Raw genomic sequence first — 57,671 nt, 5'->3', positions numbered from 1 at the left:
GTCGGTTCGGCGGCGGTTGACCGTTGGGTATCAGAAGCGGCCTTGCAGTTGGGCTTTCCGCTCCCGGCGCCGGGCGTGCAACAGGGGCTCGGTATAGCCGGATGGCTGCTCCTTGCCCTTGAACACCAGGTCGCAGGCCGCCTGGAAGGCAATCCCGTCGAAGCCTGGAGCCATGGGCTGGTAGGTTGGATCGGCGGCGTTTTGCCGGTCCACCACTTCCGCCATCCGCTTGAGTGCGGCCAGTACCTGCTCCTCGGTGCAAATGCCGTGCTCAATCCAGTTGGCCAGGTGTTGGGAGGAAATGCGCAGGGTGGCGCGATCCTCCATCAAACCCACGTTATTGATGTCCGGCACTTTCGAGCACCCTACTCCGGCATCGATCCAGCGCACCACGTAACCCAAAATGCCCTGCGCGTTATTGTCCAGTTCAAACTGGATTTGTTCCGCACTCAGGGTTTCATCTTTGCCCAGCAGCGGAATACTGAGAATATCGTCGAGACTGGCGCGCGGACGCTCCGCCAATTCCTTCTGTCGGGCGGCGACATTGATCTGGTGGTAGTGAATGCTGTGCAGCACCGCGCCGTTGGGTGACGGTACCCAGGCGGTGTTAGCACCGGCTTTCGGGTGACCGATTTTCTGTTCCAGCATGGCCGCCATTTCATCAGGCATGGCCCACATACCTTTACCTATCTGAGCCTTACCCGGTAGTCCGCACTCGATGCCGATGTCGACATTCCAGTCTTCGTAGGCATTGATCCACTTCTGCTTCTTCATGGCGGTCTTGGGCACAAACGGGCCCGCCAGCATGGAGGTGTGGATCTCATCCCCGGTGCGGTCAAGGAAGCCGGTGTTGATAAACACGGTGCGCTCCGACGCGGCCCTGATGCACTCCTTGAGGTTGACGGTGGTGCGGCGCTCCTCGTCCATAATGCCGATTTTCAGGGTGTTGCGTTCCAGGCCGAGGGCATCTTCTATGCGCCCGAACAGTTCAACGGTGAACGCGACCTCTTCCGGGCCGTGCATCTTCGGCTTGACAATATTGACGCTGCCAGCGCGCGAGTTGCCGCGGCGGCCGTTGCCACGCAGATCGTGTATGGCCGCCAAAGCGGTGATCATACCGTCCATAATGCCTTCGGGGATTTCGTTGCCCTGCTGGTCGAGAATGGCGTCATTGGTCATCAGGTGACCGACGTTGCGCACGAACAGGAGGCTGCGACCGGGCAACACCAACTCTTGCCCGGCCGGAGTTTTGTAGCGACGATCGGGCTTCATGCGGCGGCGGATTGTGTGGCCGCCCTTCACAAATTCTTCTTCCAGGGTGCCCTGCATCAGGCCCAGCCAGTTGCGATACACCTCGACCTTGTCTTGCGCATCCACGGCGGCGACCGAGTCCTCACAGTCCATAATCGTGGTCAGCGCGGCTTCGACGATCAGGTCGCAGACCCCGGCCGGGTCGGTTTTGCCAATCGGGCTCTGCGGGTCGATCTGGATCTCCACGTGCAGACCATTGTTCTGCAACAGGATCGCGGTTGGCGACGCGGGGTCGCCGTTAAAGCCCACGAACTTCTCTGGCTGCGCCAGACCGGTGGTGCCGTCGTCAGTCAGGCTCACCCGCAGCTCACCGTCTACGACACTGTAGTGGCAGGCCCGCAGGTGGGACTCCTCTTGCAGTGGCGCTACCTGGTCCAAATGGCGGCGAGCGAATTCGATGACCTTCTGGCCACGGATCGGATTGTATTGCGGGCCAGGCTCGGCGCCGCCGTCGCTGGCTATGGCATCGGTGCCGTAGAGGGCATCGTACAGGCTGCCCCAGCGGGAGTTGACCGCGTTCAGGGCGAAGCGGGCATTCTTCACCGGCACTACCAGCTGTGGGCCGGCCAACTGGCCGATCTCCACGTCGACATTAGTGGTGGTAACGCTAAAGGACGGCCCTTCGGGTAACAGGTAACCGATGTCAGTAAGAAACTGTTTGTATGTTGCCACATCGAACTGGCGCCCGGCCATTTCCCGATGCCAGGCGTCAATTTGCTGTTGCAGATCGTCGCGGCGCTGCAGCAGGGCGGCATTTTTCGGCGCCAGATCGTTGATAATGGCTTCGAACTCGCGCCAGAAATGCCCGGCATCCACACCAGTACCCGGGATGATCTCGCTCTCAATCAGTTGGCAGAGTGTGTCCGCTACTTGCAGGCTACCCCTTGTCGTTCTCCTGGACATAAACAATTCACCTTTTACCTAGTTGTTCTCGATTGAGTTGTATTCGATTGAGTTCACCACTGTCCCGGCGCAATCGGTCGAGCTGAGCGCGAGCCGAACATTGATACCACGCAGCCATAATTAGAAGCACGGATGATTCGAAGCACGAATGATTCGAAGCAGGAATGATTTAAATTACGATGATGTGGCTCAACCGTGTTTTGGAGTGTAAATCAGTCGGCCAGAATCAATCTAATTTATCATTTTTATTCCCGGTATTTGTCCAGGCTATTATGGTCTAGGCCTGGTCCAGGGTTTCTGCCGTTTCGGTGATCAGTTTGCGCAGCCACTTGTGCGCGGGGTTGTGCTGCAGCAAAGGGCTCCAGGCCATTTTCAGCTCAAACGGGGGAATTTCAAACGGTGGCGGCATGATGCTGACCCGGTTATTGGCCAGTTGCAACCTGGCCAGCTTGCTGGGCAGGGTTGCCACCAGGTCTTTTTGCTCCGCCAGCAGCGCAGCCGCCTGGTAGTGACGGGTAAAGACAGTGATATGGCGCCGCTTACCCATACTGGCCAGGGTTTTGTCGACCCAGCCCAAGCGCTGCACATCCTGGGGGTCAACCCCGACGCCGATCCCCATGCCGGTTTTACTCACCCACACATGCTGGGATTGCAGGTAGGTGGAGAGATTAAAGTCCGCCAGAATGGGATTGTGTTTGCTCAATACGCAGCTGAAATGGTCCAGCCACAGGGTTTTTTGGTGAAAAGACTGGGGCATCTCGTCGAAGCGGTTGACCACCATATCCACCCGCCCCTGCTCCACGTCGTTAAAGCTGACGTCGCTGGGCGTCATGATGTCCAGGGCGACCTTGGGCGCCATGGTCCGCAGGCGACTGAGCAGCGCCGGTATCAGCGTGCATTCGGCGTAATCGCTGGCCATGATGCGGAAGATACGCCCGCTCTTGAGGGCATCGAATTCGTTCCTCGGCTCAATCGTGGTTTCCAATTGCAACAACAGCGACCGAATCCGCGGCTCCAGTTGCTGTGCCCGTTCGGTGGGCGTCATGCCTTCACTGGTGCGAATCAGCAACGGGTCGTCAAACAGCGCGCGCAGGCGCTTGAGCCCGTTGCTCATGGCCGGCTGGGAGATGCCCAGCTGGTTCGCCGCCTTGGTGACATTGCGCTCGCGCAGTAGCACATCCAGGTACACCAGCAGGTTGAGATCGATTCTAGCTAAATTCATGAAAGATATACCGAAAATAAAAACTATAAATTAGGATAATTCTCGCATAAGGCCTAGTCTTTGTCAGGCGAATTAATCAACCACCCAAAAGTAAAAAGGGACTGAGCATGACGACTCTAACTAAAGATATCGACGCAATCGAAACGTTAAAAGCACACCAGGGCAATGCCTGGGATGGTATCAATGCTGAATCGGTTGCTCGCATGCGAGCGCAAAACCGGTTCAAGACCGGTCTCGACATTGCCAAGTACACCGCAGCAATTATGCGCAAGGACATGGCCCGTTACGACGGCGACACCAGCCAGTACACCCAGTCACTGGGCTGCTGGCACGGTTTTATCGGTCAGCAAAAGCTGATTTCGATCAAAAAGCATTTTAACAGCACTGATCGCCGCTACCTGTACTTGTCCGGCTGGATGATTGCCGCTCTGCGCTCTGAGTTTGGCCCCCTGCCCGACCAGTCCATGCACGAGAAGACCTCGGTCCCGGCCCTGATCGAAGAACTGTACACTTTCTTGCGCCAGGCCGATGCGCGGGAGCTGGGCGGTCTGTTCCGCCAGTTGGATGAAGCCCGCAAAAACGGTGACAGCGCCGCTGAAGCGAAGGTTCAGGACCAGATCGACAATCATGTTACCCACGTGGTACCGATTATCGCCGACATTGATGCCGGTTTTGGTAACGCCGAAGCCACCTACTTGTTGGCCAAGAAAATGATCGAAGCGGGTGCCTGTGCCATCCAGATCGAGAACCAGGTGTCCGATGAGAAGCAGTGCGGCCACCAGGACGGCAAGGTTACCGTACCGCACGAGGATTTCCTCGCCAAGATCCGCGCTGTCCGCTACGCGTTCCTTGAACTGGGGGTCGACGACGGCATTATCGTTGCCCGCACCGACTCCCTGGGCGCCGGTTTGACCAAGCAGATCGCGGTAACCCACGAGGAAGGTGACCTGGGCGACCAGTACAACTCGTTCCTCGACTGTGACGAGATTACCTCGGCTCAACTGCGCAACGGCGACGTGGTGCTGAATCGCGGTGGCAAGTTGCTGCGTCCCAAGCGCCTGCCCAGTAACCTCTACCAGTTCCGCAAGGGTAGTGGCGAAGACCGGGTTGTACTGGACTGCATCACCTCGCTGAAAAACGGTGCCGATTTGCTCTGGATCGAAACCGAGAAGCCCCACGTTGGCCAGATCGGTGCCATGGTGAAGCGCATTCGCGAAGTTGTGCCCTCTGCCAAGCTGGTTTACAACAACAGTCCGTCGTTCAACTGGACCTTGAACTTCCGCCAGCAGGTTCTGGATAGCTGGACTGAGCAAGGTAAGGATGTCTCCGCTTACCAGCGCGACAAGCTGATGAGTGCCGAGTACGACGAAACGCCACTGGCCCAGGAAGCCGACGAACGTATTCGTACTTTCCAGGCCGACGCGGCGCGGGAAGCGGGTATCTTCCACCACCTGATTACGCTGCCTACCTACCACACGGCTGCACTGTCTACGGACAACCTGGCCAAGGAGTACTTCGGTGAGCAGGGTATGCTGGGCTACGTTGCCAACGTACAGCGCAAGGAAATCCGCCAGGGCATTGCCTGCGTCAAGCACCAGAACATGGCTGGATCGGATCTGGGCGACGATCACAAGGAATACTTTGCCGGTGAGGCCGCACTCAAGGCCAGCGGTAAAGACAACACCATGAACCAGTTTTCCTGATCAGGATTGATCGGTTAACACAAAAAAGCCCGCATTTGCGGGCTTTTTTTTGGGCTGCGCACAGCCGCTATGAATTTTTCTTGTTGGGTGTTGCCTTGGCTGCGTCCCGCTTGATATGGCGGTACCCAAACCAGCCGGCATAGCCCAGTAACCCACAAGTCAGTGCGACAATCAGCAGCCCTGAAATCACATAACCATCCACGTACATACGACTCTCCTGCTATCACTAGGATCAAAAAATAGCCTCTACCATAGCGGCTGGATGGACAGGCGGTGTTGACCCGGATCAAAGCGGAATAAATATTCCTGGTTACCCCTTTGAATAGGTAAGCTGTTAGCGCTAGCGGACCTACCTACCCAGGGGTGATCGGCTTTCACCCGGTCTGGCTGCGGCGGCTGGCTTTCAAGACTCGCCGAATTTCCATCCCTGGAGGCTCCACGACAGCATCCCTGCTGTCGAGGGTCTCGAAAGCAGACCTACCTGCCCAGGGGTGATCGGCTTTCACCCGGTCTGGCTGCGGCGGCTGGCGTTCAAGACTCGCCGAATTTCCATCCCTGGAGGCTCCACGACAGCATCCCTGCTGTCGAGGGTTTTGAAAGCAGACCTACCTGCCCTTGGTTAATCGGCTTTCACCCGGTCTGTCTACGGCGGCTTGCTTTCAAGACTCGCCGAGATTCCGTCCCTGGAGGCTCCACGACAGCATCCCTGCTGTCGAGGGTCTTGAAAGCAAGCCACCGCAGCCAGCCCTGCCGTATTGCCAGGTTTAGGTTGCATGGCTTCGAAAATAAGCAGGTAAGATAGTCAAGGGGGTGGTTAATCCAGGGCAACGTCAGCTTTCGGCTCTTTAGAGTCCGCCAGCAACTCGGTAATGCCGCCCAGGGCGGCGCTATTGACGCTGATGGTTTTTTCCAGGATCAAGCGCGGGAGGAACTCGCTGGGTTGGGTCTCGGTAATCACCGGCAGCAGCGCCTGGTGGTGTTCCAGCAAACAGGCTTTAACTGTTGGCAGGTAGGGAGAAATGGCGCTGATCACCACTCCACTGAGCCCCGCGCAGCGCAATACCGGCAGACTAGTGGCGAGCGGCAGCAGGGCGACGAGACCGCTGGGAAAGCCTGCTGCAGTAAAGTGCTGCAGCCAGGCGGATGCCTCTGCCATGCGCGTCGGTGGCGCCAACACAGCGACTGAATTGCCGGTCAGCAATGACCCCCAGAGCAGCAGTAGTTCATGCTCCTCTTCGGCCTCTTCGGCCAGGATTTGCACCAGCAAACCGCGGGCCTGGTACTGCAGGGTATTGACCTCCCCGACCGGCCCTGGCAAGCGGGTGACCGGCCACCAGCTCTGTTGGATCGTCGCCAGCAAGTCCCGCAGGGCAGATGCCCGGGGGGCCGGGAAGAGGCTGCAGGCCCGCGCGCCCAGCTGGTACCTGGCTTCGCGGTCAAGCCGAGAAATAAAGTCCGATGGGGGCGGTAATTGCTCCAGCAATTCTGCACTGGCGCGCGCCGGGAGCAGCGGTACGTCGTTCTCCAAGACCCGGCTGTTGCTGCTTTTATTAATGCCTTTGTTGCTGTCTTTGTTGCTGCTGTCTTTGTTGCTGCTGTCCTGGTTACAGAGGGCGGGACTGCTGGTCAGCAGGCGCCCAAGGTAGTGCGGTCCTCCGGCCTTGGGGCCGGTACCGGAGAGTCCCTGGCCGCCAAACGGTTGCACGCCAACCACGGCGCCGATCATATTGCGGTTGAGGTAGATATTGCCCGCCCTCACCTGCTCCGCAGTGGCAGCCGCACTCCGTTCGATCCTGCTGTGGATGCCCATGGTCAAACCAAAGCCGGTGCTGTTGATGTCATCGATTACCTGGGGCAATGCGTCAGCGGCATAGCGAACCACGTGCAGGATCGGCCCGAACACTTCACCGGGTAACAGTTTGATGGAGGGAATTTCATAGAGACAGGGGGCAAAAAAACTACCCCCGGCGCAGCTCGCCGGCAACTCCAGTTGCTGCAACAATTTTACCTGGTTGCCCAATCCCTGCAGATATTGCTGGTGCTGCCGCAAACCGGCGACAGCGGTGGCGTCGATTACCGGCCCCACATCGGTTGCCAGCAGCGCCGGATCGCCAATGGTCAATTCCGCCATGGCCTGTTGCAGCAACTGGATAATATCCTCGGCCACCTCCTGCTGCAGGTACAGCACGCGCAGCGCCGAGCAGCGCTGGCCGGCACTTTGAAAGGCCGATTGCAGTACATCATCCACCACCTGCTCGGGCAGCGCGGTGGCGTCTACGATCATGGCGTTCTGGCCGCCGGTCTCGGCGATCAACGCCACTTCCGATTCCCGCCGGGCCAGTTGCTGGGCCAACCAGCGGGCGGTGGCGATCGAGCCGGTGAACACCACTGCTTGCACCTCTGGCTGGCCAATTAGTGTCTCCCCGGCGAGTTTGCCCCGGGCGAGAATCAGTTGCAGTGCGTCTTCCGGCAGGCCGGCCTCGATCAACAGTTGCCGAGTTCTGACGGCGATCAGGCAGGTCTGGTCGGCGGGCTTGGCAATAACCGTGTTGCCGGTCGCCAGCGCCGCGGCGATCTGCCCGAGGAAAATAGCAAGGGGGAAATTCCAGGGGCTGATGCAAAAAGCCACGCCCCGGGAGCGCAGCCGGCTAGCCGCTGCGGCAGACTCTGCCCCGGCCGCAAAAAGCGCCTCGGCCTGGTCTGCATAGTAGCGACAGAAGTCCACCGCTTCGCGCACTTCGGCGTCGCTGTCGAGCAGGGTTTTTCCGCTCTCCTTGACCAGTAGGACGATCAACTTCTCGCGCTGTTGCAACAAGTGATCGGCGCAGGCACGCAATATTGCCGCGCGGCGGGCAGCGGGAGTGGTCGACCAGTGAGGAAACGCCGCGGCTGCGGTTTGCAGTTTGGCCAGCATTTGCGGGGCGGAATCGCGACTTAGCTGCCCCACTCTCTGGCTTCTATCCGCCGGGTTTAACACCGCCAGCGGTGCTGTTTCTTTGGATATCTCGGAGTCGGCGCTCCCGGTGCTGACTGTCTCAATGCTGCAGGTTTCAGAAATGTCGCCTTCGATGCTTTTGGTTTTAGTATCGTCGGCTTCGATATTTTCGGTTTCAGTAATGCCGGATTTCGCAGCGGCCGGGACCGGCGAGCGCCACTCTTGCCACTCCTGTAACAGTTGATCCAAGCGCTGCCGGGCGAGGTCATCCACCAACTCCAGGCCGCTGGAGTTTTCACGCCTGGAGGTTTCCCGAATTGAGTTTTCCTCGCAACAGTGTGCCCCATTGGAGCGCCGCAATATGTCCCGTGGCAACGGTATGCGCGAGCTGCGTTGCAGCGGGCCGGGCTGCAATTGTTGCAGCAGCTCGCCTTCCGGTTCGGCCGCAGCGGATAGTTGGTGCACGAACGAGCTGTTGGCACCGTTTTCCAGCATGCGTCGCACCAGGTAAGGCAACAACTCTCTGTGCTCGCCCACCGGTGCGTAAACCCGGCAGGGCAAGCCAAAGCGCTGTTGTACCCGGCGGTGAAGGTTGGAGCCCATGCCGTACAGGCGCTGGAATTCGTAGCCGCTTTTTGCGCTCAGGGCGCCGCCAGCGGCATTGCAAATGGCTTCGTCCAGGGCAATTACTGCGGCCACGGTAGCGGCGTTGTGGGTGGCAAACTGGGGCCGCAGTTGCTGCCGCTGGCGCAGCAAAATATCGGCGCACACCAGGTAGGACAAATCCGTTCCGGCTTTATCGGTAAACACCGGGTAGTCTCGATAGCCGCCCTGCTGGCTCCACTTGATCTCGGAGTCCCAGTAGGCGCCCTTTACCAGCCGCAGGTTTAGGGGGCGATCGCAATCGAGAGCCAGTTGCAGCGCCCAGTTGATTACCGCAACGGCGCGTTTTTGATAGGCTTGTACGGCAAAGCCGAAGCCGTCCCAGCCGTCCAGGCGCCGATCGCGGAACACAGCTTCAATGATATCCAGCGACAACTCCAGCCGCCGCGCCTCTTCCGCATCCACGGTCAGGTGGATGTCCCGCTGTTTCGCCTGCAGTGCCAGCGCCATCAGCTTGGGGGCCAGCTCGGTCATCAGGCGTGTTTTTTGGCTGTATTCATAGCGCGGATGCAGGGCCGACAATTTCACCGAGACACTGTTTTGCCGCTGGGGATCACTTTTCCTGGCCGCCCCAACCGCGTCGATGGCCTCGCGGTATTTTTCCAGATAACGCTCGGCGGCGGCCTGGGTGCGGGCACCTTCGCCCAACATGTCGAAGGAAAAACAGTCGCTCTGGCCGTGTTCGGCCCGGGCCCGCTGCAATGCCTCAGCGATGGACTTGCCTTGCACAAACTCAGTGCCGAGTGTGTGAATGACTGCCCGAACCATGCGGCTGACCAGCCCAATGCTCAGGCCCCTGAAGGCAGCGCGGATTGCGCCACCCGCTTCGGCGCTGCCGTTGTCTGGCCACTGCCCTGCGCCACCCGCTTTGAGTATCCTCTTGGCCAGGCTTAGGCCGAGGGCCGCGCAATTGACTGCCAGCGGACGTTGACGGCCCCGGTGGCGACTCCAGTCTCCCGCTAACAGCTTGTCGGCAATCAACTGCCGGCTGGTGTGCTCGTCCGGCACGCGCAGCAGGGCTTCCGTCAGGCTCATCAGGGCCGCGCCTTCGACGGTGGCGAGACGGAATTCGCTAAGCAGGGGTTCAATGTGATTGGCGGGCTTGCACTGGCGCAGATGGGCAATCAATTCCCGGGCCATGCGCTGGGCTGACTCCCGGTCGAGTTGCTGCAGTGGATCCTGCGCCTGCAACTGCTGCAGGGCCTCACTTTCATCGCGGCGATAGGCGGCTTTTATCGCCAGGCGAAGTTCACTTGAACGCTGCGATTGCGGCCATGAGGGCATAGATATCCGCTCTGGAGTTGGTTCAACGCTGCACCAGTTGCAGGGTGTTGGCAAAGGTTTCCTGAATCACCAGTGCGTCCATACTCGCCCGGTGGCGCCCCAGTTTCAATGCTTTTCTGGCCTCTTCCATAGTGGTTTGCCAGTATTGCATCTGCGGCTCGGCGAGGATCGATTCAATCGGTGAAATAAAGAAATTCATGGGCAAGCCACAGCGGTAGAACAGGGTCTCCAGCCAGGGCTTGTCCACCCCCCAGCAGTCGCTGTATACCGTTGTGCCGGCCAATAAATTGTTTAAACCGCGGGCCACGACCTGGGGGTCGGTACCGTATTCCAGAAGCGCCTGGCGCTCGATGCCGTGGACGGCCTCGGCCTTTTCGCACCAGTGGCGCCAGTCGGAGAAAGGTTTGATCAGGCGCGAATAGCGCTTGCCGGAACTCAACACCACACCCACCTCGATGGGGTAGCTGTCGTGACCGAAACCGGAGGCCTCGATGTCGATGATGTTGGGTCTGCTGTTAATTTTTTTCAATGCTGGCAACCCTGGGTTGTTCGTGTTTTTTTGTTTTACGTCGCACTGCCTCGTCCTAGTGTAGTCGTTAATTGGGTGCATTGCCTGCGGCTGGCAGTTTAACCCCATGCAGCATTTGATCCAGATCGAACAGTGCCATTGCAGATACTGCTAGAATAAGCCCACGGCCGGCAGTGCCAGCGCCGCTGACTTTCACAATTTGCAAGGTTCGCTTATGGAATGGTTACCGGGTTTTGTTGCCTCTGTTGTCCAAATTGGTGCGCTGGTGTTTGTCTGTGCCCTCGGCATACTGTTGCTGTTGTTGGCCTATATCTACGTAGTTGACGTCACCCAGAAGACCCACGCCATCCGTCGCAACTACCCGATCATTGGACGCTTCCGCTATTATTTCGAGCATATGGGGGAGTTCTTCCGCCAGTATTTCTTTGCCCTCGACCGGGAGGAACTGCCGTTTAATCGGGCCCAGCGCAGTTGGATCTATCGCGCCGCGAAAAACATTGACTCGACCGTTGCATTCGGCTCGACCCGCCCTCTCAATCACCCCGGTGACATTATTTTTCTCAACTGCCTGTTTCCCACCCTGCGGGAAAATTTTCTGCCGTCCGGGGTGGTCACCATTGGCGACGGATATACCCGCCAGCCCTACACGCCCAATTCCATTTTTAATATTTCCGGCATGAGCTTTGGCGCCCTTTCGGTGCCGGCCATCACCGCGCTGTCCAGTGGCGCCAAACAGGCCGGCATCTGGCTCAACACTGGCGAGGGTGGCCTGTCACCTTTTCACTTGCAGGGTGGATGTGACCTGGTGTTCCAGATCGGCACTGCCAAATACGGGGTGCAAGCGGCCGACGGCAGCCTGGACCCGGACAAGCTGGCGAAAATTGCCGCCCACGACAGCGTCAAAATGTTTGAACTGAAACTGAGCCAGGGGGCCAAGCCCGGCAAAGGTGGAATTCTGCCCGGTGTCAAAGTCACGTCCCTGATCGCCTCCACCCGCGGCATACCCGAGGGCCAGCCATCCATCAGCCCCAACGGCCACCCGGAAGTTCGCTCCATCGAAGACTTACTGGAGTTCCTGCGTAAAATCCGCGAGATCACCGGCAAGCCCACCGGCTTCAAGATGGTATTGGGCAGCTGGGAATGGCTCGATGAACTGGGCCAATGTATCCACGAGCGAGGGCTTGAATACGCCCCTGACTTTATTACCGTGGACAGCGCCGACGGCGGTACCGGCGCGGCGCCCCAGAGCCTGATGGATTATATGGGCCTGCCAATCAAGCGCAGCCTGCCAATGGTGGTGGATAAATTGAGTGAATATGGGCTGCGCGAGCGGGTCAAGGTTATCTGTTCCGGCAAAATGACCAACCCCGGCGAGGTGGCCTGGGCCCTCTGTATGGGGGCGGATTTTGTCGTCAGCGCGCGGGGCTTTATGTTTGCGCTGGGTTGTATCCAGGCCATGCAGTGCAATAAAAACACCTGCCCCACCGGCGTTACCACCCACAACCCGGAACTTCAAAAGGGCCTCGACCCCGCCAACAAGGCCAACCGGGTTGCCAACTACGCCAAAAACCTGCTGCAGGAGATCGAGGTCATCGCGCACTCCTGCGGGGTCGCCCAGCCGCGCCTGTTGCAGCGGCGGCACGCGCAGGTCATCAATGGCGATGGTGTGCCGGTGGCGCTGAATGAAATCTATCCGGAGGTGGAAACGCGCGCGATCTACCTGGCCCGGGACGAGGATACGGCCGAATCGGCCTGAGGCAATGATTGCAGCGCTAGCTTTTAGCTGCCGGCTTTGCCTCTTGCGGGTTGGACTGCGCGCAGCGTGGGCAAAGGCAACTTTGGCCACGCCGGGAAGGCGGGATCTGCGCCAGTGCGCGAGGTTCAACACGCACCTCTTTGCACCAGCACTCAAACACCGCCGGGTCACTGCTGCCGGCCTGGTAGCAGCAGCCGTTGCGCTCGCCACAGAGCGGGCATTGGCCTGGATCGATCTGCTCTGCCACTGGCTGCAAGCCCTCTACTGGCGCAGTGAATTGACGATGGGCTCGATGGTTTCACGCCAGACTTTGGCGTCCACCACCCCGACGTGCTTGTAGCGAATCACGCCCTCTTTATCGAGCACATAGGTTTCCGGCGCGCCGAACACACCCAGGTCAATACCCAGCCGGCCATCCGCATCGACCACACTGTAGACGTAGGGGTCGGCCAGTTTTTGCAACCATACCCGGGCTTCCGCCACATCGTCCTTGTAGTTGATACCGACTATTTTCAGGCCCTGCTGGGCCAACTGCACCAGGAACGGGTGTTCCACCCGGCAGGCGACGCACCAGGTAGCCCAGACATTAAGCAGCGCCACCTCACCCTTGAGATCCTGCTCGGTGTAAAACTGTTGCGGATCTTTCACCGTTGCCAGTTTAAAGGCCGGCACCGGCCGGTCGATCAGCGCCGAGGGCATGGCTGTGGGGTCCAGGCTCAGGCCCCGCCAGAAGAATATGGCCAGGATTAAAAAAACCAGTAACGGAATAAACAGCTTGAAACGCGACATGGAATAACTCAAACAGCGACAAATATGACGGAATTAAAGTGCGGCATCGGCGCCCCCTGCGGGCACGCTGACGGCTCGGGTAACGCGCCGATAGCGTTTATCGAGAATGGCGAGCACGCCACCCAGGCCCATCATCAAGGCCCCCAGCCAAATCCAGCGTACAAACGGCTTGTAATGTACCCGCACCGCCCAGGCCCCGTTGTCCAGCGGTTCACCCAGGGCCACGTAAAGGTCGCGCCAAAAGCCGGCATTGATACCCACTTCGGTCATCAGGTTGCCACCGGACAGATAGCGCCGCTTCTCGGGATGCAGTACATCGTACAGTTCGCCATCGCGGTAGATTTCCACAGTGCCGCGATCGGCCACATAGTTCGGCCCACGGACCTTGTCGGCGCCTTGGAAGCGAAACTCATAACCGCCTTGCACAACCCCCTGCCCCACTGCCAGGCGCATGTCGCGCTGGTCCGAGTAGATGGTATTGAGCGTGGCACCGAGCAGCGTCATAGCCACACCCAAGTGGGCGATAACCATACCTTTGTAGCTCAGCGAGACCGCGTTAAACCTGGCCGCCAGGCCGCGCCGGTTGCGGGTGCGATAGTAAATATCCGCCAGAGTCGCCAGGATCACCCAGCTGCCAATGGCGTAGGCCAGAGCCGCACTTGGGGACCAGGAGTCGCCGCTAAAAAATGGCAGGCTGATACCCAGCACCACACTGCCCAGCAACGGCAGTGACAACCACTGGCGCAGGACAGCCCAGCGACTGCTCTTCCAGTTGCTGAGCATACCGACACCCATCAGCAGGGCCAGCAACCCCATCAGCGGCACAAAGAAAAAATTAAAATACGGCGGACCGACGGAGATCTTGCCCCAGTCGAGGGCGTCGGCGATCAGTGGATAGAGGGTCCCCAACAAAATGGTCGCCGTGGCAACGGCAAAAATAACGTTGTTACCCAGCAGCAGCGCCTCCCGCGACAGCCACTGGAAGCTGGCAGTGGCTTTTACCGCCGGCGCACGCACCGCATACAGGGTCAGGGAACCGCCCACCACAATGGCCAGGAAGATAAGGATAAAGACTCCCCGCTCCGGGTCGGCGGCAAAGGCGTGCACGGAGGTGAGCACCCCGGAACGCACCAGGAAGGTACCCAGCAGGCTGAGGGAAAAGGCGAATATGGCCAGCAGCAAGGTCCAGCTTTTGAAAACACCCCGCTTTTCAGTGACTGCCAGTGAGTGGACCAACGCGGTGCCCACCAGCCAGGGCATAAAGGAGGCATTCTCCACCGGATCCCAGAACCACCAGCCGCCCCAGCCCAGTTCGTAGTAGGCCCACCAACTGCCGAGGGCGATACCCAGGGTCAGGAATACCCAGGCCACGGTGGTCCAGGGTCGCGACCAGCGCGCCCAGGCGCTGTCCAGGCGGCCGGAGAGAAGCGCGGCGATGGCAAAGGCGAACACTACGGAAAAACCGACGTAACCCATGTAGAGCATGGGTGGGTGGATAATCAAGCCAGGATCCTGCAGCAGCGGGTTGAGGTCGCCGCCTTCCGCCGGCGCGTTGGGCAGGTGGCGATCAAAGGGGTTGGAGGTGAGCAGCACAAAGGCATAGAACCCCACCGCTACCATGCCCATCACCGACAGCACCCGCGCCACCATATCCAGCGGCATATCGTCACTGAAAGCCGCTACTGCCAGGGTCCAGCCAGACAGGATCAGCACCCACAGCAACAGCGAACCCTCGTGCCCGCCCCAGACCGCGCTGACTTTGTACTCGATGGGCAACAGAGTGTTGGACTGGTTGGCGACGTACACCACGGAAAAGTCGTCCACGCAGAAGGCATAGGTGAGACAGGCAAAGGCCAGCGCGCTAAACACAAACATGCCCAACGACATGCTGCGCGATGAGCGCATCATGGCAGTATTACCGATTGCCGTGCCCCACATGGGTACAACCGCCAGGCACAGAGCCAGGCAGAAGGACAGTATCAGGGCGAAATGGCCCAGCTCAGGAACCATATTGCATGCCCTCGCAGGTGGCTTGGTGCTGACCGCTATTGGCCGCGTTTAAGGCACCGGATTGCTGGATCGAATCAGACACTTCCGGCGGCATGTAGGTTTCATCGTGTTTGGCCAACACTTCGGTAGCCATAAACACCCCGTCGCCATTGAGGCTGCCGTTGACGACTACCGCCTCACCTTCGGCAAACAGGTCGGGCAAAATGCCGCTGTAGTGCACCTCAACATTGGCCGCGCCATCGGTGATCAGGAAGTTGACATCGAGACTGTCGGCAGCGCGCTTTACCTGGCCCGGTAAGACACAGCCGCCGGCGCGAATGCGCTTGTCCACCGGCGCCTGGCCCGCGACTATGCTGGATGGCGGGTAGAACAGATTGATGTTTTCGCGCAGGGCATAGGTGAGCAAACCCACCGCCAGACAGGAAAAGGCGACCACAAAGACCACCAGGATCAGACGTTGTTTACGAACAGGATGCATAGTAACTCGTTAATTCTGCGGTTAATTGACGCGGGGGTCGCGGCTTGGTGAAGGTGTTGCTGCAGGGTCGGCAGCTGCACCCTGTTTGGACAGCTCCGTCTCAGCTCGGTTCATCCGCTGCTGCCGGCGCAGTGCTGCCAGCAGCGCACGGCGCCGACGCAGCGGCGTGACAACCAGGTACAGCAGGCTCACCAGGGTAATGCCATAGGCCGCCCAGACATAGGGGCCGTGGCCGGCCATGGCCAGCAGGTCGGAAACGCTATCAAATTGAAATTGCACGTGCAGTAGTACCTGTCATTGTCTTGAGCATTCTTGTGAATATTGAACCCATGGTTGCGCTAATCATCGTAATTTTCAGCCCTGCCGCGCCAGGTCCTGCACCCAGCGGGTTTTCTTTTCCCGCTCCAGCACTTCGCTGCGAGTTCGCAGCAGCAATACCAGCGCATAGAAGCAGTAGAATCCGATCACCATGGTCAGCAGCGGGTACAGCATGGACGGGTGAATGGTGGATTCCGAGGTGAATTTAATCGTCGCCGGCTGGTGCAAGGTGTACCACCAGTCCACCGATTTATAGATAATCGGTATGTTTACGGTGCCAACCAACGCCAGGATTGCACTGGCCTTATTAGCCGTATCCTGATGCTGGTAAGCCTCCTGCAAGGCGATAACGCCCAGGTACAGGAAAAACAGGATCAGCATGGACGTAATGCGGGCATCCCAGACCCACCAGGTGCCCCAGGTGGGTTTACCCCAGATGGCACCGGTAACCAGCGCCACAAACGTCAGTACCGCGCCGATGGGGGCGGCACTTTTCATCACCATATCGGCCAGTTTCATCTTCCAGATCAGGCCGATTGCCCCGCTGATCGCCATTATGTAGTAGCCGGCCAGGGCCAGGAATGCCGCCGGCACGTGTATATAGATAATGCGGTAACTGTTGCCCTGCTTCATATCCGCCGGAGCAAAGGCCAGGCCCCAAACCGCCCCGCTGATTAACAACACCGCACTGAGCACTGCCAACCACGGCATCCAGGGGCCGGTTTTTTCGTAAAACCAGCGCGGAGAACCCAAGCGGTGAAACCATTGCCAAGCCACAAATCTACCTCTTTTGCGAAATCGTTAAATCAACCGTTAATGCCGATGCGCAGTGCGCCCGCTGCCGCCATGGGGGCCAGTACAATCGCCATTGCCAGGAATGCCCCCAGCACCGCCAATTGCCCGCCGATGGGGAAACCCTCGATCCCATTGTTGACCGCGCTGGCCCCAAATATCAGCACTGGCACATACAGCGGCATAATAACCAGCGACAATAACAAGCCGCCCTTGCGCAGGGCAACGGTCAGGGCGGCACCAATTGCCCCGATCAGGCTCAGGCTGGCAGTGCCCAGCAGCAGCGTATAACACAGCGGCACGAATCCAGCCGCCGGCAGTGACAACATGACACCGAGCAAGGGCGCCATCAGCGTCAGCGGCAGGCCGGTGACCAGCCAGTGGACCGCAACTTTTGCCAACACCTGGAAATACAGGGGCTGCGGCGACATCAGCAGCTGCTCGAGGGTGCCATCTTCAAAATCACTGCGGAACAGGCTGTCCAGGGACAGCAGGGTTGCCAGCAGCGCCACCACCCAAATCATGCCCGGAGCCAGGGTCGCCAGGATTATACGCTCGGGGCTGATGCCCAGCGGCACCATAGTGATCACCATCAGGAAAAAAACCAGCGGGTTCATCATCTCGCCGCGGTGGCGGAAAGCGATGATGGTATCGCGCCGCAGGGTCGCCAAAAACCCCGCCCAGACCCCTGGGGATACCAGCTGCCGGGACCTGAGCAGCTGCTCTTCAGCCAGTGGTATATCGCTCATATCACCGTTCCTCCGCCGGCGTTGTAAACTCTGCCGCGGTTGCTACGGGCTTGTAGTCATTGAGGTTCAGTTTGCGCACCGTCGCCGCACGCTGCATGTCCTGGTGAGTGGTCAGCAGGACGCAACCGCCGCCGCTGGCGTGCTCTGCCATCAGCGCTTCCAGGTTGGCGACACCCTGCTTGTCAATGGCGGTGAAGGGCTCGTCGAGAATCCAGACCCGGGCCGGGGTCAGGAACAGGCGCGCCAGCGCCACCCGCCGCAATTGCCCGGCGGACAGTTGGAAACAGGGCACATCCTCAAAGCCGAACAGCCCCACCTGCTCCAGTGCCGCCTCGATACTGCAACGCTGATGCCCCTGGTACATGCCGGTAAACCAGTTGAGATTTTCCCGCGGCGACAGCGCCTTTTTTACCCCGGGCAAATGGCCCACGTAGAGCAGCTGATTGAGATAGTCCAACCTGGCGCGGCGCAACGCTTGACCCTGCCACAGGATCTCGCCACGGTAGTCGCTGGAGGTGGTGGTCAACAGACGCAGCAAGGTAGTTTTGCCACAGCCGTTGGGGCCTTCTACTTGCACCACGTCGCCGGCATTGATGTGCAAATCAAGCCCGGTAAACAATACCCGTTCATCGCGTTCGCAATGCAGTTGTTTGAGTTCGAGCAGATGTGGATTCATTCAGCGCTACAGCTAAGTCAGTAAGGTTAAGGACCGTTGTGCCGCTATACTGTAGAGTAAGCTAACGCAGTCAGTATTGGCTCGGCCCGACGTCACCGCAGGGGCCAAAAGCAGGCAATACTACTGTGAAATGACGGAAAATTCATGGATAAATTATCAGTTAATGGCGATTGACCTGCCCAGCAGTTCACAAATTAGCCTGCGCGGTACCCAAAACTCACTGGCCACCACCCTCGATCAACGCCAGGGAGCGCTGCAGGCGGCACTCAATACCCTGAACATCCGGGAGGGTGAGGCTGCCCGGGCGTTGGTCAAGTCGGTCAGCACTGTGGACGACACGCTGCGCGCCCGCCTGATCACCCTCGCCAACCCCACTACCGAGACCGCCGCCAGCACTGGCAGTCGCGCCGCCGGTAACGCGGCCCCTGCGGCCACCCTCGGCGACAACCTCGCCAGTTTGCTGAAAAGCCAGGCGCTCAAACTGGTGGAGATTGACGTCAAGGGCCGCAGCCTGCTGACCTTTACCGACCAGCCAGTCAAGGCTGGGGCTGAAATTGCGGTACAACTGAATCGCGGCCGCCTGTTGCTCTTGCCCCAGGCGGCGTTAGATAGAGGCGCCCTTGGGACTGGTGTTGCCACCGCGGCATCCACTCAGTCCGGCCCTACTGCATTGGCCTCAGGTGCATTGGCCTCAGGTGCAGCGCCTGCGCCACTGGATAGCAAGCAGTTGACCGCCATGCAACAGGAGTTGCGCCAGCTATTGCCGAAACAGGCGCCCGGCAATGCCGTGCTCAGCGAAACCCTGGTCAGCGCGGCCCTGCTGGCGAAGGTTCTGGCGCTGCCCGTCAACAGCAACCTGCGCCAGCAATTGCCGCCCAGCCTGCAACAGAGCTTGCAGTTGCTGGCCTCCCACCTGCGCACACCACAGCAGTTGAGTCAACCGGCGCTACTGAAGCAAACCCTGGCCAACAGCGGCCTGCAGCTGGAGCATCGGCTCGCCGCCCAAACCGGGACGGGGAGCGCGCCGGGCAATACAGCAAGTGCCGCTGCAACACTGCCGGGGGCGCCCCTGTTGGGGCTCGCCCGAGGGGACTTGAAGGCAGCCCTGCTGTTGTTGTCGACCCAATTACAGGCGCTGACAGTGGCCCCAGCCCAGCACCAGCAAGTCCTGCCCACTGCCCTGCTCGGCCTGCTCAAGCAACTGATGCTGAAACCTGACAGCCAAAAAAACCTCAGCACTGTGGTGGCCAAGGACCAACTCCTGCAACAGCTGCAACAGCAAGTCGGCGCGGCACTGGATAAGGTGATGCTACAGCAATTGCAAGCCCTGCAGCGCGGCCCCGGCGCCAGCGAAACCGCCCCCACCCAGCACTGGCAGCTGGAAATTCCCCTGCGCTACGGTCACGAGGTGCAGACCATGCAACTGCGCATCGACCAGGACTGGGTCCAGGACTACTCGGAAAGCCCCGACCGGACGCCCCGCCAGGTACGCCAGTGGCTGGTAAAACTGGCCTTTGAACTCCCCGCTGCCGGTACCCTGCACGCTCATTTGATGGTGGTCGACAGTAGCGTTAGCGCCAGCCTCTGGGCCGAGCAACCGCAAACCCTGGCACTCACCCGGCAGCGCCTGGGACAGCTGCAGCAGCGGCTGGAAAAGGACGGTGTCACAGTGACCAAAATCGAATGCTTTGCCGGCAAGCCGGCGGCCGATAAAATTCGCCTGGACTACTCGCTGGTGGACGTAAGAACATGAATCAGGGGCCCGGCAACGACTTCTCCGACGAGCAACTGCGCAAGGCCGTGGCGCTCTACTACGATGGCGTCAACGCACCAACGGTGACTGCCCGGGGTGTCGGCGATGAAGCCCAGCGCATTATGGCGGTGGCGCAAGAGCACGGCATTCCACTGTGCGACAATGCCGCACTGGTGGATTTATTGGTGACGCTGGAGTTGGGTGATAGTATCCCCGAGGCTCTGTATATCGCCGTTGCCCATATCATTGCCTTCGCCTACGAACTGCAGGGCAAGGTGCCAGAGGGTTTTGCCGAGCCAGCCAAATAACTGGCGCACTGCCCTGCCATTTCCCGTACTTTAGTTTCACAACCGAGGTTTAGAAGTGACCCAACCTACTGCACGACTGTACGATTTGCTCGAAGTAGAACAACTGGACACACTGTTGTTTCGCAGCCCGGTCACCTGCAGCGAACTACCCCATGTCTACGGCGGCCAGGTGCTGGCCCAGGCCCTGAATGCAGCCATTCGTACGGTGCCGGCGGAGCGCCAGATTCACTCCCTGCACGGCTATTTTCTCCGCGCCGGGGACATCGATCGGCCCATCATCTACGACGTCGATCCTATCCGCGATGGCGGTTCGTTCACTACCCGGCGGGTGGTGGCAAAGCAGAAAGGCAAGGCCATTTTTAACGCCGCGCTGTCTTTCCAAATACCGGAGCAAGGCTTTGAGCACCAGGCCCCCATGCCGGCGGTGCCCCCTGCGGACAGTTTGGTCAACGACGCCGAGGTGGTTGCCGAGTTGCGCCAGGCCGCTTTGCAACTGCCTCCGCGGGTGGATGTATTTGGTGCCTTCGAAACCCGCACCAATGGCGATCTGCACATACTGCGCAGCAAGAGCCCCGAAGCCCGGCACGGCTATTGGATTAAAACCGTCAACCCTCTGGCTGACGACCCGGTGCAGCACCTGTCTATTCTCGCCTATGCCTCGGACTACGTCTTTATGGCTACAGCGATGATTCCGCACGATATTCGCTTTGGCCGGGACAATCTCCAGGCCGCCAGCCTCGACCACGCCATGTGGTTCCACGCCCCATTCCGCGTTGATCAGTGGTTGTATTACGATATGGAGAGCCCGGTAGCGTCAGGAGGCCGGGGCCTGAATTTCGGCCGTTTTTACGACCAGGCCGGGCGCCTGGTGGCGTCCACGGCGCAAGAGGGACTGATGCGCAAGCGCTCTGCTAAATAATGAGGCCTGCTCAGCTTAACTGCGCTATGGGCGGAGCAATCAGCAGCACTGTCAGCGGCACGATTCAGTCGCAAAAACGGTCAACTCCAATAACTGTCAACCGCAATAACTGACGCCGGTACCGCCGAGGCCACAGTAACCGCCGGGGTTTTTGTGCAGGTATTGCTGGTGGTAGGCTTCGGCGTAATAAAAATCAGTGGCCGTTTGAATCTCGGTGGTGATGGCCGCCGCCAGCGCACCCTTGAGCCGTTCCTGATAGACCTCGCGGCTGCGCTCGGCGGCGCGGCGTTGGGCCTCATCAAAAACGTAGATACCCGAGCGATACTGGGTGCCCTGGTCATTGCCCTGGCGCATGCCCTGGGTGGGATTGTGGGATTCCCAGAATACCGCCAGCAAGTCTTCATAACGGACTTTTTCCGGGTCGAACACCACCAACACAACTTCATTGTGGCCGGTCATGCCCGAGCATACCTCCTCGTAGGTGGGATTCGGCGTAAAACCGCCGCTGTAACCTACCGCGGTGCTATATACCCCGGGCAATTGCCAAAATTTGCGTTCCGCGCCCCAAAAACAGCCGAGGCCGAACAGGGCCTGTTGCATCCCTTCCGGAAACGGCCCTTGCAGGGGTGTTTTCAGCACAGCGTGGGTTTTTGGCACTGCTATGGCGGTGTTACGCCCCGGCAGTGCCGCTTCGGGTTTGGGCATGGTTGCTTTGCGGGATAACATGGTCAGTAACTCCTTACCGGAAGCCGTCGCCAGAGCGGATATCTTGTTGCGTTGAGAACGGTTTCGACACTAGAATCAGTCTATGACAGACGCGCCGCCGAAACCAGCTGTTTCAGACACCAGGGCCGAACCGAACGGGGTGGCAACCGAGGGCCCGCTTTTAGCCGCAATTGACCTGGGCTCGAACAGTTTCAATCTGCTTATCTGCCGCTGGCAAGGGCAGAAACTCACCAAAGTCGCCCACTGCAAACAGATTGTACAACTGGTCCGCAAAGCCGACTCCAACGGCAACCTCAACGCCACGGCGGTGAAAAGAGCCCTGAAAAGCCTGCGTGAATTCGGCACCATCCTGCAGCAACACAAACCCCACTACATCGACATAATCGGCACCGAGGCACTGCGCAAAGCGCCCAACGGCAGCGGCTTTTTAGTCGAAGCTGAGGAGTTGCTGGGCAGCCAGGTAGCGCTGATTTCCGAACAGAAAGAAGCCGAGCTGGGCTACTTCGGCGTCCAGTATTACCAGCAACCTCAACCCCGGGCACTGCTGGTAGTCGATATCGGTGGTGCCAGCACTGAGTTGACCATCGGTTGCCAGCAGAACATCCAGTACTGGCACAGCCTGAAGCTGGGCTGCGTCTCCCTCACCAACCAGTTCTTTGCCGTTCCCGGCAGACGTTCCCGGGTGAAGAAGGTCAGCGACAGCTACGCCTACTGCTGTAACGTGATCGACGATATAAAGGACCCTTTTTTGCAACAGGGCTGGCAAATCACCCTCGGCGCTTCAGGTATTATGCGGGTGATCGCTGACCTGCTGCCCGGCAAGCCCGACAGCATCGACCGCAGTGACCTCGCCACACTCCTGCACGCCATAGAAAACGACCGGGAACTGCAGGATTCAATTCCCGCCAATTTGCGTCGCGATGTCCTGCCGGCGGGCATAGTCCTGCTGAGCGCTATTTTTGACAGCTTGCACATTGACCGGCTGCAGGTTTCCCCGGGTAACGTCAAGCACGGGTTGATTCTGGAGCGCATCCGCAAGCTCGACGGCAACGCCTATAGCGGCGAACCCTTGCCTGTGGGCGCGCCTTGATCGCTGTTGAACTGGTTTTTAACCTGTTTGTTGGCCTCGGTATTTTCCTGTTTGGAATGAACCAAATTGAAAACTCCCTGCGCCAACTGGGCAGCCACCGCCTGCGCCAGATCTTTGCCAGCGGCACTGCCACCAGCTGGAAAAGTGTTGCCCTCGGCGTTGTAACCACGGCCCTGTTGCAGAGCAGCTCGATGGTAAGCCTGATGGTGCAGGCCCTGGCAGCCGCCGGTCTGATGCCGCTAATCAACGGCGTCGGGATAATTCTCGGCGCCAACCTCGGCACCACCCTCACCGGTTGGCTGGTGGCGCTGCTGGGATTCAAACTGTCGCTGGATACTCTCGCCATTCCGCTACTGGGCATCGCCAGCCTCGGGCTGGTGTTTGCCGCCCGCCGGTTGCGCTTGCAGCTCTGGTTCTCACTGCTGCTCGGTATCGGCCTGCTGCTGTTTGGTCTCGGCCACATGAAAACCGCAGTGCAGGACCTGCCCGCCCTGCTGCCCATCGCCAGCCTGCACGGCCAGCCGGCCGTGGTTTATCTGCTGGTCGGCACCCTGCTGACCGCAGTGATTCAATCCAGCTCCGCCACCATGATGATTGCCCTGGCGGCTCTGCACGGCGGCCTGCTGGAGCTCCCCGCCGCCGCCGCGCTGATCATAGGTGCGGACCTGGGCACCACTAGCACCAGTGCCCTGGCCAGCATCAAGGGCTCGGCAACGCGCAAACAACTGGCGCTGGCACACGTTGTCTTTAATCTGCTGGTGGACCTGGCCGCTTTTATCATTATATTGCCGGCCCTACCCTATTTGCTCGATCTGGTCGGCCTGCAGGATCCACTGCTCAGCCTGGTCGCGTTTCACAGTATTTTTAACCTTATTGGCCTGTCCTGCTTCCTGCCTTTCCTGCGACCTTTTTCCGCCTGGGTGGGAAGCTTTTTCCAGGCGCCCGAGCGCAGCCATTACCCGCGGCTCGCCGAAATTCCGCTGGATGTGGCCGAAGTGGCGCTGGCGGCATTTACCCACACGGTGCACCTGCAAGTAGCGGATGTTCTGTCCCTCAACCGCAGCACGCTGGCGCTCAGTGAAGCCGACGATGACGAGATACAGGGGTCCGATGACGCATTTGCCTATCGCTATGAGAGCATCAAGGCTATCGAAGGCGAACTGTTGCGCTACGGCCACAAGTTGCAGCAAAACGGCCTTGAAGAAGAGCAGGCCCAGCGGCTCGACAATTTGCTGCGCTGCTCTCGGGAAGCCGTCTTCAGCGCCAAGAGCATCAAGGATATCCGCGCCAATTTAAGCCGTCTCCACCAGGGCGAGTTCGGCCGCTACGAGGATATCTACCTGCACGGCTTGAAGGGCCTCTATGACCAGTTTCAGACATTGCTGACCGGCAAGCATCAAAATGACTATCTGCGCGAGAGCTTGCGCCAGATTGATTTGGAGAGTCGGCAACTGCATGAAAGCGTGCATCGGGACATCATTACCCAGGCCCCGGCGGAAGACCTGAGCAGCTCCGACCTCTCCACCCTGCTCAATATCAACCGCGAAGTATGGCAGGCCACGGTGCGACTGCGCTCTGCTCTGGAATTGATTTTGCTGCCGCCCGCGAGCGAGTTAACTGCGCTAAAATAGCCTTTCGGGGTGGACCGGCCCCGGATATGATCTTACCGGTCACAGTATTTAAAGGCTATGATATAGACCGGTTAGGGAATTTACTGGCTATAGTATTAACTGACCACTGTAATGAATAACAACAGTATTGACCGAGATTGTCACCGGGTGACCAGCGCAACTGCCCCCACCGATTTGCGCAGCGGCAGTAAAGTAGAATTAGCAGGCGGAAGAGGCCCCCCAATGAGTGTTTGTTTTAACTCCGTAAAAATAACCGCACCCACTGCCACCACCGAGGCCCTGTTGAAAAAAGGTTTCTCCCTGTCCGAGGTCGACGATTGGGGCCTCAGCCCGCAAAACTTCAGCTTCGCGCCCTTCGTCAGCAGTACTGCCCCCGAGGATAGCAGCCAGGAGGATAGTGGCGAGGACAAATCAGGCCAGGACAATAACGCGGATGAACTGGCGGATATCTGGACCAACTGGATTGAAATCAGCAACAGCGAGGCCGGAGACCTTCTCACCATCGAGTTCGAGAGCAAAGACACCCCGCCGTTGACCGCGATCAACGCCATGACCCTTTGGCTCAAACGAGCGAACCTGGCGTTTGACCTGGAGATGAAATATCGCCTCGAAAACGAAACCTGGGAAGGCGAGTATCGGGATAATTACTAGAGTAGTGCAGTTTCGACGATAAGGCGCCTCTACCCGGAGCCGCAACAGCGACGTGGTCAAGCCGACCCGCCTCTCCTATAATGGCGCCAATTTCAATCGAGGGCATTACCACGTGATTGTACGGGTTGTTTTACTGGCGCTGGCCGTTTTCTTTTTGTTGAACCTGGTCAGCTACATCGAGCGGCAACCGCCGCAGCAGCGCAAGGCCCTGCTCTGGAAGTACTCCGGGTACGCCATTCTCGCCCTGGCAATAATTCTGGTGGCCACTGGCCGCCTGCACTGGATTGGCGCGGCAATTGCCGCCCTGATCCCGCTGGTCAGGACCTTTGGTGGCCTGGCCATGCGCTACGCACCCTTGCGCGACTGGCTCAAGAAGCAGCCCTTCGCCAATCCGGTGCTCACCGGGCGATTTATTAAAATCGTGGTCAGTGCCGCCAGCGGCGATATCCAGGGCGAGGTTATTGCCGGCAAACACCAGGGGGCGAGCCTCGAGTCGCTGTCGGAAGCGCAGCTACAGGAATTGCTCAGTGATTACCAGCAACAGGATATCAAGTCCGCCAGGCTGCTGGCGGTGTATATGCACCGACGCTTTCGCAAACACTATTCCCAGGAACAGCAAACTCAGGACAGCGGCGGCGGCGCCATGACCCGCAGCGAGGCCCTGCAGGTACTGGGCTTGAGTGATACTGCTGAAAAGCAGGACATCATCAAGGCACACCGCAAGCTGATGCAAAAGGTACACCCGGATCACGGCGGCAGCGATTACCTCGCTGCCAAGATCAATCAAGCCAAGGACTTTCTGCTTAAAGCGTGAAGGTAGCGACCCAGCGAGCGCCAGGGCTCCTGGCGCGACAGGCGCAACTCCAGGGTCAGCTGTTTGCCCGGTTCATTGCCGCGATGGCCCGGCTCCAGGATATAGTCGTGAAAACAGCGGATGCCACTCTCACATAACAGCTCCAGTGGCAGTTCTTGCAGCCAGCCCGTCACTTCTTCGTGCCGCCGTGGCCAGGTGGGAGTCAGGCTGCCGCGGTAGCCCTGATAATCTTCGTCGATGACCTTGTTAAAATTGGTGCGCAGCAGGTTTTTCATAATAATACTGTTGACGTTGTACCAGGTGAGCGACATATAGCCACCGGGTTTTAACAGCGCCACCAGTTCCGCCAACAGCTGGCGGGGCTCTGCCACCCACTCCAGCACCGCGTGACACAAGACCAGGTCAAACCCCTCCAGCTCGTCATTGCGCAGTTGCTGGATGGCGCCGTGGTGTAACTGGACCCGCTCCGTCACGCCCAGGCACTCGGCATTGGCCTGGGCCAGCTTCAGCATTTCCGCAGAAATATCGCACAGCACCACTGTGTGACCCAGCTGTGCCAGTGGCAGGCTGAATTGCCCCTGGCCGCCGCCGGCGTCGAGTATCCGCAGTGGTTTGGTCACCTCTGCGCCGGCCTCAGGGTAGAGTTTCGCGGCCAGGAATTCCTTTAGATCCCGCTCCAGCACCGCCAGGCGAATGTCACCTTTGAGACGATCGTAGACGTTGCGCTTGAAGCGGTGGGCGAGATCGTCAAAGTTGCGGTCCTGGTGTGCGCTCATGTTTTGCGGTTCATCGAGTTAACGGGTGGCGGATTGTCTGCTAAAGTCTGGCTATAGTCTAATCAAAACCGTTTCCATGAATACCACTATCGACGACTCCTGGTGTGTGTATATCATCCGCAGCGATGACAACTTGCTCTACACAGGTATTACCAACAACCTCGCCAGGCGCTGGCACGCGCACCTGCACCGGCGCAGCGGCGCCAAGTTCTTTCGCGGGCGCAAGCCGGAGCAGATTCTCTATGTTGAAGAGGGGCACGACCGCTCCAGCGCCAGCAAGCGGGAAGCGGTGATCAAGCGGCTGAAACGGGTGCAGAAGTCGCAGTTGATCGCGACTCAACGGGGGCTGGACTGGAGCATCGAATAGGCCCTTGGCCGATGCCTGTAATCCCAGGCCTGGGTGATTCCAAATTTACTCAGGTGTAACTTGGGTCTGGCTGCCCTTGCTCCACTCCTGCTGCGCCAGCAGCATGGACTGCAGGGTTTTTGACTTGAATTCGCGCTGGTACAGCACCAGCACCACCAGGGCCACAGCGAACACAAATAACAGCGGGTGCACAAACCAAGCGAGTGTGGCCATGGCGTAGTAATAGGCGCGCAGGCCGTAGTTGTTGGTGTGGGCCGCCTGGTCCAGTACTTTGCCACTGTGGCGCGCGTAGCGGTCGAAGACTTCTGCCGGGTAGCTATCGGGCTGCAGGGTCGGGCTGGCGCCGATGATGACGCTGCAAAAGCCGAATTGACGCAGGGACCAGGTAAAGGTGAAAAAGGCGTAGACAAATATACAAATCAGCACCAGGATCTTGAACTGCAATTCCTCCGGGCTGGTCGCCGAGGCGAGGTGCATATCGGCCAGCACACTGTAGATGACGTCAGTGGACGTGAGTGCTGTCACCAGGCCCGCCAGCATAAATATACTGGTGGAGGCCATAAACGACACGTTGCGCTCGAGATTGGCGATGATGGAGGTATCCGACACCCGCACGTCCCGAAACAGCGCTTCGCGCATCCAGGCCATACGCAGTTTGTGCATGATGGATGCAATGCAGTCGATTTGCTTGGCGCGAATTTTGGCAAACCTGGCGTATCCGATCCAGCAGCTCAGCAACCAGACCAGGCAGGCAAAGTTGACATAGCCAACGTATTGGTTCAGTACAGCAAAATTGTTTTCCATGGGAATAGCGGTATCTCGTGTTGTGGTGCTGGATAGAATAATTACGGGTGGGCCAGTGGGGCTGGAGCCGGGGGATAAAGTGTATTACGATTCCGGCCTTGCCACTATGTTCAACTGTGTCCGGTTCTATTTTGTGCCAGTTCTATTTTAGGTAAGCTCTCTCTTGTGTAAGCTCAACCTTGTGTAAGGTCAACCCTGTGCCCCGACCTCTCTGCCCGGGCTGCCAACTGCCTCTCGCCCGCTGCTATTGTGACCTGGCAATCCCCGTCGCCAGCGCCGTCGAGGTGATTGTGTGGCAGCACCCGTCCGAGGCCAATCACCCCAAGGGCACCGCTGCTCTGCTCAATCGCTGCCTCGGCAATTGCCAAATGCTGGTGGCCGAGCAGTTGAGTGAGGCGCAGTTTGAGCGTTTTAGCGGCCCGGGTGAGCGACAGACCTGGCTGCTGTTCCCCGGTTCCGATGCGGCGCCGACCGGCGCCGTGCCAATGGCTTCATCGGTGCGCCTGCTGGTGCTTGACGGCACCTGGCGCAAGGCGCGTAAGTTAATGCATTTGAACCCCTGGCTGCAACAGCTGCCGCGTTTGGCACTGGCCCCCATTGGCGCCAGTGAATACACCATTCGCAAGTCTGAACAGCCGCACCAGTTGTCCACCCTGGAGGCTACCTGCCAGGCAATCAACCTGCTGGAGCGGGATAGCACCCTGACCGCCCCGCTGCTGAACGCCTTCCAGCACTATATGCGCCGCCTGTCCCAGCGGCGGCCCTCGACAACCAGTTCTCCTTAAGCGGCCCTCCGCAACCGGCCCTCCGCAACCAGCTGTCCAACAGCCTGCCATGGGCCGGTAATATAGCGGCGCCACTGGACCTGTGGTGGATGTAACCGGGACCAAGTTCAGGTTACACTTAGCGGGTAAGGTTTTTAGCGCGAGCATCGCGCGTACACATCGCTTTCAGGGCGCAACAGGAATACATCGAGGTAACTAAATGACAGCAGCAAATCCGGCTTTTGAACTACTGCGGAGCCAGTCCATCGAATCACTCCAGGTGACTGTAGAAGAATACCGCCACATCAAAACCGGTGCCCAGCACATCCATATCGATGCTGACAACAACGAGAATGTTTTCCTGGTGGCCTTGCGCACAGTGCCGGAAGATTCCACTGGTGTCGCCCATATCCTCGAGCATACCGCCCTCTGTGGCAGCGCCAAGTACCCGGTGCGCGACCCTTTCTTTATGATGATCCGGCGCTCGCTCAACACCTTTATGAATGCGATGACCAGCTCCGACTGGACCGCCTATCCCTTTGCCAGCCAGAACCGCAAGGATTTCAACAACTTGCTGGACGTCTATCTGGACGCGGTGTTTTTCTCCCGCCTGGACCCCCTCGACTTTGCCCAGGAGGGCCACCGGCTGGAATTTGCCGAGCCGGACAATACGGAATCCGAGCTGGTCTACAAGGGTGTGGTGTTTAACGAAATGAAAGGTGCCATGAGCTCCGTCACCTCGCAGCTGTGGCAGACGGTGTGCAAGTACCTGTTTCCCACCAACACCTACCATTTCAATAGCGGCGGTGATCCCGAGTGCATCACCGACCTGAGTTACGAGCAGCTGAAACACTTTTACGAAACCCACTACCACCCCAGCAATGCCGTGTTTTTGACCTATGGCGACATCTCGGCGGCGGAACACCAGGCCAAGTTTGAAGCCCAGGCGCTGAGTCACTTTGAGCCGCTGGAAGAGTTCATTGCGGTGGAGGACGAGAAACGCTACCTGGCGCCAGTGCGAGTGGAGGAGGCCTACCCCCTCACCGATGCCACCAGCACCGACGGCAAAACCCACGTGGTGCTGGCCTGGCTGCTGGGCAAGAGCACCAACCTGCAGCAATCCCTGGAGGCGCAATTGTTGTCGAGCATTTTGCTGGACAACAGCGCTTCGCCGCTGCAACACGCCCTGGAGACCACCGACCTGGGGTCAGCGCCCTCACCCCTGTGTGGCCTCGACGACTCCCAGAAAGAACTGTCATTTATGTGTGGCCTGGAAGGCAGCGACGTGGCCAAGGCCGATCAGGTAGAAGCCATGGTACTGGAGGTTATCGAACGGGTCGCCAATGAAGGTGTGCCCTACGACGAACTGAAGGCGGCCCTGCAGCAACTGGAGCTGAACCAGCGCGAAGTGGGCGGTGACTCCTACCCCTACGGCCTGCAAATTATCATGACCACCCTGACTTCGGTCACCCACCGCGGCGACCCGATTGCCCTGTTGAACCTGGATCCGGCGCTGGAAAAACTGCACGCCGACATCAAGGACCCGGAGTTTATCAAGCGCCTGGCACGGCAGTTATTGCTCGACAACCAGCACCGGGTCAGGCTCACCCTGCGACCGGATACCGAATTGGCGCAGCGCCGGGTAGCGGCAGAAGCTGCGCGCCTGGCAGCCATCAAGGCGCAACTGACGGCGGCAGACAAGGACGCCATTGCAGCCCAGGCCAAAGCCCTGCAGGCACGGCAGTTGCAGCAGGATGACGATGCCGTGCTGCCCAAGGTGGGCCTCGATGACATTCCGCCGCAAATGCATTACACCGCCCACCACAGCGTCAAGGAGTTGCCCACCCGCCTGACCAACTATGGCGCCGGCACCAATGGCCTGGTGTACCAGCAGATCATTTTGGAATTGCCGCAACTGGAACCCGAGCAGCTGGAAACCCTGTCTTACTACGGCATGTTCCTGACCGAGCTGGGTGTCGGCGACAAGTCCTACCTGGATGTACAGCGCTGGCAGGCCCAGGTGGCCGGCTCGATCTCCGCCTACGCCACCATCCGCGGGGCCAGTGACGATGTGCAGCAGGTCAAAGCCAACCTGACCCTGTCGGCCAAGGCCCTGAAGCCGCAACAGGCTGCGCTCTGCGAATTGATGTGGTCCACCCTCAACGATGTGCGCTTTGACGAGCACACGCGCCTGCAGGAACTGGTGGCGCAAATCAGGGCGCGCCGGGAACAGAGTGTCACCGGCAACGGCCACGGTCTGGCCATGTCGGCCGCCAGTGCTGGCATGAGCCCGGCGGCGAAGATTTCCCATCAGTTGTTTGGACTGGGCGGCATCCAGGCCATCAAGAAGCTCGACGTCGAGCTCAAGGATCCCCAGCAACTGCGCGCCTTCGGCGAGGGTTTGCAGCGCCTTCACCAGCAGGTGCTGCAGTGCACGCGCCAGTATTTGCTGGTGTGCGAGCCGGACGACATCGAAGAGTTCCAGCAAAACATCGCCCAAGCCTGGCCCACGGCCGTGGCCACGACCGCCAAACCCTTCAGCCTGGAACCGGTGCGCGAGCAGTTGTCCCAGGCCTGGATCGCCAATACCCAGGTCAACTTCTGTGCCAAAGCCTATCCCACGGTACCGGTTGAACACCCCGATGCGGCGGCGCTGACGGTACTTGGCGGCTTTCTGCGCAACGGTTACCTGCACCGGGTAATCCGCGAGCAGGGCGGCGCTTACGGCGGTGGCGCCTCCCAGGACAGCGGTATTGCGGCTTTCCGGATGTACTCTTACCGCGACCCGCGTTTGAGCGAAACCCTCAAGGATTTTGACGAGTCCATCCAGTGGCTGTTGAGCAAGGAGCATGAGTACCAGCCTCTGGAAGAGGCCATCCTGGGTGTGATCAGCTCCCTCGACAAGCCCAGCTCTCCGGCTGGGGAAGCCAAGCAGACCTTCCATGCGGAGTTGTTCGGCCGCAGCCGGGAGAAACGCGAGCTGTTCCGCAAGCAGATCCTGGAGGTGACTGTCGCTGACCTGAAACGGGTCGCCGAGACTTACCTGCGGCCGGAACTGGCCAGCGTGGCGGTGGTAACGGGTTCAGCCAATACCGCGCTAACCCGCGACCTGGGGATGGAGAATATCAACCTGTAACCCGAGCGCCCCGGTCACGGGGCGGCACTGCGAGGCGATCACCCCAGGTCGATCGCCTCGATCAACTGCACTGCGTCGCTGAGCGCCACAGTGCTGCCATTGGCGCGCCCACTATCCGTGCGATCATTGCGATCAGGGCGATTCGGCACACCCAGGTCATCCATAAATCCGCTGGAACTGACGCAGGCGTCCTCAAACTCGTAATCTTGCCGCTCGCCGCTGCGATCCAGTGGCAGATTGATAAAATCAAACAGCTGCCGGTCGGCCAGCTGGCTCGGCGACACATTCTGCAGGGATTTGAAAATTCGCTCTACCCGGCTGACGTCGTTGCGCTCCCACTCGTGCAACATGGACTTGACTGCCTGGCGCTGCAGGTTTTCCTGGGAGCCGCACAGGTTGCAGGGAATAATCGGGAATTGCTTGTGCTCGGCGTAGGAGATCAGGTCTGACTCGCGGCAATAGGCCAGCGGCCGGATCACCACATTGCGCTTGTCGTCGGAGCGCAACTTGGGTGGCATGGCTTTGAGGCGACTGCCGTGGAACATGTTCAGGAACATGGTCTCTACGATGTCATCCATGTGGTGGCCGAGGGCCAGCTTGGTGGCACCGATGCGCTCGGCAAACTCATACAGGGTGCCGCGCCGCAGCCGCGAGCAGAGGCCGCAGGTCTTTTGCCCCGGGGCGACCTTTTCCTTGACGACGCTGTAGGTGTCCTTGTCGACAATGTAGTACGGGATGGCCAGCGACTCAAAGTACTCAGGCAGCACGTGTTCGGGAAAGCCTGGCTGCTTTTGGTCCAGGTTAACGGCAATCACTTGAAAATCGATGGGTGCGGTTTTTTGCAGGCTGAGCAAAATGTCCAGCATGGCGAAGCTGTCCTTGCCGCCGCTGATACAGGCCATGATCACATCGCCCTGCTCGATCATCTGGTAGTCGACGATGGCGTTGCCGACATTGCGGCGCAGGCGTTTTTGCAGCTTGTTGAATTCAAGCCGCTGCTTTCGGATATTCAGGTCTGACATAAGTGACACCGGGGCAAATTGAGCGGCCGCTATTGTACGGATAATGAGCGATGCAGGAAACCCGCACCGCTCAAATGGCGCTCCCTAGTGTAGTGCCTCGTATCTGGCGCTTTAGCGACTTGCTGAATGTACACGTTATACGAGGCACTACACTAGCCCCTGCCGGTGGGCAGGTTTTGCCGCTCGATCGGCAGGATTGTTCCCTTCCCTGGCCGCTCACCCTCCGCTGGCAAAGCCCACATAGACCCTGAAGCCGCAGCCACTGCCGCCCGGAGGGCCTTTTCAGAAATTGGCACAACGCTTGCAGTATTGCTCCTCAAAGAAGGCGGTCTTTTCCAGGCCAGCTTATACAGTGCAGCGTTGACGCCTAAGCCGACACGCGCCAGACCCGCTCAAACAGATCGACAGGAGAATCGTCATGGCTATTTTGCAATCCGTGATGCAAAAAATCAGCGGTAAAAGTGCCCCCGCCCCTGCGCCCGCATTACTGGGGCAACAGGCCCAGGCCCTGACCAGAAAAATAGATCACCTGGCGCCACTCTATGGCCTGCAACAGGAGCGCAAGCTGCTGGATGTGATCTGCCAGCGCACTGGTGTGCGCTTCCAAAGTTTGATTCTCGCCATCGACCTGGACAACAACTGGCTGGAGATGGATGAACTGTTCCCTTTTGCCGGGGCCGGGATCCACTGGCCGGGGGACCAATTTACTGTTCAATACCACCGCGGCGGTGAAATACTGTCCTTTGCCGTGACGCTGGTTCGCGTCGCCAGTGGCACCACCCCGCTCTACTACTTCAGCTTGCCGGAAACCATCGAAACCATACAGCGGCGCAAGAACCTGCGCATCGGCCTCAGCAAGCAGCACCCGCTGGCGGTGAAGCTGCTATCACCCATGGGCGAGCGCTGGCACTCCACCGCGCAGAACCTCTCCGCCGGTGGCATGCGCCTGGTGGTGGGTGGCAACCTGGTGGATCAACTGCAGCGAGACACCCTGCTGCGCAGCTGCGAGTTCAGCTTCAATGACGATTTTCAGGTGCGCTGCGAAGCCCAGGTTAAATCCTTTCGCTTCAACCGCAAGCCCTTCCGCCAAACCGAAGTGAGCATTGAATTTGTAAGCCTGCCCAACTCCCAGTACGCCCAGCTGCAACAACTGGTCAACAGTTACCTGCAAACTACCCAGGCTGCCTGAGCCTGCCGCAACCGGTCGCCAAATCGGGTTCAACCGGCTGCCACATCGGGTCCAACAGCTCGCCATATCAGAGTTGGTCTCAACGCACTAATCCCTTACCATGTGGGTTTTTACCCGCATGGCAACGCTATGACCCAGCCCACTAAGCAACCGACCCCACAAGCCAACTCTCAGCTTAACCCTCAACTCTCGACTCAACATATGGTCGCGATTGATCGCGAGCATATCTGGCACCCCTACTCCTCGTTTGTCGATCCCCCGCCGGTCTACCCGGTGGCATCTGCACAGGGGTGCAGCCTGACCCTCAGTGACGGCCGCCAACTGCTGGATGGCATGGCGTCCTGGTGGTGTGCGATTCACGGCTACAATCATCCGCGCCTGAACGAAGCCGCCAAGAGCCAGATCGACAAAATGGCCCACGTCATGTTCGGTGGTCTCACCCACCAACCGGCGGTGGAACTGGCAAAACTATTAATCGACATTACCCCGGCCGGGCTGGACAAGGTATTCTTCTCTGATTCAGGCTCTGTAGCGGTAGAAGTCGCCATTAAAATGGCCGTACAGTACTGGCACAGCCAGGGCAAGCCCGGCAAGAACCGGTTGCTGGCGCTGCGCAATGGCTACCACGGCGACACCATCGGCGCCATGTCAGTGTGCGATCCGGTCACCGGCATGCACCACCTGTTCAGCGACAGCATTACTCGCCAGCACTTTGTGGAAGCCCCGGTGGCCGGTTATGCGACGCCCTGGGAAGATCGCCACATCGTCGAGATGCGGCAAACCATTGAAGTGCATCGCGAAGAATTGGCCGCCGTAATTCTCGAACCCATCGTCCAGGGCGCCGGCGGCATGCGCTTCTATCCGCCCGAGTACCTGCGCCAGGTACGGGAGTTGTGCGACGCCAACGACGTGCTATTGATCGCGGACGAAATTGCCACCGGCTTTGGCCGCACCGGCAAACTGTTTGCCTGCGAACACGCCGCCATCAGCCCGGACATCCTCTGCCTCGGCAAGGCGCTGACCGGCGGTTACCTGAGCATGGCCGCCACTCTCTGCAACAACCGGGTCAGCGACGGCATCTGCCAGGGCGAAGCCGGTGTCTTTATGCACGGCCCCACCTTTATGGGCAACCCCCTGGCCGCAGCTATTTCCCTGGCCAGCACCCGCCTGTTACTGGAGGGAGACTGGCAGGCAAATGTCCAGCGCATCGAAGCCGGACTGCAACACGGCCTTGCCCCCTGCGCCGAATTTGCTCACGTCAAGGACGTGCGAATTCTGGGCGCCATCGGCGTAGTAGAGATGCAGCAACCGGTAAAAATGGCCGCCATCCAGGCCGCATTTATCGAGCAAGGCATCTGGATCAGGCCATTTGGCAGCCTGGTATACGTGATGCCGCCCTACATAATGACCGACGCAGAATTAACCCATTTAACCACAGCAATGGTTAAGGTCATCGGCCAGCCGCAGCTGTTTACTGGTTAGGTGATGGGTGGCGGTGAAAATTGACTGTTGCTCGCATGCCTGTAACTTAGTGCAATCTTGGACACCTTTAAGACGTGATTCGTATGATTCTTCGTCTGGAATACGAGTAGACTGCCCGTCATCGATGGGGGGAGCCCGTTGCGGATCGGCCAGGTCCATACATGGATACCCATAATTACAGAGGGATTATGCATATTTGAGATATGAGCGGACTGCCCGTCATCGATGGGGGGAGCCCATTGCGGATCGGCCATATCCCCCCGACCACATTTGGCGGCTGCGAAACTCAACCATTTTTTTGCGCAAAAAGACGCGCAAAAAAATTGGGATTCAGACAGTCCTTGCCGACTACCCCAAATGTGGTCGGGGGGATAAGCATGGCCTGATTGATCCGCAACGAGCTCCCCCCACCGCTGACTACATTGTGCTTTCTAACAACAGTGTAATTTCACTTCCCACTCAAAGGGCTGAGATCCGGTCAAGACCTCAACGGTATGCCCTTCATATCCGCCAAAACTCGCAGATGATCGAGATAATTTATTCTCGCGAGGACCTCATTATCTTTCTTTTTGTCTTTTCCCAGAATCTCGCTCGATGCCTGGTCAAGGCTCGGTGGGTGTGCCCTGCCAGACCAATCAGGTCGCGTTTAGGCTCTCCGCGCTTTTCGGGTTTTCGCGGACGGATGTTTGAGCGCTAGCGAGTTTCCGGGAGCGCGAAAAGTGCGGAGAGCCTGCGGCCGGTCTGGCGGGGCACACCCACCGGGCCGCCGCGTCAAACCATGTTTTGCTAAGAACAATTACTTAAGCAGAGCACCGCGACTATTAAGACCCTGGCAAGAGGCCGAAAGCGAGAAAAGCCTACCTCAACCAATTGGCCGAATACCCACTGCCTCGCGACAATGCTGCAGTAATGGCGCGCTGAACTGGCGCGCTTTTTCCGCACCTTTTTGCAATTCTTCCTCAATCACAGCCGGACTCGCCAGCAACTCATTGTAACGCTCACGCGCTTCACCAATTTCGGCATTGATCAATTCGAACAACTGCTTCTTCGCCTCACCCCAGGCGATACCATCGGCAAACGCCTGGCGCATCGCTGCGGTTTGCTCAGTTGACGCAAATGCCTGCCAAATTTGGAACACAGTAGAAGTATCCGGATCCTTGGCTTCGCCCGGTTCCAGTAAATTGGTTTTGATCTTGTTAATGTGCTTTTTCAACTGCTTCTCGGGCAAAAACAGCGGGATCGTATTCCCGTAACTCTTGCTCATCTTGCGGCCATCCAGGCCCTGCAACACCGCTACCGAATCCTCCACCTGCGCTTCCGGCAGCACAAAAGTGTCACCGTAGTGATGATTAAAGCGGGCGGCGATATCTCGCGCCATCTCCACATGTTGAATCTGGTCCTTGCCCACTGGCACCTTGTGCGCGTTGAACATAAGAATATCCGCCGCCATCAACACCGGGTAACTGTAGAGCCCCATAGTAATGCCGAAGTCGGGGTCGGCACCCGCTTCCTGGTTGGCGGCCACCGCTGCCTTGTAGGCATGGGCACGATTCATCAGGCCCTTGGCGGCCATACAATTCAATATCCAGCACAGCTCCGGAATTTCCGGCACATCCGACTGGCGATAGAACACCGCCTTGCTGGTATCCAGCCCCAGCGCCAACCAGGTGGCGGCGATTTCCGTGGTAGAACGGTGTACCAGTTCCGGGTCCTGGCACTTGATCAGCGCGTGAAAATCGGCCAGAAAATAAAACGATTCATTGTTGGCGTTAGCGGTTGCGGCGATGGCAGGTCGAATCGCGCCGACATAATTCCCCAAATGGGGGGTACCAGTGGTAGTGATGCCTGTAAGAGTACGTTCAGTGGTCATAGTTTTTGTCTGATTTGGTTGGCAATTGCGGTTTAACGCGACGATTTGCGGGTCGCTATGATACTAGGACTAAAGGTTTCGCTCCAGCCACCAAGGCTGATCAATTTTTGATCTGTTCAGGTTTTTGGTTATTCCTAATCAGTTTATAACCCCCGCAGTTACCCGCGAGAATTCAGCGTATAGTTAGTGGGATAGGTATAACAAGTGGAGTATACAGCTATGGCAAAGATGACTTTCCGGTTTTCCACCGAGTGTGAAATGGAGTTATCCGGCACTTCCTACGAAGACATTTACCTCAAATTCAAGGACTTTATGCACGGCAACCAGCATATTGCCCGGCAGGCCAACTTAAAAGTGTGCCCACCGGAGTCCGTGCAGGTTTTCTTTGAAGTCGAACACTCGGGCCACGTCCACGAAATTGAGCAGTTCAAGGGCAGCTACGAAACGGATATCCGCCAAAACTGTGAGACCACTGAGTTGATGATCCCCCAAAAAGACATGGTTCTGGCAACCGATGAAGGGGAATTTCATACTGTCTGGAGCGTCAGTAGTCATTAAGGGAACAAGGCACGCTGCCATGGCGCCGAGGCAAAACAACGCGCGGCGCCTAACCTCAATCGGGCGCCGATCCCTAAACCGTTGCCATTGATCGCCACACTTTGGTGTCAGCTAACAGCAACAGTGCGGCAACAGATTTACCCTCCACTACCGGTAATTCTGCCGGGCCACTCTTCTTCTCTCCATTCAATTATTCTGACCATTCGCGTCTTTTCTCCATTCGCGCGCTGTCGCGTCTGCTTGCAATGCACCTGCCCAACCGGGTTTTACAAAGCTTTTACAATACCCCGACCTCTTCCACTGCATACTGATTGTCAGCTCGGGCGCGGACATAATTCCACTCCCCTTTTAAGCAAGCTATTTCAATCACCCATTTGCTGTTTACGAGGCCCATCATGAAAAGAACTCCTGTTTACCTTGCCATTGCGTCAATATTAGCCGTCACCGGTTGCACCTCTACCGGCCCCTCCAACGAACTGATGCGCATCAGCGAGCTGGAAAAACAACTGCAGCGCTCGGAAAAAGAATTGGCGGTTGCGCGCAGCCAGACGCCCGCTCAAACCCCAGCCAGCAGTTCTGCTGCTGGTATCAACGATCTGCTGCCCCCCAACGCTGAGCCGGGCATGTGCTACGCCAGGGTCTGGGTGGAACCAACCTATAAGTCCTACACTGAACAGATGATGGTGCGCGAGGCCAGTGAGTCGGTCAATGTTACACCCGCCCAGTACGATTGGGTCGAGGAACGAGTGCTGGTGAAGCAGGCCAGCAGCAAGATTGTGGAAGTGCCGGCCGTCTATGCCAGCAAGTCCGAAACCATCAAGGTACGGGACGCGCAAATTGTTTGGCGCACAGGACTGTCCAGTGAGGATGCTCCCGCCAGCCGAGAGCTTTTGGCCAATGCCAAAGAGCATGGTATCCGCCTGGATGACGCCAAGCCCGGCGCGTGCTTTCATGAGCATTATCGCCCGGCACAGTACCAGATAACGCCCCAACAAGTTGAGATTGCCGCCGCTTCCTACCGCATTGAAACGGTACCGGCCGAGTATCGCTGGGTAGAAAAACGCGTGCTGGTGAAAGACGCCAGCACGGAAATTCGTGAAATACCCGCCCAGTATGTCACCGAGACCGAGACCGTGGTGGACGTGCCTGCCCACACTGTGTGGAAGAAAGGCAGTGGCCCGATTCAAAAGATCGATGAAGCCACCGGCGAAATCATGTGCCTGGTAGATGTACCGGCCACCTACAAAACCATATCCAAACGCATCCTCAAGTCGCCAGCCCGCTCCGAAGTCATCGAGATCCCTGCCGAATACAAAACCATCAAAGTGAAAGAACTGGTCTCGGCAGCGCAGGAGAAGCGGGTTGAGATCCCGGCACAATACAGCAGTGTGGATGTTACCAAACAGGTGGCCGACGCCGAGTTTGTCTGGCACGACATCCATGATACCAGCCACCCGGCCAATACCCGCACCGGCGCCAAAATATGCCTCACTGAAACGCCAGCACAATACAAGACTGTCAAGCGCCAGGTGGTCGTCACCCCCGCCTCCAGCCGCACCGTTGAACTGCCGGCAGAATATGAAACCGTCAAGGTCAAGAAATTAGTGCGCAAGGCCAGCGAATCACGGGAAGTCATTCCGGCGGAATACAAGACCGTTACCCTTAAGCAAGTGGACAAGGACGGTCGCATGGAGTGGCGTTCAATCCTGTGCAAAACCAACACCACGCCCGACTTGATCAAGCAGTTGCAGACAGTGCTGCAGGATAAGGGCTATAACCCCGGCCCCATTGACGGCTATGTTGGCAGCGCCACGATCAACGCGGTCAATAGTTACCAGGCTGACAACCAGTTGCCCATCGACAAGTACCTGAACATCAAGACCCTGAAGCACCTCAAGGTACTGTAGCAGCGCAGCCGGTTGACTCCGCCGCATCAGGTTTTTGCGCCCGGCAAGCAGTTTACGCCGGGCTTTTTTATTTCTGCAAAGTGCAGGTATGATGATGAAACAGGGCCCCTGCTGGCAATCGGAGTTGGGTCACCAGCACGTACTAGAGGAAACAAGGCGAATGCCAGACATAACTATTGGCCTACTCGAAGATGAAAAACCGCAGGCTGACCTGCTGATCGGTTGGCTGACCGACGCCGGCTATCGGGTTGTGCACCGCGACACCGGTAGCAGTTTTATCCAGACCATAAGGCAGACACCCGCGGACCTGTTAATACTCGACTGGCAATTGCCGGACTGCGAGGGTATCGATGTGCTGGCCGAGGTGCGCAATGAGCTCGGCTTCGAGGGGCCGGTGTTGTTCGCCACGGCCAAGGACAGCGAGGAGGACGTGGTCAGGGGGCTCGCCAGTGGCGCCGATGACTACCTGATCAAGCCCCTCAGGCAAGCCGAGCTACTCGCCAGGCTGGCCGCCCTGTGGCGCCGAGTTGGCCAGGACCCGGTCGCCACCCTGGCGCTGGGGCCTATTGTGTTGGACTTGAACAACAAACAGGCCAGCATCGAGGGCGAGACTGTCAGCCTCACACCAACCGAGTTCCAGCTTGCCTCCTGCCTGCTGACCAATGTCGGTAAACTGCTGTCGCGGGAGTTTTTACTGCGCGATGTTTGGGGGGTCGGCGCTGACCTGGACACTCGCACCGTCGACGTGCACATGAGCCGTATCCGAAAAATACTGAAAATTGGGCCGGATATGGGGTACTGTATCAAAACTATCTATCGGCACGGCTATCGCCTGGAGGCTCTTTGAATCTACGTTCACGACTGGCGCAGCTACTTCTTGCGCCGTTACTTGCCTGCTCTTCACTCACCGGTTTCGCCAGCGACTGGGTATATCACTTCCAACCAGGGGATACACTGTGGGATTTGTGCCTCAAATACACCCATAAACGTGGCTGCTGGATCGAGCTGGCCAAATACAATGGTGTCAGTCGCGATCGGGCCATTCCCGTCGGCAGTGAGATCCGCATACCGGCGCAGTGGTTAATCAACCCGCCAACCGTAGGCAGTGTCAGCGCCGTCACCGGAGTTGTAAATTACTACCTGAATCCCGCCGCGCCAGCTGAACCATTGCGCCAGGGCCAGGGCTTGCACCTCGGTGCGCGTCTGGTCAGCGACGAGGGTTCTGCCAGGCTGACACTGGGCGCCGGCAACGAGGTCCTGCTGCGGCCTAATAGCGTGCTCGAATTAAACACCATGAGCGGCTCGGCCAGCGAGCGCAGTACTGCGGAGCTGGGCTTGCCCAGCGGTGCGGTGGAAGTCAAGGTGGCGCCGAACCGGAAGTCCCGCTTTAGCATTACTACCCCCGCCGCTATCGCCGCTGTCAGGGGCACAGAATACCGCGTAAATAGCCTCGGCGCAGACGGTGCCAGCATGCGCAGTGAGGTGTTGGCAGGGGCAGTCAACGTGGCAGCGGGCAAAGCCGGCGCCACGGTGCCCGCCGGTTTCGGCGTAGCCGCGGCCAAAGGCAAGCCCCCGAGCGAGCCCCGCAAACTGCTGCCGGCGCCGCAATTCAAACGCTCTTATGCCGCCGTCAGTTTGCCGGTCAAAATTGAATGGGCCGGTGACCAGCGTGCCGGATCCTGGTTGCTGGACCTGCTCGAAGAGGGGGAGTCCGGCGCCCTGTTAGCCAGCCATGCCAGCGCGGAGCCAAGCTACACTGTTGCCAGCCTGGTCGAGGGCTGCTATCGGCTGCAGCTGCGGGCCATTGACCGGGATGGTTTCAACGGCCTGGAGAGCAGCGCTCCGCTGTGCATCGTGCCGCGACCAGCAGCGACAGCGCAGCTGTCACCCATTACCCCGACAGCCAACGGCGACATGGAGCTGCAGTGGGCCAATGTTGCCGGAGCCGAGCGCTATCGGGTGGAGATTAGCAGCGACAACAGCTTTAACCAGATCATCACTACCCACCTCACCACGGACACCAGCATCCGCTTTAAACCGCCGGCGGCGTCCTTCAGTTCGCGCGTCATAACCATCGACGCGGCCGGGAACGAGTCAGCGGCCAGTGCCCACCGGGACTATCAACCGCCCCAGGAAATACCCTGGCAAGTTAAAGCGATGACCGTGCTGATGCTGTTGTTGGCACTCTAGGTCAAAGGCCGCCAGCCCCAGTGAGACTTGCATCGAAAATCCTCTACGGTCGTTTGTTGCTGGCTCTGGCGGGCGGTTTTTTCTGCGTGCTGCTGGGCTGGTTCAATCTTATTGCGGCGCTGGACAATATCACTTACGACAGTGCCAACGAACTCACCCCCCTCGCCCGGGCGGACGATGTACTGATCGTCGCCATCGATGAGCGAAGCCTGCTGGAGTTTGGCCGCTGGCCCTGGCCCAGGGAACGCCACGTACAACTGTTGCGGCAGTTGCGAGCTGCAGGGGCCAAAGCTATCGCGATCGATATTGTGTTTGCAGAGGCCGACACTGAATACCCCGAAGTTGATCAACTGCTGGCCGCAGAAATTGCCCAACACGGTGCTGTAGTGCTGCCGATATTTGTGGGCCAGGCGGATCGCGGCGGGCAATTACTGGAAATCCAGCCGGTTCCTGCAATGGCGGCTGCCGCGGCGCGCCTGGGTCACGTTCATATCGAGGTGGAAAGCGACGGCGTCGCCCGCAGTGTGTTTTTACGGGAGGGACTGGTAGCGCCGCACTGGGAGCATTTCGCGGTGGCGCTGGCGCGGGTACTCGAGCTTGAGGTTGATCCCCTGCCCGGCCTGACCCAGGCGCAAGCACGGCAGCAAAATTCGGTGGTCTCGATTGTCCGCAGCCACGAAAACCTGATTCCGTTTATGGGCCCCGCCGGAACTGTCGCCATGGTGTCTTACGTCGACATCATCAAAGGCCGCATTCCCGCCCGGGTGCTACAGGACAAGATCGTTTTTGTCGGTGCTACCGCTGCCGGCCACGCCGACAAGATCTCTACCTCCCTCGGGCAAATTTCCGGGGTGGAAATCAACGCGAATATTTTCCAGGCATTGCGCGAGGGCAAACTCGCCCAGCGCCTGTCCCGGGAAGCCAATGCCCTGCTGTCTTTCGGGCTGACCTTCTTCACCATTATGCTGTTCACTCGCCTGCAGCCGCGAGCGTTGTTGATTGCAGTGGTATTGTGCGCAGTGCTGGTGCCGCTGGCGGCTATCCTGCTGCTGCAGTGGCAGCGTATCTGGTACTCCCCGGCACCGGTTGTGATGACGGTGTTGCTGGCCTACCCACTCTGGAACTGGTTGCGCCTCAACGCCGCCGTCGAATTTATGCACAAACAATTGCAGCTGCTGCAAACTGAAAATAGTAAATCCGACAGTCATTGGTCATGGAGCCACCTGGAAAAGGCCGCCGAGTTCTTACAATCCCTGGGGCGACTGCAGCGCTGGAATATCGGTAGCGATGCTGGCGATGCCCAGCATAGCGAGATGGGAACCGACTGGCTGCACCGCGAACAACAGTCCAGCAAATGGTTTAACATCGATGGCGAGCGCCGCTTGCTGACTCTGGTCTGGAACCCGGACCACGCCAATACCGACAACAACCTGGAGCTTATTTTCCCGGAGACCGGCAGTGCCGCCAACGCACCTGCGTTTGGCGGCGACTATATCGATGTGGATATCGCCCAGCTGGAGTTTGCCTACCAGCAGGCACGCCACAACCGGGAGTTGATCAGTGGCACTCTGGCACAACTTTCCAGCGGTATCATCCTGGCGGACAGTTCCGGCAGCATCCTGTTGATCAACCAGCAAGCTCGCAGCCTGCTGGCAATGCAAAACAACGACAGTCGCCTGCTGGAAGCATTAAAGCGGCTGGAATTCCAGGGCTCGGCTGACATCAGTGCCCAGCTGGCCGCTCTGGCATTGCAGGGAATTGCCTTTAATCGCGAAGGACGAACCCTGGACGGCGGCCGCGACCTGCTCTGCCGCGGCCGCTTGATTCGCCTGGATCGCCCCATGTTCCTGATCAGCCTTACTGACGTTACTGACCTTAAAGCCAGCGAGAGAAGTCGCTCGGAAGCCCTCAATTTTCTCTCCCACGATTTGCGTGCCCCCCTGACCTCGGTACTGGCGCTGATCGAGGGAGCAAAAAGTGAGAACCCCGACCAATTGAACCTGAAACTGCTGGAAAACATTGAACACTACGTGCAGGAAAACCTGGCCTACGCTGAAAACTTCACCCAGCTGGCCCGACTTGAGCAAGCGGATGCGCCGGCGCTGGATGAATGCGATGCCCAGTCCCTGATCGACAACGCCGTGGCCCTGGTCTTTCACGCGGCCGCCAAACGCGGCATACAGTTCCGCATGGCAACCTGTGATGAGGACGTTTGGGTCAGCTGCAATCGCGGAGTACTGGAGCGAGCCATATTGAACCTGCTCGACAATGCCCTCAAACACAGCGAGGACAACAGCAAGATCACAGTCACTCTCGCCTGCAACGAGAATGACGCAGTGATAAAGATCAGCGACCGAGGCACCGGCATCGCCGCCGGTGAGATTGATAAAATCTTCAATAGCTTTCAACAGGGAGCTCGCGCAGTTTCCGGGGTTGGCCTCGGCTTGCGCTTTGTGGCCGCGGCGGTACAAAGCCATCGCGGCAGTATCGACGTCGAGAGCAGTGTCGGTGTCGGCTCTACTTTCACCTTGAAAATCCCCAGGCTGGCGCAGCACGCCCCGGTCTAAGCTTCGAGTTTTACAAAGCTTTTACAGTTCCTTATAGCTTCTCGTTCCTCTCCCAACCGATAATTCAATTGCTGCTAACGCACAAGTAATTACCTTACTGAGGGACGTAATCATGACCAATTTATCTGCCATCGAAGGCATTGGAGAGAACTACTCCGAAAAACTGAAAAGCTGTGGTGTCACCAGCCTGGAAAAATTGCTCTTTAAAGCCGGCACGCTTACTGGCCGGGTCGCGCTCGCCAACCAATCCGGCATCAGCCCCAAGCTTATCTCGAAGTGGGTCAATCGCGCCGATCTCACCCGCATCAAAGGAGTAGGCGGTGAATACGCCGATTTACTGGAGCTCTCGGGGGTCGATACGGTGGTGGAGTTGGCACAGCGCAACGCGGCTAACCTGCACCGCCGTATGATTGAAGTCAACACCCAGAAAAATCTGGTGCGCGCTCTGCCCAGCAGTGCCCACGTGGAGGACTGGGTCAACCAGGCCAAATCCATGTCGCGAGCCATTCACTACTAATTTTCCAACATAAAAGCTGGCCGCAACATTACTCACAGTGCAGAGGTAATAAATATGAACATGGAAAAGAAAATCTATTTGATCGTAGCAACCCTGTTGGCAACAGTAACCCTGGGGCTCAGCGCCTGCGGTAAACAAGAGGCGCCTGAGACACCATCCTCCACGCTTTCAGGCATGCAGGACGAGCTCAAGCATTCTACCGATTCTGCGGCGGGCAGCGTCTCCGAGGCCGCCAATTCAGCCGGGGCAATGGCAAAAGACGCGGCAGCGGCCGTGGCGGATAACGCCGAGGAAAGCGCCGCCGCAGCCCGCGACGCTGTGGAAACAAAGGCTAAAGCTGCCGCTGACGCAGCCAAAGACACCTTGCAGGCAGCGAAAGACAAGTTTGGCAATCACTAGGATTGTCAATTCTGTGTCGCCGTTGCCGCCCTGCCCGGCCACCCGGGCAGTCGGTGGGTGCGGGTTTAGCCGGCCAGGCTCTTGCTCACCACCTCATACACATCCTTGGATAAATCGGATTCGGCCATAATGCGCTGCAGCTGTTGCTGCATTAATTTCTGGCGCGCTGCATCGTACTTGCGCCAGCGGGTCAGCGGCGTCAACTGACGGGACGCTATTTGCGGGTTGAGCTTGTTGAGGACGATGATTTGGTCCGCCAGGAATTGATAGCCCAGCCCGTCCGGGCGATGAAAGTTAATCGGGTTGTTGGCGCAAAACGCACCCACCAGCGCCCGCACCTTGTTGGGGTTTTTCAGGTCGAAGGCGGCGTGTTGCATTAATGCCTGCACCCGCTCCAGGCCGCCGGGCAGTGCACAGGTGGCCTGGGTGGACAACCACTGGTTGACCACCAGCGATTCGTGTTGCCACTGCTGGTAAAAACTCGCCAGCGCCTCGCTGCTGGCAGCTTCTGCGCCGGGCAGTTCACTGTTGACCAGCACGGTTAACGCCGCCGACTGATCGGTCATGTTGGTAGCGCCCGCAAATTGTGCCTGCGCCAGGCTGATCGCCTCGGCGCGATCGCTTTGCAACAAATAGCCGAGAGCAGTGTTTTTCAAGCTCCGGCGGGCGACGGCTGCGGCGCTATAGACATAGGCTTCGCTGGAATTGCAGCGCTCGTAGGCCTGCTTGAATTCACTGTAGAGTTCGCAGGCCAGGGCTTTGCGAACCTGCAAACGGCCATGGTGGATGGCTTCGACATCGATGGTATCGGCAATTTCACTGAGATAGCTCTCGCTCGGCAATTGCAGCATCAGGGCGACCATGGCGGGATCGAGGCTCTCGTCGCTGAGTACCTGGCGACAGGCAGACAGCAGACGCTGATCGATTTGGCCTTGCTGCTGGCCGCGATAGCTGGTCATGACATCTTCAATCACCGCCACCGCCAGTTTCTGGCTCGCGTCCCAGCGACTGAAGCCGTCGCTGTCCCGACTCATAATTGCGGTGAGGTCATCGCGATTGTAGGGATAGTGGAGTTTTACCGGCGCCGAAAAGCCCCGCAACAGCACCGGCACCGGTTTTTCCGGCAGTTTTTCAAACACAAAGCTCTGTGACTGTTCGGTTAACTCCAGCACACAGTGGGTGTTGTCGGCGCTGTCGTTATTGGCCGGCTGGCCCTGCTGGTGGAGTGCCAGGTTGCCGGCATCGCCCAGCAAGCCCAGCGCCACCGGAATATGGAACGGCAGCTTGTCAGCGCTTTTCGCGTCCGGCGTGTCCGGGCAGGACTGGTTAATGGTCAGGGTGTAAGTACCCGCCTGCTGGTCAAACTGGTCGCTCACTTCCAGCCGCGGCGTACCGCCCTGGCTGTACCAGCGACTGAACTGGCCCAGGTCGCGGCCGGAGGCATCTTCCATGGCTTTTAAGAAGTTCTCGATGGTGGCCGCTTCGCCGTCGTGACGCTCAAAGTACAGATCACTGCCTTTGCGGAAATTCTCGGCGCCGATCAGGGTGTGAATCATGCGCACCACTTCAGCGCCCTTTTCGTACACGGTCAGGGTGTAGAAGTTGGATATTTCAATAAACGATGCGGGCCGCACCGGGTGGGCCATGGGACCGGCGTCCTCGGCGAACTGCAGGGTCCGCAACAGGCTGACATCCTCCACCCGCTTCACCGTCCTGGAGCCCATGTCGGCGGAGAATTCGGAATCCCGAAACACCGTAAAGCCCTCTTTCAGGCTCAATTGAAACCAGTCGCGACAGGTGACCCGGTTGCCGGACCAATTGTGGAAATACTCGTGCGCCACAACCGCTTCCACGCGCTGGAAACCGGCATCGGTGGTGGTCTCCGGTTTTGCCAGTACGCAGGAGGTGTTAAAGATGTTGAGGCCCTTGTTTTCCATGGCCCCCATATTGAAGTCATCAACCGCCACAATCATAAAGATATCCAGGTCGTACTCCCGCCCGTAGACCTCTTCATCCCAGCGCATGGCGCGCTTAAGTGAGTCCATGGCGTGGGCGCACTTGTCCAGGTCTTTCTCCTCCACATAAATGCGCAGGGTGATGTCGCGGCCGCTACAGGTGCGAAAGCGGTCTTCGATAAACTCCAGGTCGCCGCCTACCAGGGCAAATAAATAGGCCGGCTTCTTGAACGGGTCGTGCCAGCTGGCCTGGTGGCGACCATCCCCCAGGGACTTGGATTCAATCAGGTTGCCGTTCGACAAAAGCACCGGAAACTGCTTCTCGTCAGCGACAATGGTCGTGGTAAACTCGCTGAGCACATCGGGCCGATCGAGATAATAAGTAATTTTACGAAAGCCTTCGGCCTCACACTGGGTACAGAACATGGTTCTGGATTTGTACAGGCCCTCGAGACTGGTGTTGGCGGCAGGGTTGATTTCTACTTCGGTAATCAACTCTGCCTGCTGCCCTACCTTGTGGATGGTCAGGCTTTCGGCAGTTACCTCGTAATCGCCGGCCGCCAGCGCCACGCCATTGAGCTCCACGCTCAGCAACTTCATCTCCTGGCCATCCAATACCAGCGCTGCGTTAGAGCTACCGGCTTTCGGGTTGCGCTTTAACTCCAGCCGGCTGCGCACCCGGGTGGCCGCCGGGTGCAGGTGGATTTGCAACTCGGTGCGCTCGATCAGGAAGTCGGGGACCTTGTAATCCTTGAGATAAATACTGGTTGGTTGTGCGTCTCTCATAAACGGTCTGGTCTCGGTAGCGGCTTAATCAGCCTGAGCGTGGAAGTGAATGTGGTAGGAGCCGAATTTGCGAATATTGATGGCGCCGCTGTCGAGCAGCAGGTACTGCCCCTTGATGCCCTGCAACACCCCTTCGGCGACCGGGTTCTTGTCGAGATTGTGGGTCACAATTTTTGCCGGGTACTGCTGCACCGGGTACTCGAACTCGTACAGGTCGCCGGCGTCGATTACCTCTATGGCCTGCAGGCCGAAACGGTTCTGTAACTCGACAATATCATTCCAGGCGTTGTCGAGAATTTCGTCCCTCAGCGCCGCCAGGTCGAGAAAATCAGCATCGCCCTTGAGCATGGTACGCCAATTGGTTTTGTCGGGCACTTGCTGGCGGATCAGGTCTTCGACAAAACCCGACTGCTGGCGGGTGGCCACCCGGAAAATAGGCAGGGCCTGGGTGGCACCCTGGTCGATCCAGCGCACCGGCACCTGCGAGGCACGGGTAATACCCACCTTGATGCCGGACGAGTTGGCCAGATAGACAATATGATCGGTCATGCAAAAGCGCTCACCCCACTCCGGTTCGCGACAGGTGCCGGCGGCGTAGTGGCATTTTTCCGGGCTCATGATGCAGCTGTCACACTGAGCCAGGGACTTGAAGCAGGGATAACAATAGCCCTGGGCAAAACTCTTCTTGGTTTTGCGGCCGCAGTGGCCGCAGTGAATCTCACCGGAGTATTCCAGCTTTATGTGCTTGCCGAGCAGGGGCATCAGGTCGATATGCCGGTCGTCGAGGGGCAACTCGTAACGCACTGGCTGGGCGTGATCGACCCGCATTTTACTAAGGTGGCCACTGGCCAGGTGTTGCAGTGTCATAGGTGCTTGTCTGTTTAGGTTTATCAATGCCACTTCAGGGGCTGGTCTTCCGGCTCCACCACTTCACCCTCGCCGCCACAGTGGCTGTGGGGTTTGGGGGGGACATAGCCGCTGCGCTCATTGGCGGGCACGTGTTTCAGTTCATAGGCGATCACCGCCTGCATACAGTGCTCTCTTTGCGCCGTGGTCAGCTTTTCACCGTTGGGCCATTTGCCCAGTTCAACCGCGCGCTTCAGGTTTTCGTACACCTCCGGGGTGATACTGTCTAACAGTTGCCCGATTGTCATCTTGTCTTCATTCATAGTTCACACTCGATACACCAATTTGGGGGCCAGTAGCCCCATCAACATGCCGCCCAACAGGCCGCCGAAATGCGCGCCGTTGGCAATGCTGCCGGACATAAATGCATCCACAACTCCGGACATGCACAACCCCATCCAGACCAGCATAAAACCGATAATTCCTTTGGGGATGGCCAGGGTGGCGTGGGGTCGACGCCAGTTGCCAATCCACAGAAAGCCCATTAAACCATAGAGCACCCCGGAGAGCCCGCCGAACAGGGCCGGGCCAGACCAGAGATATTGCGCCATATTACTGAACACCGACAGGTACAACAGCAACAACAGCAACCAGCCGCTGCCAAAAACCACCTCGATACGGCGCCCAAACTCCCACACCCACAGACCGTTAAACAGGATGTGAAACAAGCCGAAATGCAGGAATACCGGCGTAACCAGACGCCACCACTGGCCGCCTTCCAGCCCCTGCCACACAGACAGCAGCTTGAGCTGGTGCGCGGCAACTTCCAGCGGCTGGAAGGTGAGCAGGGAGATCCAGTGCAGGTCGTGGTCTATGCTGACCAGCAGCGCTCCCAGCACCCCGAGGTAAATACTCAGCAGGGTGACCGGAAAATTATTCCACACCCTCAAAATACGCAAGTAGAGCGGCCCTCGGCTCACCCCGGCGGCGCCTTTCGGCACCGCAGCGGCCGGCTCCAACCTGGCCAGTCCACCGCCCTTGATAAACTCCTGCAGCGGCTCCACCATAGTGCTGTCGGCCACCCACAGACACTGGCCGCGCACCTCTTCCGTTACCCTGTGCGCTATATACCGCTGTTTCAACACCGCGATTAACGGGCTCAAATCCACATCGAGTGAGAACAAATAAACCTGATGCCATTGCATGATTATCCAGGGCCCATCACGGGTCGACGTAAACCCAGGTAAAGTTTTCCGGCTGCAAAACTTGTTCTCCCTGGTAGGTGTATGCGGTGAGGCGACCAAAACTGACGGCACTGTAATCGAGACAGGCAATATTGTTTTGCAACGGCTGCGGGCGCCCCTTGAGCCAGTAATGACCAAAAAATATCGGCGGCTCGTGGGGCTGGTAGTGCAGCAGCTTGCCGCGATGGTGAGGCTGGATCTTGTTTTCGGCCACCTCGTAGGGCAGCGGATCTGGCTGGAACACGATGTCGCCGTAGGTCTCCGGGCTATCGGCCCAGAATTTGGTGCGGAACACGCGACGGATAAATCCATCCTTGCTCTCCAGCTGCATGCCGTCGGGCAGCGGCATGCTGGTACCGCGGGTCAAGCGGTCGACCGTTTTGCTTTCTGTACTGCCCTTTTGCCTGGAGGCCTCGATAAATTCAGCGGTAATGCCCTGCTCCGGATAGTGTTGCCGGTAGCTGTTGATCAGTTGGTGATCCCAGCAAGCGTGCACCACCCGGTAGCCCGGCCCCTCAATAAACAGCGGCAACTGCGACAGCCACCGTGTGTACTTGCGCCATTCCTGTGGCCGGTTCATAAATTGCAGAATGGTGTCCTTCATCAGCTGACTGAGCCGGGCCGGCACCGCGGCGTCCACGTCGCCGCGGATCAATTGCTCTATCTCATCCTGGTAGCGAATGGCATTGTACTCATGGTTGCCGAGCACCATAAAGGCACTACCCTGCTGGTGCATGCGATAGACAAGCTCCAGGGTCTCGCGAATCATCGGCCCGCGATCAATCAAATCGCCGACAAAAATAGCCTTGCGTTCGGGATGTTGAAAGACGCCATTGTCCTGCCGATAGCCGAGCCGCTGCAGCAGCTTGGTCAATGGCTGATAACAACCGTGAATGTCCCCAATCACATCGATCTTGTGGACATCAGTTAATGCGGGATGCACCGTTTAAACCTCTACCATCACTGTGCTAACTATTCACCCAGACGGCTGCCCCAGCCAAGTTTGGTCCGGCAAGTCTCGTAAAAATTGTGATTCAACGGATGTATCAGGTGCAATTTGTGCGGTTTCTTGTGAATGTGGATCTCGTCACCAGGGTTGGTCACCACATGGTTTTGACCGTCGCAGGTGACATGGGGGTAAGCCCGGTTGTGTTCGCCGACATTGATGCGAATCTCACTGTTGCCGTCGACCACAATGGGGCGGCTACTGAGTGTATGGGGGTTCATTGGCACGATAACAATGGCGTCGAGTTTAGGGTGCATAATGGGGCCGCCACCACTCAGCGCATAGGCCGTTGAACCAGTCGGTGTAGAGACGATCAGCCCGTCAGAACGCTGGCTGTAAACAAACTGGCCATCGATATAAAGCTCGAATTCGATCATGCGGATAAAACGACCGGGGTGAATGACCACGTCGTTGAGGGCGTCGCCACCGCCGATCACCTTGCCCTGGCGCACTACCGATGTATCCAGCAGGAAGCGCGACTCCATCAGGTACTTGCCGGCCAGTACTTCCGCGACTTTATCCTCGATATCCTCCGGCGTGATATCGGTCAGGAATCCCAGTCGACCACGGTTGACGCCCAGCAACGGCACATTGTACTTGGCCAATGATCGGGCGGCGCCCAGCAAGCTGCCATCCCCACCCACAACAATCACCAGGTCACAGGTTTTTCCCAGCGTCTCGCCATCGGCCGACGGCAGCTGAGCTTCACCCAGGGACTTGGCGATATCATCGTCGAGGATGATATCAATGCCCCGGCTCTGCAAATATTGGATCAGGCGCTGCAAGGTGTAGAGAGAGCGGTCGCTGCCGGGTCTGCCGACGAGACCAATACGCTTGAATTCTGCCATTAGAAGGCTCTTTAGGGGAAAAAGTTGGCTATTATAACCACTTTACCGGCAGACGTCAGGGATGCGGAACAAATGCAGAGCACAGATCAAATCTGGACCGAGTATCGGCAGCCGCTGGTCAGGGACCTGGCCTGGAGTATCTTTAGCCCGCCGCTGGTACGCTCCTCCGATCCGGCCATTGCCAGCAATATACAGCTGCCCGACGCCGCCGATCGACAATTCCTGGCCGCGCTGCAACAGCAACCGGCACCGTTGGAAGCGTGGATGGGCGCGGCCAAAAGCACCCGCCTGGGGCTGCGCTTCGAACGTCTCTGGCAGTTTTGGCTAACCCACGGCCCGGCCAGGCCTGAGCCCCGGCTGGAGTATCTATTCAATCTGCAGGTACCGGGCAAAGGCAAAACCCTGGGTGAAATCGATTGCCTGGCCTACGACCCTGGCGCCGGCGCACTCTGCCACCGGGAGCTGGCGGTGAAATTTTATCTCGGTATCGACAGCGCCCGCCTGCCGCCAGAGATCCAGCCAGACGCGGCATTTTGCTGGGTCGGCAGCAATGTTCGCGACCGGCTCGACCTGAAAGTGCGGAGCTTGTTTAAACGCCAAATGCAGATTGTCGAATCGGCGGCGGGAGTTGCCGCCCTGCCAACGCAATGGCACTGGCAGCGGCTGCGGCGCGAAGTCATCGTGCGCGGCCGCTTGTTTTATCCGTTCGGGCAAACGCCACCGCTGGGCGCGACCGGTACCATTCACCCGGCGCACCTGCACGGGCAGTGGCTTCCGCTGAGTGCAATCCACTCCCTGCCCGGCGCGCATTGGTGCATCCTCAAACGGCAGCAGTGGTTTGCCCCCATTCGCATTGCAGCGGCAACGCCAGAAGTCAGCCGTGTGCTGGACCCGCAGAGCCTGGAGGATCAGTTGCAGAAGCATTTTTACAGCTCCAACCAGGCGCTCCAGATCGCCCGCATGGGCGGCCTCAGCGACGGCTGGCAGGAGCTGGAGCGTTTCTTTGTCGTCGCCGATCAGTGGCCTTCCACCACCTGACCGTTGTGCAACACATAGTCGGTGGTGCTCCACAGGGGCGTGCACTGCTCCTGCTCCAACTGCCCGATCCCCCCGGCCAGACTGACTGCGCTCAGCCCCTGTTTGGCGAGGAAATAGCTGGCCGTCGCACTCCGTCGCCCGCTGTTGCAATACACTACACACTGGTGCTTGTCGCTGCCGGCCGCGGTCAGCATCCTGCCCTTGAGACGCAGCAGGTTAAGGGGGATATTGACTGCATTGCGCAGGTGCCCTTGGGCGTATTCAGCCTCCGTACGCACATCGACGATGGTGGTGGATGTAGCCTGCTTTAAAAAGCCGTTCCAGCTAATCTGTTCGACCGGAGGCTCTCTCAGCAGTTGTAAAAAATGGGTTTTAGCAAGGCTCAGCAGCACGCCGTCGGTGAGCATCCTGACCGTGGCATTGCGCACCGTCTCGCGCAAGAGTGCGTCCTCGCCAAAACAGCGGCCGGCGGAGATGCGAGCGACAGACCGAGGCCTGGGATCGCTGTCGGAGTATTGAACCACCTCCGCCTCACCCTCCTTGATAAAATAACAGCAGTCGCCCAGCTCGCCCTGGCGCACGATCACTTGGTCCGCGCTGACCAGCCGTGTTTGCAAGTGCCGGAACATTTGGTCGACATTGGTTGGTGGCACTTTCAGGAACAAATTGGATTTTAAAATTGTGCCCAGCCAGGCGGCGTCTTCATCCAGCGCGCGTTGTCGGGCGAAATCCACCAGTAAATATTCGGCCGCCTGGCTCCAGGCCAGCAGCTGATCCAGGCGCTCGCGATTCACTTGCAATACACGAGCCTCGGTCTTCGCCTGCAAGCGGCAGGGTCGCGGCTGGCAACTGGCAACCGGGTAGAGTGAGGACTCCCGGTAATCGCCCGCCTCCACCGCTGCATTTCCGGGGTCGCCATTTGTGGCTAGCAACTCGCCGTATAACAGGTAGTAGTGCACCTCATCGTACTGGCCCTTTTCACACAGAACATCACCGGGAAACAGATAGAGAGTTTCGCTTTCATCCAGCAATTGCTGCAGGTGGCTGGGCAACAGGTCCTTGAACGGCACCATCGGCCGCAGAAGATCATAATTTATCTCGCTACCTGTCACACACCCTCCGAATTGTGCCGAATCATGGCGCCCGCCCCACGCGGGCGTGCAGGCCAGGTTGGCCCCGTCGTCCCTGCAAGCCACCGGTATGAATCGCAATCACCCGGTGACCGGCTGGCCAATAGCCGCGCCGCGCCAACGCGTTAATACCGAGCAGCATTTTGCCAGTATAGACCGGGTCCAGCGGCACCCCGGTGGCCAGTTCAAACTGCTGCATAAAGGACAGCAATTTCGTATTGCTCTTGGCGAATCCGCCACAGTGAAAGTCGTCCACTATATCCCAGCGCGCGGCGATCGTGGCAGTTTCGCTGAGGCGCCGCACATCGTCTTTATAGGCAGCACGCCTGGAGCCCAGCTTGAGCGCGGCAAACCCCAGGTAAGTTTCTCCGCTGCGGCTCTCCCGCAGCATGCCCGCCAAGGTTGTTCCGGTGCCACAGGGCACGCAGACCGTGGTATTGGCAAGCCCAGGAAACTCATCGATAGCATCGACCAGGGCGCGGCAGCCCGCCACCCCGGCGCTGCCCTCTCCCCCTGCAGGAATAACGTACACCTGGCCCGGTAGTGCATTGATGTGCTTCGGCAACAGCCCTGCCAGCCAGTCGGGATCGTTTTTTCTTTGGTAGTCCCGACGACTGACAAAAACAAGTTGCATGCCGAGGCTGCGACAGTCCTCCAGAGTCGGGGATAGCTGTGCCGGCTGGTCGCCGCGAACCACCCCGACTGAGGTCAACCCCAGCGCCTGGGCAGTGGCCGCCAGGGCGTGTAAATGATTGGAGTAGTAACCTCCAAAACTGACCAGCACCCGACACTGCCGCTGCTGCGCCGCCTGCAGGTGCCCGTGGAGCTTGTAAAGTTTATTGCCAGAAATGGTGGGGTGCAGCAGGTCCTCCCGTTTCAGGTAGAGCTGCACCCCGCTCTGCTGCAGCGGCGGATAGTCTATTGGCTGTGCCCTATTGAGGCGGGACCATGCACTCGGCGACAACTGCAGCAACGCGCGGGCATTCACTGCGCAGCTGCTTGCCTGGTGACCGGCTGGTCGCTGTCACTGCGGTGACTGTCACAGCGGTCGCTGTTGCCGGCAATAAAGTCGGCGGGATCGTTAACCCGCGCTACTGGTTGGCTGCAGCGCTGGCCATTGGCCAGCGGCGCGGCGCAGTCGGGCTGCCGGTAATGCTGCAACCAGGCCAGATAGGTTTGCCGGTTGACACCGCATTTCTGTGCCACCAAGTCTGATTTATCCTGCATAAATTGCGACAACTGGTCCAGCGACAAGGTCATTTGCCCGGCTCCGGGCTGGAACGTGATAAAACTGACGCCGCACTCCTGCAGTCGCCCCAGCAATTGGTTGCCACTGTTTTGCAGCAGTGCCTGCTTTTCCCGTTGCAGCTTGTCGATTTGCGTCTGCAGGTTTTGCAATTGAGTATCGCGGTACATGACTTCGATATCCCGAATTTGCAGCTGCTCCCGCAGCGCTGCGGTCTCTGCCTGAACCGCTTCTGCCTTCTCAAGATCCTGTTGTTGCGCCAGCGCCAGTAGCGCGGCCTTGTCCATGGTTTTTCGACTCTCTAGCTTGTGCTCAAAATATTCGCGCAAGCCACCGATCTTTTGCTGTAAACCGGCAATTCTCTCTTCCTGCTCGGCAATTTTTAGTTGCTGCGCGGTCACAGTTTGCCGCTCCGATGCCAATTGGCTGGCCATCTCCTGGACTTGATGCCCGTGCTGGGCTTTCAGATCCGCCAGTTGCTGCTGGTGTTTTTCCTGTAATGTCGCGATATGTAACTGATGCTCACTGCTTTGCTGGGTCGAGCGCTGGCGCTCGGCTTCCAGCAACTCGACCAGCTCCGTCGACGCCGTGCTCGCTGCGGGAAGCCCCCCGGATGGGGCGAGGTCCGGCTTGGCGGTGTTTTCTTCCCGGGCAGGAAAATGCAAGCGGTTGACTTCCACTGCCTTCCTGATACTGGCAAAGTGGCCGCTGTCGGGCTCCATATCCGGATCCCACAGTTGCTGTTGATGCCAGGAGATGGAGCACTGGCTGCGACAGGCCAGTCGAATTGGGCCGCCACCCAGATCGGGCCCAGGGGCCGAATTTTCGGCAAGTTGCTCAACCGGGATGTTCCAGCGCTGGTCGGCAAACCCCTGTTCGTCAAAATCGATCAGGAAAAATACCGCGGCCTTGACAGTTGGCCCCGCGGCCAGGGTCAGGTAAACGGCCTGTACCTTTTGTGAAGCCTGTTCAACCAGCGGCACGAAGCCGTCCAGTACCGCCTCGAATTCCAACCAAAGCAGTTGCCGTACCAGTTTTTTGTCTGCAAAGATAAATACGGCCCTGTAATCGGCGCTGCGCTGATAACTCATAACCCTGCCCTGCTGGAACCCCCTGTTCTAATGCACAAAACCCTCTGTGCAGTTGATCAGTGAGATAATAACCTGATTATGAAGTGGGGTGCAGGCCGTATCTGTGAACGGCTCTGCAAAAGGGAGATTTGAGGGTGGCGTGAGGTGGTGGTGTGGCGAGTGTTTACACGTCGCTGTAATCTTCTGACCACAGATCGTCGTCGAACTCTTCGCGCACTTCTTCCAGTAACTCTTCGATGTAATCCTGCATAATGGTACTCCTTGGTTCCGATTTAGCTTAATCCCTATTGCTGCCAGAAAAATATTTCCTCTTTTAATAATAGTTACAATAAGCAAGTAGCGTGACGCTTTTGTTGCAGGTTTAGAACACTTTTTTATAAAAAAAGTTCCCAGCTGATTATTTTTGCAGCATTTGACGACCAAGGTGAGTCCCATGACGTCAATTTCACTCACAATGGCGTGACACTCGACAAAACTGTTTTACGCCCAATGATACAAACCCCTGCAGACTGGCAAATCGACCGCCCATAAACCTGGCCGCCAGTTGAGGGTGAAAAAAATTCGCCCGGAGTCGATAAAAGCTCAAACTACAGTCCGGCGATAGTGCCTCATGTCGGTGCACTCGCTCGCCTAACTGTTGCGGCTGTTTGCAGCTCTTTTGAACAGCACAAGAATCCCACCAACCATTCTGGCAAACGGCATAGCGGCTGCGTTGAATATTGGCAACGTTGAATAGTGGCTTGGTTGAGTAGCAGCGGAGCACGGGTTCGATGAGTGCCCATCCCCCGTTAATGGAGTAGAGCCTAACTTTGTCCGGGACAAAGTTAGTGAACCCGCTTGCGGCTTCGCGTCCCGTCCTGGCTTGGTAGTTTCTACAGGCAGAAAAAAAGCCGCCATAGGGCAGCTTCTTCGAATAGTGGCGG

Annotated in this window: 50 protein-coding genes; 22 read left to right on the top strand and 28 right to left on the bottom strand. The window is 58.4% G+C overall.

Annotation, left to right across the window (positions count from 1 at the left end; genetic code table 11):
- Window positions 1–30: 30 nt before the first annotated feature.
- Window positions 31–2,214: a malate synthase G gene (locus G8764_RS00245; protein ID WP_166160747.1), complete on the bottom strand. Its 2,184-nt coding sequence runs from the start codon at window positions 2,212–2,214 to the stop codon at window positions 31–33.
- Window positions 2,215–2,491: 277 nt separating this feature from the next.
- The gene (locus G8764_RS00240; protein WP_166160745.1) at window positions 2,492–3,436 is read right to left on the bottom strand and encodes a LysR family transcriptional regulator; all 945 of its coding nucleotides are present in this window, start codon (window positions 3,434–3,436) and stop codon (window positions 2,492–2,494) included.
- Window positions 3,437–3,543: 107 nt separating this feature from the next.
- Here G8764_RS00240 and G8764_RS00235 point away from each other — a divergent pair, with 107 nt between their 5' ends.
- The gene (locus tag G8764_RS00235) at window positions 3,544–5,139 is read left to right on the top strand and encodes an isocitrate lyase (protein WP_166160743.1); all 1,596 of its coding nucleotides are present in this window, start codon (window positions 3,544–3,546) and stop codon (window positions 5,137–5,139) included.
- Window positions 5,140–5,206: 67 nt separating this feature from the next.
- Here the strand turns inward: G8764_RS00235 and G8764_RS00230 are convergent, their stop codons facing one another.
- From G8764_RS00230 to G8764_RS00220, 3 genes are all read right to left on the bottom strand, one after another.
- Window positions 5,207–5,347 (bottom strand): hypothetical protein, encoded by a 141-nt coding sequence (locus G8764_RS00230; RefSeq protein WP_166160741.1) that lies wholly within the window; start codon window positions 5,345–5,347, stop codon window positions 5,207–5,209.
- 606 nt (window positions 5,348–5,953) lie between these two features.
- On the bottom strand, window positions 5,954–10,021 hold the full coding sequence (putA, locus tag G8764_RS00225) for a bifunctional proline dehydrogenase/L-glutamate gamma-semialdehyde dehydrogenase PutA (protein ID WP_166160739.1): 4,068 nt from the start codon (window positions 10,019–10,021) through the stop codon (window positions 5,954–5,956).
- Window positions 10,022–10,043: 22 nt separating this feature from the next.
- A complete protein-coding gene (locus tag G8764_RS00220; RefSeq protein ID WP_166160737.1) occupies window positions 10,044–10,550 on the bottom strand; it encodes a 3'-5' exonuclease in 507 nt (168 codons plus the stop codon).
- 214 nt (window positions 10,551–10,764) lie between these two features.
- On the opposite strand from G8764_RS00220, the gene G8764_RS00215 reads away from it, so the two are divergent.
- Window positions 10,765–12,306: an FMN-binding glutamate synthase family protein gene (locus G8764_RS00215; RefSeq protein ID WP_166160735.1), complete on the top strand. Its 1,542-nt coding sequence runs from the start codon at window positions 10,765–10,767 to the stop codon at window positions 12,304–12,306.
- Between the two features lie 16 nt (window positions 12,307–12,322).
- Here G8764_RS00215 and G8764_RS23030 read toward each other — a convergent pair whose 3' ends face one another.
- The 8 genes from G8764_RS23030 to ccmA all read right to left on the bottom strand — a co-directional run bounded on the left by G8764_RS23030 (window position 12,323) and on the right by ccmA (window position 18,118).
- Window positions 12,323–12,553, bottom strand: coding sequence for a cysteine-rich CWC family protein (locus G8764_RS23030; RefSeq protein ID WP_207951614.1), 231 nt, complete (start codon window positions 12,551–12,553; stop codon window positions 12,323–12,325).
- Between the two features lie 14 nt (window positions 12,554–12,567).
- The gene (locus G8764_RS00205) at window positions 12,568–13,095 is read right to left on the bottom strand and encodes a DsbE family thiol:disulfide interchange protein (RefSeq protein ID WP_166160733.1); all 528 of its coding nucleotides are present in this window, start codon (window positions 13,093–13,095) and stop codon (window positions 12,568–12,570) included.
- Between the two features lie 33 nt (window positions 13,096–13,128).
- Window positions 13,129–15,105 (bottom strand): heme lyase CcmF/NrfE family subunit, encoded by a 1,977-nt coding sequence (locus G8764_RS00200; RefSeq protein ID WP_166160731.1) that lies wholly within the window; start codon window positions 15,103–15,105, stop codon window positions 13,129–13,131.
- Complete coding sequence (ccmE, locus tag G8764_RS00195) at window positions 15,095–15,583, bottom strand: cytochrome c maturation protein CcmE (protein WP_166160729.1); 489 nt, start codon at window positions 15,581–15,583, stop codon at window positions 15,095–15,097. The genes G8764_RS00200 and ccmE overlap by 11 nt, the downstream gene beginning before the upstream one ends.
- A gap of 21 nt (window positions 15,584–15,604) precedes the next feature.
- On the bottom strand, window positions 15,605–15,862 hold the full coding sequence (gene ccmD, locus G8764_RS00190) for a heme exporter protein CcmD (protein ID WP_341806256.1): 258 nt from the start codon (window positions 15,860–15,862) through the stop codon (window positions 15,605–15,607).
- 75 nt (window positions 15,863–15,937) lie between these two features.
- On the bottom strand, window positions 15,938–16,678 hold the full coding sequence (locus G8764_RS00185) for a heme ABC transporter permease CcmC (RefSeq protein ID WP_166160727.1): 741 nt from the start codon (window positions 16,676–16,678) through the stop codon (window positions 15,938–15,940).
- A 29-nt stretch (window positions 16,679–16,707) separates the two neighbouring features.
- Window positions 16,708–17,442: a heme exporter protein CcmB gene (gene ccmB / locus G8764_RS00180; protein ID WP_166160725.1), complete on the bottom strand. Its 735-nt coding sequence runs from the start codon at window positions 17,440–17,442 to the stop codon at window positions 16,708–16,710.
- Window position 17,443: 1 nt separating this feature from the next.
- A complete protein-coding gene (ccmA, locus tag G8764_RS00175) occupies window positions 17,444–18,118 on the bottom strand; it encodes a cytochrome c biogenesis heme-transporting ATPase CcmA (RefSeq protein WP_166160723.1) in 675 nt (224 codons plus the stop codon).
- Window positions 18,119–18,248: 130 nt separating this feature from the next.
- Between ccmA and fliK the strand changes: the two genes are divergently transcribed.
- From fliK to G8764_RS00160, 3 genes are read left to right on the top strand one after another with little or no spacing between them, the layout of a single operon-like run.
- Entirely contained in the window at window positions 18,249–19,871 is a 1,623-nt protein-coding gene (fliK, locus tag G8764_RS00170) for a flagellar hook-length control protein FliK (RefSeq protein WP_166160721.1), read from the top strand.
- Entirely contained in the window at window positions 19,868–20,179 is a 312-nt protein-coding gene (locus tag G8764_RS00165; protein WP_166160719.1) for an EscU/YscU/HrcU family type III secretion system export apparatus switch protein, read from the top strand. Before fliK ends, G8764_RS00165 begins: the two co-directional genes overlap by 4 nt.
- Before the next feature lie 55 nt (window positions 20,180–20,234).
- Window positions 20,235–21,098, top strand: coding sequence for an acyl-CoA thioesterase domain-containing protein (locus G8764_RS00160; RefSeq protein WP_166160717.1), 864 nt, complete (start codon window positions 20,235–20,237; stop codon window positions 21,096–21,098).
- 96 nt (window positions 21,099–21,194) lie between these two features.
- On the opposite strand, the gene msrA is transcribed toward G8764_RS00160, so the two are convergent.
- A complete protein-coding gene (gene msrA / locus G8764_RS00155) occupies window positions 21,195–21,824 on the bottom strand; it encodes a peptide-methionine (S)-S-oxide reductase MsrA (protein ID WP_166160715.1) in 630 nt (209 codons plus the stop codon).
- Window positions 21,825–21,906: 82 nt separating this feature from the next.
- Here msrA and G8764_RS00150 point away from each other — a divergent pair, with 82 nt between their 5' ends.
- The 4 genes from G8764_RS00150 to G8764_RS22880 all read left to right on the top strand — a co-directional run bounded on the left by G8764_RS00150 (window position 21,907) and on the right by G8764_RS22880 (window position 26,010).
- Complete coding sequence (locus G8764_RS00150) at window positions 21,907–22,914, top strand: Ppx/GppA phosphatase family protein (protein WP_166160713.1); 1,008 nt, start codon at window positions 21,907–21,909, stop codon at window positions 22,912–22,914.
- Window positions 22,911–24,545 carry a Na/Pi cotransporter family protein gene (locus G8764_RS00145; RefSeq protein WP_166160711.1) on the top strand — a complete coding sequence of 545 codons (1,635 nt, stop codon included), beginning with the start codon at window positions 22,911–22,913 and terminating at the stop codon, window positions 24,543–24,545. The genes G8764_RS00150 and G8764_RS00145 overlap by 4 nt, the downstream gene beginning before the upstream one ends.
- Before the next feature lie 222 nt (window positions 24,546–24,767).
- The gene (locus G8764_RS00140; RefSeq protein ID WP_166160709.1) at window positions 24,768–25,196 is read left to right on the top strand and encodes a hypothetical protein; all 429 of its coding nucleotides are present in this window, start codon (window positions 24,768–24,770) and stop codon (window positions 25,194–25,196) included.
- Between the two features lie 52 nt (window positions 25,197–25,248).
- The gene (locus tag G8764_RS22880) at window positions 25,249–26,010 is read left to right on the top strand and encodes a DnaJ domain-containing protein (RefSeq protein WP_166160707.1); all 762 of its coding nucleotides are present in this window, start codon (window positions 25,249–25,251) and stop codon (window positions 26,008–26,010) included.
- Here the strand turns inward: G8764_RS22880 and G8764_RS00130 are convergent.
- Window positions 25,980–26,786, bottom strand: a complete 807-nt coding sequence (locus G8764_RS00130; RefSeq protein ID WP_166160705.1) for a methyltransferase domain-containing protein — start codon at window positions 26,784–26,786, stop codon at window positions 25,980–25,982. The two genes, G8764_RS22880 and G8764_RS00130, sit on opposite strands and share 31 nt — an antisense overlap.
- Window positions 26,787–26,862: 76 nt before the next feature.
- On the opposite strand from G8764_RS00130, the gene G8764_RS00125 reads away from it, so the two are divergent.
- Complete coding sequence (locus G8764_RS00125) at window positions 26,863–27,153, top strand: GIY-YIG nuclease family protein (protein ID WP_166160703.1); 291 nt, start codon at window positions 26,863–26,865, stop codon at window positions 27,151–27,153.
- A gap of 45 nt (window positions 27,154–27,198) precedes the next feature.
- Here the strand turns inward: G8764_RS00125 and G8764_RS00120 are convergent, their stop codons facing one another.
- Window positions 27,199–27,957: a DUF599 domain-containing protein gene (locus G8764_RS00120; protein WP_166160701.1), complete on the bottom strand. Its 759-nt coding sequence runs from the start codon at window positions 27,955–27,957 to the stop codon at window positions 27,199–27,201.
- 197 nt (window positions 27,958–28,154) lie between these two features.
- On the opposite strand from G8764_RS00120, the gene G8764_RS00115 reads away from it, so the two are divergent.
- Both G8764_RS00115 and G8764_RS00110 read left to right on the top strand, forming a co-directional pair.
- Window positions 28,155–28,742: a DTW domain-containing protein gene (locus G8764_RS00115; protein ID WP_166160699.1), complete on the top strand. Its 588-nt coding sequence runs from the start codon at window positions 28,155–28,157 to the stop codon at window positions 28,740–28,742.
- Window positions 28,743–28,941: 199 nt separating this feature from the next.
- Window positions 28,942–31,857, top strand: a complete 2,916-nt coding sequence (locus G8764_RS00110; RefSeq protein WP_166160697.1) for an insulinase family protein — start codon at window positions 28,942–28,944, stop codon at window positions 31,855–31,857.
- A 38-nt stretch (window positions 31,858–31,895) separates the two neighbouring features.
- On the opposite strand, the gene ttcA is transcribed toward G8764_RS00110, so the two are convergent.
- On the bottom strand, window positions 31,896–32,879 hold the full coding sequence (gene ttcA, locus G8764_RS00105) for a tRNA 2-thiocytidine(32) synthetase TtcA (RefSeq protein WP_166160695.1): 984 nt from the start codon (window positions 32,877–32,879) through the stop codon (window positions 31,896–31,898).
- Between the two features lie 418 nt (window positions 32,880–33,297).
- Here ttcA and G8764_RS00100 point away from each other — a divergent pair, with 418 nt between their 5' ends.
- On the top strand, window positions 33,298–34,068 hold the full coding sequence (locus G8764_RS00100) for a flagellar brake protein (protein ID WP_166160693.1): 771 nt from the start codon (window positions 33,298–33,300) through the stop codon (window positions 34,066–34,068).
- Between the two features lie 201 nt (window positions 34,069–34,269).
- On the top strand, window positions 34,270–35,550 hold the full coding sequence (gene bioA, locus G8764_RS00095; protein WP_207951613.1) for an adenosylmethionine--8-amino-7-oxononanoate transaminase: 1,281 nt from the start codon (window positions 34,270–34,272) through the stop codon (window positions 35,548–35,550).
- An 862-nt stretch (window positions 35,551–36,412) separates the two neighbouring features.
- Here bioA and G8764_RS00090 read toward each other — a convergent pair.
- A complete protein-coding gene (locus G8764_RS00090; RefSeq protein ID WP_166160689.1) occupies window positions 36,413–37,420 on the bottom strand; it encodes a tryptophan--tRNA ligase in 1,008 nt (335 codons plus the stop codon).
- Between the two features lie 219 nt (window positions 37,421–37,639).
- Here G8764_RS00090 and G8764_RS00085 point away from each other — a divergent pair, with 219 nt between their 5' ends.
- The 7 genes from G8764_RS00085 (at window position 37,640) to G8764_RS00055 (ending at window position 45,558) form a co-directional block, all read left to right on the top strand.
- A complete protein-coding gene (locus tag G8764_RS00085; RefSeq protein ID WP_166160687.1) occupies window positions 37,640–37,978 on the top strand; it encodes a hypothetical protein in 339 nt (112 codons plus the stop codon).
- A 395-nt stretch (window positions 37,979–38,373) separates the two neighbouring features.
- Complete coding sequence (locus G8764_RS00080; RefSeq protein ID WP_207951612.1) at window positions 38,374–39,885, top strand: peptidoglycan-binding domain-containing protein; 1,512 nt, start codon at window positions 38,374–38,376, stop codon at window positions 39,883–39,885.
- A 160-nt stretch (window positions 39,886–40,045) separates the two neighbouring features.
- Complete coding sequence (locus G8764_RS00075; protein ID WP_207951611.1) at window positions 40,046–40,732, top strand: response regulator transcription factor; 687 nt, start codon at window positions 40,046–40,048, stop codon at window positions 40,730–40,732.
- Entirely contained in the window at window positions 40,729–42,075 is a 1,347-nt protein-coding gene (locus tag G8764_RS00070) for a FecR family protein (protein WP_166160685.1), read from the top strand. Before G8764_RS00075 ends, G8764_RS00070 begins: the two co-directional genes overlap by 4 nt.
- 20 nt (window positions 42,076–42,095) lie before the next feature.
- Window positions 42,096–44,642: a CHASE2 domain-containing protein gene (locus G8764_RS00065; protein ID WP_166160683.1), complete on the top strand. Its 2,547-nt coding sequence runs from the start codon at window positions 42,096–42,098 to the stop codon at window positions 44,640–44,642.
- Between the two features lie 112 nt (window positions 44,643–44,754).
- Window positions 44,755–45,159 (top strand): DUF4332 domain-containing protein, encoded by a 405-nt coding sequence (locus G8764_RS00060; protein ID WP_166160681.1) that lies wholly within the window; start codon window positions 44,755–44,757, stop codon window positions 45,157–45,159.
- 54 nt (window positions 45,160–45,213) lie between these two features.
- A complete protein-coding gene (locus tag G8764_RS00055; RefSeq protein WP_166160679.1) occupies window positions 45,214–45,558 on the top strand; it encodes a hypothetical protein in 345 nt (114 codons plus the stop codon).
- A gap of 65 nt (window positions 45,559–45,623) precedes the next feature.
- Here G8764_RS00055 and pepN read toward each other — a convergent pair whose 3' ends face one another.
- From pepN to G8764_RS00025, 6 genes are read right to left on the bottom strand one after another with little or no spacing between them, the layout of a single operon-like run.
- Complete coding sequence (gene pepN / locus G8764_RS00050) at window positions 45,624–48,299, bottom strand: aminopeptidase N (protein WP_166160677.1); 2,676 nt, start codon at window positions 48,297–48,299, stop codon at window positions 45,624–45,626.
- A 24-nt stretch (window positions 48,300–48,323) separates the two neighbouring features.
- Window positions 48,324–49,166, bottom strand: coding sequence for a DUF2797 domain-containing protein (locus G8764_RS00045; RefSeq protein ID WP_166160675.1), 843 nt, complete (start codon window positions 49,164–49,166; stop codon window positions 48,324–48,326).
- A 23-nt stretch (window positions 49,167–49,189) separates the two neighbouring features.
- On the bottom strand, window positions 49,190–49,468 hold the full coding sequence (locus G8764_RS00040; protein ID WP_243748517.1) for a YeaC family protein: 279 nt from the start codon (window positions 49,466–49,468) through the stop codon (window positions 49,190–49,192).
- A gap of 3 nt (window positions 49,469–49,471) precedes the next feature.
- Window positions 49,472–50,350: a rhomboid family intramembrane serine protease gene (locus G8764_RS00035; RefSeq protein ID WP_166160673.1), complete on the bottom strand. Its 879-nt coding sequence runs from the start codon at window positions 50,348–50,350 to the stop codon at window positions 49,472–49,474.
- 16 nt (window positions 50,351–50,366) lie between these two features.
- Complete coding sequence (locus tag G8764_RS00030; protein ID WP_166160671.1) at window positions 50,367–51,332, bottom strand: metallophosphoesterase; 966 nt, start codon at window positions 51,330–51,332, stop codon at window positions 50,367–50,369.
- Between the two features lie 29 nt (window positions 51,333–51,361).
- Window positions 51,362–52,243 (bottom strand): NAD(+) kinase, encoded by an 882-nt coding sequence (locus G8764_RS00025; protein WP_166160669.1) that lies wholly within the window; start codon window positions 52,241–52,243, stop codon window positions 51,362–51,364.
- Window positions 52,244–52,315: 72 nt separating this feature from the next.
- On the opposite strand from G8764_RS00025, the gene G8764_RS00020 reads away from it, so the two are divergent.
- On the top strand, window positions 52,316–53,281 hold the full coding sequence (locus G8764_RS00020) for a DUF1853 family protein (protein ID WP_166160667.1): 966 nt from the start codon (window positions 52,316–52,318) through the stop codon (window positions 53,279–53,281).
- Here G8764_RS00020 and G8764_RS22875 read toward each other — a convergent pair.
- The 4 genes from G8764_RS22875 to G8764_RS22280 all read right to left on the bottom strand — a co-directional run.
- Entirely contained in the window at window positions 53,260–54,393 is a 1,134-nt protein-coding gene (locus G8764_RS22875) for a cyclic nucleotide-binding domain-containing protein (RefSeq protein ID WP_166160665.1), read from the bottom strand. The two genes, G8764_RS00020 and G8764_RS22875, sit on opposite strands and share 22 nt — an antisense overlap.
- 22 nt (window positions 54,394–54,415) lie before the next feature.
- Window positions 54,416–55,399 carry a pyridoxal-phosphate dependent enzyme gene (locus G8764_RS00010; RefSeq protein ID WP_166160663.1) on the bottom strand — a complete coding sequence of 328 codons (984 nt, stop codon included), beginning with the start codon at window positions 55,397–55,399 and terminating at the stop codon, window positions 54,416–54,418.
- Window positions 55,396–56,748 carry a hypothetical protein gene (locus G8764_RS00005; RefSeq protein ID WP_166160661.1) on the bottom strand — a complete coding sequence of 451 codons (1,353 nt, stop codon included), beginning with the start codon at window positions 56,746–56,748 and terminating at the stop codon, window positions 55,396–55,398. The genes G8764_RS00010 and G8764_RS00005 overlap by 4 nt, the downstream gene beginning before the upstream one ends.
- A gap of 445 nt (window positions 56,749–57,193) precedes the next feature.
- On the bottom strand, window positions 57,194–57,671 hold a 478-nt coding region (locus G8764_RS22280; RefSeq protein WP_207951610.1), incomplete at its 5' end, for a hypothetical protein.

Source organism: Pseudomaricurvus alcaniphilus (genome assembly GCF_011440395.1).
GTDB lineage: Bacteria > Pseudomonadota > Gammaproteobacteria > Pseudomonadales > Cellvibrionaceae > Pseudomaricurvus > Pseudomaricurvus alcaniphilus.
Note: the sequence above shows the minus strand (reverse complement) of the source record. Positions and strands in the feature narration are given on the sequence as shown.

Bases quoted from the DNA above. Each gene is read 5' to 3' on its own strand.
- ccmE (WP_166160729.1), bottom strand. From the start codon at position 15,583: ATGCATCCTGTTCGTAAACAACGTCTGATCCTGGTGGTCTTTGTGGTC.
- G8764_RS00020 (WP_166160667.1), top strand. From the start codon at position 52,316: ATGCAGAGCACAGATCAAATCTGGACCGAGTATCGGCAGCCGCTGGTC.
- G8764_RS00035 (WP_166160673.1), bottom strand. From the start codon at position 50,350: ATGCAATGGCATCAGGTTTATTTGTTCTCACTCGATGTGGATTTGAGC.
- G8764_RS00110 (WP_166160697.1), top strand. From the start codon at position 28,942: ATGACAGCAGCAAATCCGGCTTTTGAACTACTGCGGAGCCAGTCCATC.
- G8764_RS00140 (WP_166160709.1), top strand. From the start codon at position 24,768: ATGAGTGTTTGTTTTAACTCCGTAAAAATAACCGCACCCACTGCCACC.
- G8764_RS00045 (WP_166160675.1), bottom strand. From the start codon at position 49,166: ATGACACTGCAACACCTGGCCAGTGGCCACCTTAGTAAAATGCGGGTC.
- G8764_RS00025 (WP_166160669.1), bottom strand. From the start codon at position 52,243: ATGGCAGAATTCAAGCGTATTGGTCTCGTCGGCAGACCCGGCAGCGAC.
- ttcA (WP_166160695.1), bottom strand. From the start codon at position 32,879: ATGTCAGACCTGAATATCCGAAAGCAGCGGCTTGAATTCAACAAGCTG.
- fliK (WP_166160721.1), top strand. From the start codon at position 18,249: ATGACGGAAAATTCATGGATAAATTATCAGTTAATGGCGATTGACCTG.
- G8764_RS00075 (WP_207951611.1), top strand. From the start codon at position 40,046: ATGCCAGACATAACTATTGGCCTACTCGAAGATGAAAAACCGCAGGCT.
- msrA (WP_166160715.1), bottom strand. From the start codon at position 21,824: ATGTTATCCCGCAAAGCAACCATGCCCAAACCCGAAGCGGCACTGCCG.
- G8764_RS00235 (WP_166160743.1), top strand. From the start codon at position 3,544: ATGACGACTCTAACTAAAGATATCGACGCAATCGAAACGTTAAAAGCA.
- G8764_RS00230 (WP_166160741.1), bottom strand. From the start codon at position 5,347: ATGTACGTGGATGGTTATGTGATTTCAGGGCTGCTGATTGTCGCACTG.
- G8764_RS00240 (WP_166160745.1), bottom strand. From the start codon at position 3,436: ATGAATTTAGCTAGAATCGATCTCAACCTGCTGGTGTACCTGGATGTG.
- G8764_RS00200 (WP_166160731.1), bottom strand. From the start codon at position 15,105: ATGGTTCCTGAGCTGGGCCATTTCGCCCTGATACTGTCCTTCTGCCTG.
- G8764_RS00130 (WP_166160705.1), bottom strand. From the start codon at position 26,786: ATGAGCGCACACCAGGACCGCAACTTTGACGATCTCGCCCACCGCTTC.
- G8764_RS00090 (WP_166160689.1), bottom strand. From the start codon at position 37,420: ATGACCACTGAACGTACTCTTACAGGCATCACTACCACTGGTACCCCC.
- G8764_RS00040 (WP_243748517.1), bottom strand. From the start codon at position 49,468: ATGAATGAAGACAAGATGACAATCGGGCAACTGTTAGACAGTATCACC.
- ccmB (WP_166160725.1), bottom strand. From the start codon at position 17,442: ATGAGCGATATACCACTGGCTGAAGAGCAGCTGCTCAGGTCCCGGCAG.
- G8764_RS00085 (WP_166160687.1), top strand. From the start codon at position 37,640: ATGGCAAAGATGACTTTCCGGTTTTCCACCGAGTGTGAAATGGAGTTA.
- G8764_RS00165 (WP_166160719.1), top strand. From the start codon at position 19,868: ATGAATCAGGGGCCCGGCAACGACTTCTCCGACGAGCAACTGCGCAAG.
- G8764_RS00080 (WP_207951612.1), top strand. From the start codon at position 38,374: ATGAAAAGAACTCCTGTTTACCTTGCCATTGCGTCAATATTAGCCGTC.
- G8764_RS00120 (WP_166160701.1), bottom strand. From the start codon at position 27,957: ATGGAAAACAATTTTGCTGTACTGAACCAATACGTTGGCTATGTCAAC.
- G8764_RS00055 (WP_166160679.1), top strand. From the start codon at position 45,214: ATGAACATGGAAAAGAAAATCTATTTGATCGTAGCAACCCTGTTGGCA.
- G8764_RS00150 (WP_166160713.1), top strand. From the start codon at position 21,907: ATGACAGACGCGCCGCCGAAACCAGCTGTTTCAGACACCAGGGCCGAA.
- G8764_RS00125 (WP_166160703.1), top strand. From the start codon at position 26,863: ATGAATACCACTATCGACGACTCCTGGTGTGTGTATATCATCCGCAGC.
- G8764_RS00215 (WP_166160735.1), top strand. From the start codon at position 10,765: ATGGAATGGTTACCGGGTTTTGTTGCCTCTGTTGTCCAAATTGGTGCG.
- ccmA (WP_166160723.1), bottom strand. From the start codon at position 18,118: ATGAATCCACATCTGCTCGAACTCAAACAACTGCATTGCGAACGCGAT.
- G8764_RS00205 (WP_166160733.1), bottom strand. From the start codon at position 13,095: ATGTCGCGTTTCAAGCTGTTTATTCCGTTACTGGTTTTTTTAATCCTG.
- G8764_RS00245 (WP_166160747.1), bottom strand. From the start codon at position 2,214: ATGTCCAGGAGAACGACAAGGGGTAGCCTGCAAGTAGCGGACACACTC.
- G8764_RS00100 (WP_166160693.1), top strand. From the start codon at position 33,298: ATGGCTATTTTGCAATCCGTGATGCAAAAAATCAGCGGTAAAAGTGCC.
- G8764_RS00060 (WP_166160681.1), top strand. From the start codon at position 44,755: ATGACCAATTTATCTGCCATCGAAGGCATTGGAGAGAACTACTCCGAA.
- bioA (WP_207951613.1), top strand. From the start codon at position 34,270: ATGGTCGCGATTGATCGCGAGCATATCTGGCACCCCTACTCCTCGTTT.
- pepN (WP_166160677.1), bottom strand. From the start codon at position 48,299: ATGAGAGACGCACAACCAACCAGTATTTATCTCAAGGATTACAAGGTC.
- putA (WP_166160739.1), bottom strand. From the start codon at position 10,021: ATGCCCTCATGGCCGCAATCGCAGCGTTCAAGTGAACTTCGCCTGGCG.
- G8764_RS00005 (WP_166160661.1), bottom strand. From the start codon at position 56,748: ATGAGTTATCAGCGCAGCGCCGATTACAGGGCCGTATTTATCTTTGCA.